Annotated in this window: 41 protein-coding genes (2 of these 41 only partly in view); 16 read left to right on the top strand and 25 right to left on the bottom strand. The window is 64.3% G+C overall.

The genetic code is table 11. The annotated features are described in order from the left end of the window. Both K3M67_RS16790 and K3M67_RS16785 read right to left on the bottom strand, forming a co-directional pair. On the bottom strand, nucleotides 1–642 hold the 5' portion of the coding sequence (locus K3M67_RS16790; protein ID WP_285833501.1) for an HAD family hydrolase. It extends 57 nt beyond the left edge of the window; 642 of the gene's 699 nt are visible here — the first part of the coding sequence; it begins with the start codon at nucleotides 640–642; the stop codon falls past the left edge of the window. Nucleotides 643–654: 12 nt separating this feature from the next. Then, entirely contained in the window at nucleotides 655–1,641 is a 987-nt protein-coding gene (locus K3M67_RS16785) for a UbiA family prenyltransferase (RefSeq protein WP_066858982.1), read from the bottom strand. 625 nt (nucleotides 1,642–2,266) lie between these two features. Between K3M67_RS16785 and K3M67_RS16780 the strand changes: the two genes are divergently transcribed. Further along, entirely contained in the window at nucleotides 2,267–2,929 is a 663-nt protein-coding gene (locus K3M67_RS16780) for an OmpW/AlkL family protein (protein ID WP_066858981.1), read from the top strand. A gap of 67 nt (nucleotides 2,930–2,996) precedes the next feature. Here the strand turns inward: K3M67_RS16780 and K3M67_RS16775 are convergent, their stop codons facing one another. Further along, nucleotides 2,997–3,359 (bottom strand): hypothetical protein, encoded by a 363-nt coding sequence (locus tag K3M67_RS16775; protein WP_066858980.1) that lies wholly within the window; start codon nucleotides 3,357–3,359, stop codon nucleotides 2,997–2,999. A 180-nt stretch (nucleotides 3,360–3,539) separates the two neighbouring features. Between K3M67_RS16775 and K3M67_RS16770 the strand changes: the two genes are divergently transcribed. The 3 genes from K3M67_RS16770 to nikR all read left to right on the top strand — a co-directional run bounded on the left by K3M67_RS16770 (nucleotide 3,540) and on the right by nikR (nucleotide 5,891). Beyond that, nucleotides 3,540–4,688 carry a sensor histidine kinase gene (locus tag K3M67_RS16770; protein WP_285833500.1) on the top strand — a complete coding sequence of 383 codons (1,149 nt, stop codon included), beginning with the start codon at nucleotides 3,540–3,542 and terminating at the stop codon, nucleotides 4,686–4,688. Then, nucleotides 4,685–5,311 carry a response regulator FixJ gene (fixJ, locus tag K3M67_RS16765; RefSeq protein ID WP_066858978.1) on the top strand — a complete coding sequence of 209 codons (627 nt, stop codon included), beginning with the start codon at nucleotides 4,685–4,687 and terminating at the stop codon, nucleotides 5,309–5,311. Before K3M67_RS16770 ends, fixJ begins: the two co-directional genes overlap by 4 nt. A 106-nt stretch (nucleotides 5,312–5,417) precedes the next feature. Further along, complete coding sequence (gene nikR / locus K3M67_RS16760; RefSeq protein ID WP_066859058.1) at nucleotides 5,418–5,891, top strand: nickel-responsive transcriptional regulator NikR; 474 nt, start codon at nucleotides 5,418–5,420, stop codon at nucleotides 5,889–5,891. Here the strand turns inward: nikR and K3M67_RS16755 are convergent. Beyond that, nucleotides 5,871–6,695, bottom strand: coding sequence for a HoxN/HupN/NixA family nickel/cobalt transporter (locus K3M67_RS16755; RefSeq protein WP_285833499.1), 825 nt, complete (start codon nucleotides 6,693–6,695; stop codon nucleotides 5,871–5,873). The two genes, nikR and K3M67_RS16755, sit on opposite strands and share 21 nt — an antisense overlap. A 235-nt stretch (nucleotides 6,696–6,930) precedes the next feature. Here K3M67_RS16755 and K3M67_RS16750 point away from each other — a divergent pair, with 235 nt between their 5' ends. Beyond that, nucleotides 6,931–8,445 carry a right-handed parallel beta-helix repeat-containing protein gene (locus K3M67_RS16750; RefSeq protein ID WP_285833498.1) on the top strand — a complete coding sequence of 505 codons (1,515 nt, stop codon included), beginning with the start codon at nucleotides 6,931–6,933 and terminating at the stop codon, nucleotides 8,443–8,445. A 187-nt stretch (nucleotides 8,446–8,632) separates the two neighbouring features. Further along, nucleotides 8,633–9,754 (top strand): MFS transporter, encoded by a 1,122-nt coding sequence (locus K3M67_RS16745; RefSeq protein WP_285833497.1) that lies wholly within the window; start codon nucleotides 8,633–8,635, stop codon nucleotides 9,752–9,754. 34 nt (nucleotides 9,755–9,788) lie between these two features. Here the strand turns inward: K3M67_RS16745 and hutU are convergent, their stop codons facing one another. Genes hutU through hutI form a run of 4 tightly spaced genes read right to left on the bottom strand, consistent with a single transcriptional unit; the run spans nucleotide 9,789 to nucleotide 14,995 of the window. After that, nucleotides 9,789–11,456, bottom strand: a complete 1,668-nt coding sequence (hutU, locus tag K3M67_RS16740) for a urocanate hydratase (protein WP_285833496.1) — start codon at nucleotides 11,454–11,456, stop codon at nucleotides 9,789–9,791. A gap of 13 nt (nucleotides 11,457–11,469) precedes the next feature. Next, entirely contained in the window at nucleotides 11,470–12,273 is an 804-nt protein-coding gene (gene hutG / locus K3M67_RS16735) for an N-formylglutamate deformylase (RefSeq protein ID WP_285833495.1), read from the bottom strand. Beyond that, nucleotides 12,270–13,799 (bottom strand): histidine ammonia-lyase, encoded by a 1,530-nt coding sequence (gene hutH / locus K3M67_RS16730; RefSeq protein ID WP_285833494.1) that lies wholly within the window; start codon nucleotides 13,797–13,799, stop codon nucleotides 12,270–12,272. The genes hutG and hutH overlap by 4 nt, the downstream gene beginning before the upstream one ends. Continuing rightward, complete coding sequence (gene hutI / locus K3M67_RS16725) at nucleotides 13,796–14,995, bottom strand: imidazolonepropionase (protein ID WP_285833493.1); 1,200 nt, start codon at nucleotides 14,993–14,995, stop codon at nucleotides 13,796–13,798. Before hutI ends, hutH begins: the two co-directional genes overlap by 4 nt. A 73-nt stretch (nucleotides 14,996–15,068) precedes the next feature. On the opposite strand from hutI, the gene K3M67_RS16720 reads away from it, so the two are divergent. Both K3M67_RS16720 and hutC read left to right on the top strand, forming a co-directional pair. Then, a complete protein-coding gene (locus K3M67_RS16720; protein ID WP_285833492.1) occupies nucleotides 15,069–16,433 on the top strand; it encodes a formimidoylglutamate deiminase in 1,365 nt (454 codons plus the stop codon). Then, nucleotides 16,430–17,128, top strand: a complete 699-nt coding sequence (hutC, locus tag K3M67_RS16715; protein ID WP_066858970.1) for a histidine utilization transcriptional repressor HutC — start codon at nucleotides 16,430–16,432, stop codon at nucleotides 17,126–17,128. Before K3M67_RS16720 ends, hutC begins: the two co-directional genes overlap by 4 nt. 60 nt (nucleotides 17,129–17,188) lie before the next feature. On the opposite strand, the gene K3M67_RS16710 is transcribed toward hutC, so the two are convergent. The 6 genes from K3M67_RS16710 to K3M67_RS16685 all read right to left on the bottom strand — a co-directional run bounded on the left by K3M67_RS16710 (nucleotide 17,189) and on the right by K3M67_RS16685 (nucleotide 29,507). Beyond that, entirely contained in the window at nucleotides 17,189–19,987 is a 2,799-nt protein-coding gene (locus K3M67_RS16710; RefSeq protein ID WP_285833491.1) for a TonB-dependent receptor, read from the bottom strand. A gap of 300 nt (nucleotides 19,988–20,287) precedes the next feature. After that, nucleotides 20,288–21,610 carry an oligogalacturonate lyase family protein gene (locus K3M67_RS16705; protein ID WP_285833490.1) on the bottom strand — a complete coding sequence of 441 codons (1,323 nt, stop codon included), beginning with the start codon at nucleotides 21,608–21,610 and terminating at the stop codon, nucleotides 20,288–20,290. A gap of 15 nt (nucleotides 21,611–21,625) precedes the next feature. Then, on the bottom strand, nucleotides 21,626–24,328 hold the full coding sequence (locus K3M67_RS16700) for an exo-rhamnogalacturonan lyase family protein (RefSeq protein ID WP_285833489.1): 2,703 nt from the start codon (nucleotides 24,326–24,328) through the stop codon (nucleotides 21,626–21,628). 22 nt (nucleotides 24,329–24,350) lie between these two features. Continuing rightward, nucleotides 24,351–25,016 carry a DUF6250 domain-containing protein gene (locus K3M67_RS16695; RefSeq protein ID WP_285833770.1) on the bottom strand — a complete coding sequence of 222 codons (666 nt, stop codon included), beginning with the start codon at nucleotides 25,014–25,016 and terminating at the stop codon, nucleotides 24,351–24,353. Nucleotides 25,017–25,042: 26 nt separating this feature from the next. Then, on the bottom strand, nucleotides 25,043–27,781 hold the full coding sequence (locus K3M67_RS16690) for a TonB-dependent receptor (protein ID WP_285833488.1): 2,739 nt from the start codon (nucleotides 27,779–27,781) through the stop codon (nucleotides 25,043–25,045). Nucleotides 27,782–28,037: 256 nt separating this feature from the next. Further along, nucleotides 28,038–29,507 (bottom strand): diguanylate cyclase domain-containing protein, encoded by a 1,470-nt coding sequence (locus K3M67_RS16685; RefSeq protein WP_285833487.1) that lies wholly within the window; start codon nucleotides 29,505–29,507, stop codon nucleotides 28,038–28,040. 224 nt (nucleotides 29,508–29,731) lie between these two features. Here K3M67_RS16685 and katG point away from each other — a divergent pair, with 224 nt between their 5' ends. Then, a complete protein-coding gene (gene katG, locus K3M67_RS16680) occupies nucleotides 29,732–31,933 on the top strand; it encodes a catalase/peroxidase HPI (protein WP_285833486.1) in 2,202 nt (733 codons plus the stop codon). Between the two features lie 45 nt (nucleotides 31,934–31,978). On the opposite strand, the gene K3M67_RS16675 is transcribed toward katG, so the two are convergent. The 7 genes from K3M67_RS16675 to K3M67_RS16645 form a co-directional block, all read right to left on the bottom strand. After that, the gene (locus K3M67_RS16675) at nucleotides 31,979–34,939 is read right to left on the bottom strand and encodes an amidohydrolase family protein (RefSeq protein ID WP_285833485.1); all 2,961 of its coding nucleotides are present in this window, start codon (nucleotides 34,937–34,939) and stop codon (nucleotides 31,979–31,981) included. 180 nt (nucleotides 34,940–35,119) lie between these two features. Next, the gene (locus K3M67_RS16670) at nucleotides 35,120–35,752 is read right to left on the bottom strand and encodes a DUF4198 domain-containing protein (RefSeq protein ID WP_066858961.1); all 633 of its coding nucleotides are present in this window, start codon (nucleotides 35,750–35,752) and stop codon (nucleotides 35,120–35,122) included. 13 nt (nucleotides 35,753–35,765) lie between these two features. Further along, nucleotides 35,766–37,865 carry a TonB-dependent siderophore receptor gene (locus K3M67_RS16665; RefSeq protein WP_285833484.1) on the bottom strand — a complete coding sequence of 700 codons (2,100 nt, stop codon included), beginning with the start codon at nucleotides 37,863–37,865 and terminating at the stop codon, nucleotides 35,766–35,768. 143 nt (nucleotides 37,866–38,008) lie between these two features. Continuing rightward, nucleotides 38,009–39,595, bottom strand: a complete 1,587-nt coding sequence (locus tag K3M67_RS16660; protein ID WP_285833483.1) for an amidohydrolase — start codon at nucleotides 39,593–39,595, stop codon at nucleotides 38,009–38,011. Nucleotides 39,596–39,612: 17 nt separating this feature from the next. Next, entirely contained in the window at nucleotides 39,613–41,187 is a 1,575-nt protein-coding gene (locus K3M67_RS16655; protein WP_066858958.1) for an amidohydrolase, read from the bottom strand. Between the two features lie 31 nt (nucleotides 41,188–41,218). After that, nucleotides 41,219–44,116, bottom strand: coding sequence for a TonB-dependent receptor plug domain-containing protein (locus tag K3M67_RS16650; RefSeq protein ID WP_285833482.1), 2,898 nt, complete (start codon nucleotides 44,114–44,116; stop codon nucleotides 41,219–41,221). A gap of 364 nt (nucleotides 44,117–44,480) precedes the next feature. Then, the gene (locus K3M67_RS16645; protein WP_285833481.1) at nucleotides 44,481–44,975 is read right to left on the bottom strand and encodes an Lrp/AsnC family transcriptional regulator; all 495 of its coding nucleotides are present in this window, start codon (nucleotides 44,973–44,975) and stop codon (nucleotides 44,481–44,483) included. 132 nt (nucleotides 44,976–45,107) lie between these two features. Here K3M67_RS16645 and K3M67_RS16640 point away from each other — a divergent pair, with 132 nt between their 5' ends. Continuing rightward, complete coding sequence (locus K3M67_RS16640) at nucleotides 45,108–47,540, top strand: zinc-dependent metalloprotease (protein ID WP_285833480.1); 2,433 nt, start codon at nucleotides 45,108–45,110, stop codon at nucleotides 47,538–47,540. A 127-nt stretch (nucleotides 47,541–47,667) separates the two neighbouring features. Further along, on the top strand, nucleotides 47,668–48,006 hold the full coding sequence (locus K3M67_RS16635) for a hypothetical protein (protein ID WP_285833479.1): 339 nt from the start codon (nucleotides 47,668–47,670) through the stop codon (nucleotides 48,004–48,006). Nucleotides 48,007–48,013: 7 nt separating this feature from the next. Here K3M67_RS16635 and K3M67_RS16630 read toward each other — a convergent pair whose 3' ends face one another. The 3 genes from K3M67_RS16630 to K3M67_RS16620 are packed head-to-tail and all read right to left on the bottom strand — an operon-like array spanning nucleotide 48,014 to nucleotide 50,434. Continuing rightward, nucleotides 48,014–49,018 carry an SMP-30/gluconolactonase/LRE family protein gene (locus K3M67_RS16630; protein WP_285833478.1) on the bottom strand — a complete coding sequence of 335 codons (1,005 nt, stop codon included), beginning with the start codon at nucleotides 49,016–49,018 and terminating at the stop codon, nucleotides 48,014–48,016. Beyond that, a complete protein-coding gene (locus K3M67_RS16625) occupies nucleotides 49,015–50,118 on the bottom strand; it encodes a Gfo/Idh/MocA family protein (RefSeq protein WP_066858953.1) in 1,104 nt (367 codons plus the stop codon). The genes K3M67_RS16630 and K3M67_RS16625 overlap by 4 nt, the downstream gene beginning before the upstream one ends. A gap of 34 nt (nucleotides 50,119–50,152) precedes the next feature. After that, nucleotides 50,153–50,434: a helix-turn-helix domain-containing protein gene (locus tag K3M67_RS16620; RefSeq protein ID WP_066858952.1), complete on the bottom strand. Its 282-nt coding sequence runs from the start codon at nucleotides 50,432–50,434 to the stop codon at nucleotides 50,153–50,155. Between the two features lie 310 nt (nucleotides 50,435–50,744). On the opposite strand from K3M67_RS16620, the gene K3M67_RS16615 reads away from it, so the two are divergent. The 3 genes from K3M67_RS16615 (at nucleotide 50,745) to K3M67_RS16605 (ending at nucleotide 53,278) form a co-directional block, all read left to right on the top strand. After that, nucleotides 50,745–52,091: a GntP family permease gene (locus tag K3M67_RS16615; protein ID WP_285833477.1), complete on the top strand. Its 1,347-nt coding sequence runs from the start codon at nucleotides 50,745–50,747 to the stop codon at nucleotides 52,089–52,091. Between the two features lie 83 nt (nucleotides 52,092–52,174). Continuing rightward, entirely contained in the window at nucleotides 52,175–52,852 is a 678-nt protein-coding gene (locus K3M67_RS16610; RefSeq protein ID WP_285833476.1) for a FadR/GntR family transcriptional regulator, read from the top strand. A 240-nt stretch (nucleotides 52,853–53,092) separates the two neighbouring features. After that, a complete protein-coding gene (locus K3M67_RS16605) occupies nucleotides 53,093–53,278 on the top strand; it encodes a hypothetical protein (protein WP_066858949.1) in 186 nt (61 codons plus the stop codon). Between the two features lie 252 nt (nucleotides 53,279–53,530). Here K3M67_RS16605 and K3M67_RS16600 read toward each other — a convergent pair whose 3' ends face one another. Continuing rightward, the gene (locus K3M67_RS16600) at nucleotides 53,531–54,061 is read right to left on the bottom strand and encodes a gluconokinase (protein ID WP_285833475.1); all 531 of its coding nucleotides are present in this window, start codon (nucleotides 54,059–54,061) and stop codon (nucleotides 53,531–53,533) included. 170 nt (nucleotides 54,062–54,231) lie between these two features. Here K3M67_RS16600 and K3M67_RS16595 point away from each other — a divergent pair, with 170 nt between their 5' ends. Continuing rightward, a complete protein-coding gene (locus tag K3M67_RS16595; RefSeq protein ID WP_285833474.1) occupies nucleotides 54,232–57,255 on the top strand; it encodes a glycosyl hydrolase family 28-related protein in 3,024 nt (1,007 codons plus the stop codon). A gap of 135 nt (nucleotides 57,256–57,390) precedes the next feature. Next, nucleotides 57,391–57,671: the 5' portion of a TonB-dependent receptor plug domain-containing protein gene (locus K3M67_RS16590; protein WP_066858946.1), read on the top strand. The gene runs 2,692 nt beyond the window's last position; the window shows 281 of its 2,973 coding nt (coding positions 1–281); its start codon is at nucleotides 57,391–57,393; its stop codon lies off the right edge, out of view.

The following is a 57,671-nucleotide window of genomic DNA, read 5'->3' as shown; positions in this document are numbered from 1 at the left end:
GCTCTTGCCACCACGCGATAGAATCAGCGCGCGTATATTTGCTCGCGCTGCGACGGCTCCGTCACGATCGACGCGATCCCCAATCAGCACCACCCGATCGGGAGCTACGCCGGCCATTTGCAGCAGCTTGTGGAGACCGGTCGGATCGGGCTTAAGGCGTCCCACATCGGGGTCAGTGGCTGCAACCACGAAATCGGCGGCAAGGCCCAACGCGGCCAGCTTATCCGCTGCCGGGTAGTCGGACAGGATTGCAATCCGCTTGCCCGCGCTTGCAAGCGCCGTGAAAAGTTGCTCGACTCCAGGTCGCCGGCAGGAATTGAGTATCCTCAGCGGCCGCTCTTCCATCCATTCGGTTACAAGCGCGCGCACCGTTTCTGCGGTACAGCCGCGTCGAACCGCTGGAATTGCATATTGCGCGATCAGGAAGTTTTCCGACGAACTTTCGGCCAATGCTTCGCGACAATGACGGAAGGCTCGCAATGTAAGCAATGTGTTGAAACTCCGCCGGGCAATGGCATCCCGCAATAATGCCACCAGCATCCGTATTCGAAGACGCTTCTGGTCATAAAGTGTCCCATCCATGTCGAAGACCACGAGTTCAACCGCACTCCAGTCGAGCGGGACCGAAAGCTGTGTCGCCACAATCTCGCCCGATCAGTCTACGTGGATGAGCGAGGGCTGCGACAGCGAGTTCAACCAGGGAAGGTCGACAACGGTTGCAAAAGCTACCGACAGAACAGCCAAACCAACCGTGGCCAGCAATCGACGCGAACGAAACAGGCGCTCGGGTCGCTGCGCGACCGACCCTTGTCGCAAAGCTAGCCACATATAGATCGCGAACAGTCCGGCGATGAACGGAAAGGCAACAATATATTCGATACGATATTTGATCAGGAACACCGCGATGAAGAACCCGGAAAGCATCGCATAGAGGAAACAGGATACGGTAAGGCTCTCGTCCGAATAGTTTCGAAACGACTTGCGGTAGCGGTGTAGCGTTTCAACACCCTGCCCGGCAACGACATCACGATATTCGCTCAGGCGCTTGGCGCCCATCAGGAATGCGCCCCCCGCCCAATAAGCGATGAACAGGCTAGCCGGAGGCAAAGTATGGGGATCTACCATGGCCCAGCCAAGAATTAGACGAATTGGGTTGTTCACCGATTCGCTGATGACATCCAGATAGGCCTTGTCCTTTGTCCGGATCGGCTCGATATTATAGGTGATACCGGAGATACCGAACGCGACCGATGCAGTGAAGAACAATATCCCGAGTTGATAACCCAGCAGCAGCCCGAAGAGCAAAAGCGCGAGATATTCGGAATAAACCAAGATCGGCGAGAGCGAACGGTGGACGGCGGTGCGTTGCGACTTTACCGGATGGTAGGCATCGGACGACCGATCCAGCCATTCGTTGATCACATAATTTGCCGATGCGATCAGGATTGCACTGGCAAATCCCAGTAAGAGCCTCTCGACCGAAAGCTGCGCGAAACCCTGATGCAGGGCGTAAGCAAGCACGATCCCAGGCACAATAAAGACATGCTTCGTCATGTGATCGAAGCGCGCGATTGCCAGATAGTCCTGCACCGAAGCCTGGGACGCCAAGGCTGCTGGATTGACGTCGGACTGGTTGATCATGTGTCTCTGTCCCTTCCGGCCATTTCAGATTCGTGGTTCCATTCGCGACGATCCGTCAGGACGCGAGCGCGGCTCGCTGTCCGGCGATCTTGCGCAATACAATGAAGAAGTGCCACAGCCATCCGCCGCTCGCCAGTGGGGCGGCGGGTTCAAATGGGCAGCGCCGCAACCCTTACGGGTAGTCATCAATAGACAGCGACGCAGAGCAGGTGCCGGAGCGATCGATTGAGAGAGGCAGCTCCCAGAAAACTGTAATAACGCTGCAAAAAGGAGCGCGTTGCCGTTCCTGGCGGAGTCCGTGTCCCATAATTTTCGGCTTGCTTCCTGCCCTTGTGATGCGGCGAGGGACGAGCTGGATGGAGGCGATGAATAATCATGTCGTTGCCCATGCAACGGTTTGTATGAAGTCATTGACAAGGCGTCGGTTTTGGCTGGGCGACGCAGATTTGATGATGCGACCCGTCATGATGCGCCGATCAGCGACAAATCCACATGGCCATTGCTTCGCACGCGCTGGTCATCGCTGCATTGCGCGAGGTCAAATTGCAGCTTGCGCGGGATCAATGCCGTCCATCGGACGGACGCGCAAAGCGGGGTCGCCAACGAAAGGGAAGGAGACTCCATCATGTATATCAAAGGCCTGTTACTGAGCGCCACCGCGATCACGGCCGCGCTGGCCTCGCCCGCCCAGGCCAGGCAGGGCGATGTGCTTGTTCGCCTGCGCGGCATCCTCGTCGCGCCCAACGAGAAGAGCGGCAGCGTGCTGCCCGCCTTCCCCGGCGAGAAGGTCAGCATCGACAATTCCGTGATGCCGGAAATCGACTTCACCTATATGGCCACCGACCATATTGGTTTCGAACTGATCGCCGCGACCACCAAACATTCGGCGAGCGGCCGTACCGGCACGACGGGATCGCTGGGCAAGCTGGCATCGACCTGGGTGCTGCCGCCGACGCTGACGGCACAATATCATTTCATGCCGGAGGGGAAGATTCGCCCCTATGTCGGCGCGGGCGTCAACTATACCGTCTTCTACAATGAAAAGCCGTCGAGCGCGCTGGAGGGCGCAGTAGGCGACACCAGGGTGCACATGTCCGACAGCTTCGGCTGGGCGGCTCAGGCAGGCGTCGACATCGACCTCAACGACAGTATGTTCCTGAACCTGGACGTCAAATATATCGACATCGACACCACCGCCCGTCTGTCCACCACGGCGGCCGGCGTACAGAAGGTGCGCGTCGATCTGGACCCGCTTGTCTTCGGCGTCGGTATCGGCTTCCGCCTGTGAGCCAGGAGGCGGCGGCATCTCGACAGATGCCCCCGCCTTACGGTTCTCGGAAACGAAGAAAGGGAGTTCAGGCCGCTGCGAGCGCCTTGACCACGAAGGGCAAACGCTCGCCATCGGGTTCTGTCAGGGTCAGATAACTGCCGGACTGGATGGCGTGTGCATCCAGGCGAAAGAGATTTTCGTCGTCCTCGCTCCCCGGCGCATAAGACAGCGCCCAGCCATCGGCGGTCCGCAGCAGATAGCCATGACGATCCGGCTCATTGGGCCAGAACCGGCGCACCGTCGCATATTCGGGATGGTGACGAAATTCGCCCTCGTCGATCAGGCCATCCACACCGAGCGGCAGCCGCATCACATAGCTGCGCGCCGCAGAACCATTGGGAAAGCCCGGTGTGCGTGCAAGTTCAAGGCGTATCGTGGTCCACGTCATGGTCCGTTACATCGGACGCGCGGGCCGCGAACGCTATAAGGACTATCCCGGATGGTCCCTTGACGGTGGCACGCCTAACTGGATCCGAATGATCCCGACGAACATCCCTTCCACCCCCCACGCCTGCCCCCTCGGGAGGACGCTCTTGCTGGGGCCGGGAAAGAACGGCATGGTCGGCCCATGGCGGTAGCGGATGACGACACAGAGGCGCTGACCGACGCGCATAGCCTGGAACAGGCGCTGCTGGGATCGATTCTGGCGACGGTGCCCGACGCCCTGATCGTCATCGACATGCGCGGGCGGATCGTGTCGTTCAGCGCGGCGGCGCAGCGCATGTTCCAATATGCCGAAAGCGATGTGCTGGGCGAAAATATCTCCATGCTGATGCCCTCCCCCGACCGGGAGCGGCACGACGGCTATATCAGCCATTATCTGGGCACCGGCGAAAAGAAGATCATCGGCATCGGTCGGCTGACGGCCGCGCGGCGGCGGGACGGATCGACCTTTCCGATCGAATTGTCGGTGGGCGAAGTGCAGGACCAGGGACAAAGGCTGTTCACGGGTTTCATCCGCGACCTGACCGAGCGGCAGCAGGCCGAAAGGCGGGTCGCGGACCTTCAGGCCGAACTGGCCCATGCCAGCCGGGTGACGGCGATGGGAACGCTGGCGTCGGCGCTTGCGCATGAATTGAACCAGCCGCTGACCGCCATCGCCAACTATATGGAGGCGGGTCGCGACCTGCTGGCCGCGCCAGGCGAGGTCGATCGCGAGATGCTGGGCGAGGCGATGACGGAGAGCGCCGGCCAGGCGCTGCGCGCGGGCGAGATCATCCGGTCGCTGCGCGAGTTCATCAGGCGCGGCGAAACCGTCCGCCAGCCCGAACCCCTCCGCACATTGCTGGCGGAGGGGGCCGCGCTCGCCTTCATCGGCGCGGACAGTCGCGGCATCGACATGGACGTCAGCGTCGACAGGCGCATCGATAAGGTGCTGGTCAACCGGGTGCAATTGCAGCAGGTCATCATCAACCTGGTGCGCAACGCGGTCGAGGCGATGCAGCACAGCCCGGTCCGCATCCTGCGCCTGACCGCCGTCCCGGCCGAGGATGACCGGGTGGAGGTGATCGTGGCGGACTCCGGCCCCGGCCTTGATCCCGACATGTCGCGCACGCTCTTTACCCCGTTCACGACCAGCAAGGCGACCGGGATGGGCGTTGGCCTGTCGATCAGCCAGACCATCGTCGAAGGCCATGGCGGCCGCATATGGGCGACGCCCTCCCAATGGGGTGGTGCTGCCTTTCATTTCACCCTGGACCGCGCGGACGAAGAATGAGCGAAGCCTATCCCATCTATGTCGTCGACGATGACGAGGCGATCCGCCGGTCGCTGTCCTTCCTGCTGCGGACCAGCGGCTTTTCCGTGACCCTGTTCGAGGGCGGCCTGCCCTTCCTGAAGGCGGCGGGCGGACTGGAACCGGGCTGCGTGCTGCTGGACGTGCGGATGCCCGACATGGATGGACTGGATGTCCAGCGTGAACTGCGTGCACGCGGCGTGATGCTGCCCGTGGTCATCATGACCGGCCATGGCGACGTCGACATGGCAGTGGCGGCGATGAAGGCCGGCGCCAGCGACTTCATCGAAAAGCCGTTCGAGAAGGCTGCCTTGCTCGCCTGCATCGAGGCTGCGCGCAAGCAATCGGTCGCGGCACGCGGCGCGAGTGCCCAGGCGCAGGAGGCGCAGGCGCGGCTCAACATCCTGACCGACCGGGAACGCGACGTGCTGAACGGGCTGGTGGAGGGTCTACCGAACAAGACCATCGCCTATGATCTGGGCATCAGCCCCCGCACCGTCGAAATCCATCGCGCCAACCTGATGCAGAAGCTGGAGGTGAAGAGCCTCGCTGAAGCCCTGCGCATCGCCTTCCACGCCGGGGTGGCGCAGGACAATCCCGGCTGACCCGGGTAATATTTGCCCTATAGCATCGCGCCCGTGCCTGCCGGTTTGACGGCGGGGCGCCGCCTCGCCAGACAGGATGGACATCCTTCCCAAAGGCACCGGCACCATGCAACGCATTACCATCTCGATCGACGATCATCTGGCGGAGGCGCTGGACCGCATGATCGGCGAGCGTGCCTATCAGAGCCGGTCGGAGGCGATGCGCGACATGCTGCGCGACGCGATCGAGCGCTGGCGGCAGGAAAACAGCCAGAGCGCGCACTGCGTCGCCAACCTTTCCTATGTGTTCGACCGTCGGGTGCGGTCGCTGCCACAGCGGCTGGCCGATCTGCAACATGCCCATCATGATCTGGTCGCCGCAACCATGCTGGTGCGGCTGGACCATGATCATAGCCTGGAAAGCGTGATGCTGAAGGGACCGACGGACGCGGTCCGGGACTTCGCCGATCGCATCCGGGCCGAACGCGGGGTGCGGTTCGGCACCATCAACCTGCTGGACGTGGAAACGGACGATCATCATGACCAGCCCGGATCGCACGACCATCATGGCCATGCCCATCTATCCCCGCGCGGCAAATGACCGGACCGGGCGCGACCGGCAGAGCAACGCCGCGCCCGCAAATACGGCCAGACACAGGCCGATGACCGCGCCACTGGTCGTCAGGCCATGATTTTCGCGCCAGGCATCCAGTCGCGGCAGCAGCAATGCGGCGACGGCGAGCAGGCCGAGGGCAAGATTGATGAAGCCGATCACGGCCGTCATCGCCCGAGCCATGATGGCGGCCCGATGACTGGCCGACCGGAGCAGATGAACCGTCAGCGCGCCATTGGCGGTGCCCACCAGTATCATGCCGATCCCGAAGGCGAGACAGGCAAGCAGCGCAAAGGGCCATCCGCCCAGCAGCTTGCCTGAGAGACCAAGGCCCAGCGCAACGGCGATGGTGTCGAACGAGATGGCGAACAGCGCGCCGGTCAGCAGGATCAAACCATGACGATCGGCGGGACGGACCCAGCGGCTCTTCCAGCCTGTAACGGCGGTCGCCCCATGATATGGTGGCCGCCAGGCCGCGTGGAGGTTGACTAGGCCCAGCAGCATCAGCGCCGAAGCGGAGATGGTGATGCCGGAGCTTGCAAGCCAGGCAGGCGGCGCATCACCGGAATCGAGGAACAGGCTGGCGAGACAGGCCGCGGCGGCGACCACCAGCACATGGCCGACCGAGAAGGACAGGCCCGCAAGGCGCGCGGACCAGGGCCGAGTCAGTGCGTCCCGGCGCGCCACCGCGTCAATGACCGACAGATGATCCGCGTCCAGCGCATGGCGCGCACCGAGCGCAAGGGCCGTCAGGGCGAGCGCGGGCAGGGTCAGGATCGCCGTTTCCGTCATATCCGACCGCCATTCCCGTACACTTGCCACCTCGTATGAATAATGATCCAAATATTCATACGCTGGGCGATGTGCCGGAGGATGGGGCATATAACGTATATCGCCGCCTAACCCCGCATATGACCGCATGTCGGCAGACCCGGTTTCATCTTGCATTCAGTCGTCGGGACGCAGGATATTGTCCAACGATAACGCTTTGCGAGTGGCTCGAGTGTCCGGCGCGCTTTGGAAATGGTTGGCGATTCTGCTGCTGGCGGCCGGATCAGCCGGCGTGGCCAGCGCGGAAGTCTATCATGTCAACTCGGTCACGGGCGATGACCGGGCGGACGGATTGTCCGAAGCCCAGCCTTGGCGCTCGCTCGCGCGCGTGCGCGACTTTCCTCTCAAGCCTGGCGATCAACTGCTGCTCGCGGCGGGATCGGCGTGGAAGGAACCGCTCACCATCACGCGATCCGGCCGCGCAGGCGCGCCGATCCGCATCGGCGCAACGGGACCGGGGCCGATGCCGCGTATCGATGTCGGTGGCGTCTCGCCATATGGCGTCGCCATCCTCAACGCCGAATATGTGACGATCAGCGGGATCGAGATCACCAACGACGCGCCGGCTCCGGCGCCCCGGTTCGGCGTGCTGATTTCAGCCGAGGATCGTGGCGTCACACGTGGCATCCGTGTCAATGGCATGTATATCCACGACGTGCGCGGCACCAATGCGCGCAAGGACAATGGCGGCATCGTCTTTCGCGCCCTTGGGCCGCGCATCGCGACCCGCTTCCACGACCTGGCGATCGAACGCAATATCATCTGGCGGGTGGACCGCTCGGGCATCGCGGGGATCAGCGACCAGGTGACGGCGCACAACTGGTTTCCGAGCGAAAAGGTCGTCATCCGCGACAATTATGTCGAGGATATCGGCGGCGACGGCATCGTCCCGCGCGGCACGGACGGGGCGCTGATCGAACATAATATCGTGCGCCATGCCGGCAGCCGCGCGCCGGGCTATGTCGCGGGCATCTGGCAGTGGAGTACCGACAACAGCCTGATCCAGCTCAATGAGGCGGCCCATACGCAAACCCGTTATGACGGGCAGGGCTTCGATTCCGATTTCAATTCGCGTTGGACGACGATCCTCTACAATTACAGCCACGATAATGCCGGCGGCTTCCTGCTCATCTGTTCGCCCCGGCTCAACGACAAGGATAATCTGGGCAATCGCGGCACTGTCGCCCGCTTCAATGTCAGCCGCAACGACGGCAGCCGCATCGTCCAGCTGGCCGGCAATGTGACCGGGGCGCTGGTCGAGAAGAACGTCGTCCATGTCGGCCCGGACATGGACGTGCAGATGGTGGTGGCGACACAGTGGGACGGATGGGCGCGCGACGTGCGCTTCCATGACAATCGCTTCCAGGTCGCGGGCACGGCCCGTTATGGCAGCGAAGCCGGGCGCGATGGTCCCCATTATCTCATCAAGGCCGGTTTCGCGCCGGCGACGTTCATCCGCTTCAAGGGCAACAGCTATCTCGGCCGCCATGTCGACCTGCCCGACGACGGCGCGGATCGACCGATGCCGGCCTATGCCGAGCAGGCGACGGACTGGCAGGTGCCGACGTTCGATCCGGCCAGCCCGGAGGGCTTTGCCGACTTCATCGTCCGCCACCGCAGCTGGATGCTGGCGATGCTGGAGCGCGAACTGGGCGAGCCGGTCAAGCTCCGCCAGCCGCAGCGCAGCGCCTTCTTCCAGGCGCGCCGCTGATCGGCGGACGGCCTCGCGCATCGCCGGTGATCGCGACGCACTTTGCCGGTATCAAACTCTTCCGGGCGGTAATGGCGTCTCCCGGCCTTGACCTGCGGAGCAGTTTTGCAGATGGCCGATGGCAATGTGCATCGGCAATGGCCAGCAAGCCAGCACCGGCGCGTTTCATTCCGCTGGAAGAACGAGATTGCGCCCCGGCCTCCTGACATCGACCCGCCTGGCATTCGTGGTTCCCGGCTATGCCATATCCTCCTGGGCGCCCCTGATCCCCCATGTCCAGGAACGGATCGGCCTGGATGCCGGACGGCTGGGGCTGGCGCTGCTCGCCCTCGGCGCCGGATCGATGGCGACCATGCCGTTCGCGGGCTGGCTGGTGGGCAAGACCGGCTGCCGACGGTTGTTCGCCACCGCCGGCTGTGCAATCGCAGCCATTCTCCCGATGCTGGCGATCGTGCGGACCGCCCTCATGCTGTCCGTGACCTTGTTTGCCCTGGGCGTGGCGCTGGGCCTCATCAGCTGCGCTCGCAACCTCCACGCCATCTATACCGAGCGTGCGCTGGACCGCCGACTGATGTCGGGTTTCCATGGCTTCTACAGTGTCGGCTGCATCTTCGGCGCCGGGACGATGAGCCTGCTCATGGGAACTGGCGTCGCCCCCCATCTGTCGATCGTTGTGGTCGCCTCCCTCATCCTGCTGGGCGTCCTGATCTCCACGCAGCGCATCACCGACCAGCGAAGCGGCAAGGGTCCGGCCTATGCCCGACCGAGGGGCGTTGTCCTGGTCATCGGCCTGCTCTGCTTCATCACCTTCATGGCGGAGGGTTCGGTGCTCGACTGGAGCGCCCTCCTGCTGTCCGACCATTTCGGGCTGGACGCGGCGCGGGCGGGCCTTGGCTATGTCGCCTTTGCGATCACGATGACTGGCGGACGCTTGATGGGCGATCGCCTCGTCCGCCGCTTCGGCGACCGCCATATGCTCCTGTCCGGCCCGTTGATCGCGGCGGCGGGCTTCATCCTCGCCACCGTGCCGCTGCACTGGACCCTTGCGGTGGGCGGCTTCGCGCTGGTAGGCGCCGGTCTGGCGAACGTGGTTCCGTTGCTCTACAGCGCCGTCGGGCGGCAGACGATCATGCCGCAGAATCTCGCGCTGACCGCCGCTGGATCGATAGGTTTCGCCGGGGTGCTGACAGGGCCGGCCGCGATCGGCTTCCTGGCGGAGTGGACCAGCCTTGCGACCTCTTTCCTGCTGCTCGCATTCCTGACCGCCATCGTCGGGCGCTTTGCGCCGCAGACGGCCCGCGGGCATTGACCTGCGTCATGTCCGGCGCTGTATGCCTGACGGATCAGCGCAGGATGCCGGGCAAGTCCAGCCCCTTTTCGCGCGCACAATCCAGGGCGATGGGATAGCCGGCATCGGCATGACGCATCACGCCGGTGGCGGGGTCGTTCCACAGTACCCGTTCCAGCCGCCTTGCCGCCGCGTCCGTCCCATCGGCCACGATGACCATGCCGGAATGTTGCGAGTAACCCATGCCGACGCCCCCGCCATGGTGGAGAGACACCCAGGTGGCGCCGCTGGCCGTGTTGAGCAGCGCATTGAGCAGGGGCCAGTCGGACACGGCGTCGGAACCGTCGCGCATCGCCTCTGTCTCGCGGTTGGGGCTGGCGACCGAACCGCTATCCAGATGGTCGCGGCCGATCACCACCGGCGCGCTGAGTTCCCCCCGCGCCACCATGCCGTTAAAGGCGAGACCAAGGCGATGGCGGTCGCCCAGCCCGACCCAGCAGATGCGCGCGGGCAGGCCCTGGAAACGGATCTTCTCCCGCGCCATGTCGAGCCAGCGGTGGAGATGGGCATTGTCGGGCAACAGTTCCTTTACCTTGGCGTCGGTGCGATAGATATCCTCGGGGTCGCCCGACAGCGCCGCCCACCGGAAGGGACCGACGCCCCGGCAGAAGAGCGGGCGGATATAGGCCGGAACGAAGCCGGGAAAATCGAAGGCATTGGAGACGCCTTCATCCTTCGCAACCTGCCGGATGTTGTTGCCATAATCCACCGTCGGCACGCCGGCCGCCTGGAAATCGAGCATGGCGCGGACATGCACGGCCATGGACGCCTTGGCCGCCTTCGCGACCGCTTCAGGCTCGTGCTCGCGCCGTTCGACCCACTCGGCCACCGTCCAGCCGGCAGGCAGATAGCCGTTCACCGGATCATGTGCCGATGTCTGGTCGGTCAACAGGTTTGGACGAATACCCCGGCGATACAGTTCCGGCAGGATTTCGGCCGCGTTGCCCAACAGGCCGACCGAGACGGGCGTCCTTGCCGCGCGGCTTTCCTCGATGATCGCCATCGCTTCCTCGATGGTGTCGGCCGCGCGATCCAGATAGCCAGTGCGCAACCGCATCTCGATGCGGCTGCGCTGGCATTCGATCGCAAGGCAAGAGGCGCCCGCCATCACCGCCGCGAGCGGCTGCGCGCCGCCCATGCCGCCCAGCCCCGCCGTCAGCAGCCAGCGCCCCGACAGGTCGCCGCCATGATGCTGCCGCCCCATTTCGACAAAGGTTTCGTAGGTGCCCTGAACGATGCCCTGCGTGCCGATATAGATCCAGCTGCCAGCCGTCATCTGGCCGTACATGGCGAGGCCACGCCGATCCAGTTCGTTGAAATGATCCCAGTTCGCCCATTTGGGCACCAGATTGCTGTTGGCGATCAGGACGCGGGGCGCATCTTCGTGGGTGCGGAAGATACCGACCGGCTTGCCCGACTGGACCAGAAGGGTCTGGTCATCCTCCAGCCGACGCAGCGCATCGACAATGCGGTCATAGCTTTCCCAGTCGCGCGCGGCGCGGCCGATGCCGCCATAGACCACCAGCTCCTCCGGCCGTTCGGCGACGTCGGGATGAAGATTGTTCATCAGCATCCGCAGCGGCGCTTCGGTGAGCCAGCTTTTCGCCGAAAGCTCTGGGCCGGTTGCAGGCTTGATGAGGCGGCTATTGTCGAGGCGGGTCATGTCAGTCTCCAGCTCAGGCGCGGGCAAAGGCGAGGCACGCCGCCATGATGGTCTTGAGATCGCGGATCAGCGGCGTTTGGGGTTCATAGGGCGGCGGCCAGTTGTCGGCCGAGGGATATTCCGGTTCGGTCAGATAGGCGCGCATGGCCACCTCCATCTGGATGGCGTGGATGCCCTCTGCCGGACGGCCATAATGGCGGGTCGTCCACCCGCCGCGGAAACGGCCGTTGAGGACATGGCTGCGTCCCGTCGACTGCACCGCGGCCACCACCGCCGCCTCCAGTGCGGGAGCGCAGGTCGCGCCGCCATCGGTGCCGATGTTGAAGACGGGCAGTTCGCCATCGAACAGCCGCGGGACATGGCTTACGATCGAATGGGCGTCGTACAGCACCACCTTGCCATGGATCGCGCGCAGTCGATCCAGTTCGCTGGCCAGCGCCGCATGATAGGGATCGAACCAGCATTCACGGCGCCGGGCGATCTCCCCGGCATCAGGTACTGCATCGCGATACAGTGCTTCCCCGGCGAAGGTCGTGGTCGGGCAAAGCCCGGTCGTCGCCTGCCCCGGATAGAGCGAGCGGCCAGACGGATCGCGATTGACGTCGATCACGCTGCGCGACATTCGGGTCCGCACCAGCGTCGCGCCCATGTCGGCCGCGAAGCCGTAGAGGCGATCGACCCACCAGTCGGCATCCTTGCGCGCCAGCCAGGGGGATAGGAAGCCGTCCTCCAGTTCGGCCGGGATGTCGGTGCCGGCATGGGGCAGGCCGATCATCAGCGGCGCGGCGCCGCGATGTATGTCGAGCCAGTCGGTCATGAGAGGCCCGGTAGCGCCATGGCGGTCGCATCGACCAGTGCGCCCGACCGGACGAGGGCATTCGCCGCCTCCATGTCCGGATGGAAATGGCGGTCATCCGCCAGCATCGGCACCCGCGCGCGCAGGCAGGCCCGCGCCCGCTCCAGCGCGGCGCTCGATGTCAGCGGCGCGTGGAAATCGCATCCCTGCGCGGCGGCCAGTAATTCGATCCCGACCACCGCGCTTGCATTGCGCGCCATGTCGAGCAACCGCCGCGCACCATGGGCCGCCATCGACACATGATCCTCCTGATTGGCGGAGGTCGGCAGTGAATCGACGCTTGCGGGTGTCGCGCGCTGCTTATTCTCAGACACCAGAGCGGCCGCCGTTACCTGCGGGATCATGAAGCCTGAATTGAGGCCCGGCCTGGGGGTCAGGAAAGCGGGCAGGCCCGATAGCGCGGGATCGACCAGCATGGCGATGCGCCGCTCGGTGATCGACCCGATCTCGCAGATGGCGAGCGCCAGCATGTCGGCGGCGAAGGCAACCGGCTCCGCGTGGAAATTGCCGCCCGACAGCGCCTCGTCCGTATCGGGGAAGATGAGCGGATTGTCGGAAACGCCGTTCCCCTCGATCTCCAGCGTGGTCGCCGCCTGACGCATCAGGTCGAGCACCGCGCCCATCACCTGCGGCTGGCATCGCAGACAATAGGGGTCTTGCACGCGGGCGTCATTTTCCAGATGGCTCGCCCGGATCGCCGATCCCGCCATCAGCCGGCGCAGCGCGTCGGCCGTTTCGATCTGACCCGGCTGACGGCGCAGCGCGTGGATGCGCGCATCGAACGGCGTGTCCGATCCCTTCGCAGCTTCAGTGGCGAGTGCCCCGGTCACGAGCGCCGACTGGAACAATGTCTCCGTCTCGAACAGCCCGGCGAGCGCGTTGGCGGTCGAGAACTGGGTGCCGTTCAGCAAAGCCAGCCCTTCCTTGGGAACAAGCGTCAGCGGCGTGAATCCCCCGCTGCGCAGCGCCGCGTCGGCGGACTGGCGCTCCCCGTCCACCTCGATCTCGCCAACGCCGATCATGGTCGCAGCCATGTGCGCCAATGGCGCGAGATCGCCGCTTGCGCCAACCGATCCCTGCGCCGGAACCACCGGGGTCAACCCGGCCCGCAGCATCCCCTCCAGCAGGGTGATGGTTTCCGGCCTCACGCCCGACGCTCCCTGCGCCAGGCTGGCCAGCTTGAGCGCCATCATCAGCCGGATGACTGGGGCGGGCGACGGATCGCCGGTGCCCGCCGCGTGGCTGAGGACGATGTTGCGCTGGAGGATCGCCAGATCCTCGTCGCCGATCTTGACGCTCGCCAGCTTGCCGAAGCCGGTATTGAGACCATAGACCGGCCTGTGCTGCGCGATGATGCGTTCGACCGCAGCGGCGCTGGCGGCGATCGCCGGCGCACTGGCTGCGTGCAGGCGCGGGGTGGCCCCGCGATAGATGGCGCGCCAGTCGGACAGGGTGGCTTTGCCTGGGGTCAGGATAATCTCGCTCATAGGCCTTTCCAGATGCGGGCATGGAGCGGATTATAGCCCATGCGGTAGACAAGCTCGGCAGGCCGCTCGACCTCCCAGATAGCGAGGTCGCAGCTCTTGCCTGCTTCGATCGTCCCTGCCTCCTGCCCCAGGCCGAGCGCGCTGGCGGCGTTGCGCGTGACGCCCGCCAGACATTCAGCCACCGTCAGGCGGAACAGGGTCGCTCCCATGTTCATCGCCAGCAGCAGCGACGTGAGCGGCGAGGTGCCGGGATTGCAGTCGGTCGCGAGCGCGATCGGCACGCCCGCCGCGCGCAGTTCCTCGACCGGGGGGCGTTGCGTTTCGCGGGTGAAGTAAAAGGCGCCCGGCAGCAGGGTGGCGACCGTGCCGGCCCGCGCCATCGCGGCGATCCCGTCCTCGTCCAGATGCTCCAGATGATCCGCCGAAAGCGCCCCCGCATCGGCCGCGAGTTGGGCGCCGTGCAGGTTGGACAATTGTTCGGCATGAAGCTTGACCGGCAAGCCAAGGCGCCGCGCCGCATCGAACAGGCGGGCGGTCTGGCTGGCCGAAAAGCCGATCCCTTCGCAAAAGGCATCGACCGCGTCCACCCAGCCCGCCTTGGCAGCGGCGGGCAGCATGTCGTCGCACAGCGCCGCGATATAGGCATCGGCATCGCCGGCATATTCGGGCGGCAACGCATGGGCCCCAAGGAAGCTGGTCCGGACCCGGATGGCGCGCGCGTCCCCCAAGGCGCGCGCGGCGCGCAGCATCTTGATCTCATCGTCGCGCGTCAGCCCGTAGCCGGACTTGACCTCCACCGTGGTCACGCCCTCTGCGATCAGCGCATCGAGGCGGGGAAGTGCGCCCTCGACCAGATCCGCCTCGCTGGCGGCGCGGGTAGCCTTCATGGTCGAAAGGATGCCACCGCCCGCGCGCGCAATCTCCTCATAGGAGGCGCCAGCCAGACGCAATTCAAACTCATGGGCGCGATCACCGGCATAGACCAGATGGGTGTGACAGTCGATCAGGCCGGGCGTGATCCAGCGGCCGTCGCAGCCGATCACTTCCGCCGCGTCGAAACGCGGGGCATCGGCGGCAGGCCCGGCATGAAGGATGCGGCCGCCGACGGCGGCGATGATACCTCCTTCGACGATACCGAGGTCGCTGCCGGCCATCGTCGCCAGCCGCGCATCCTTCCAAAGCCGATCGCACCGCATCCCGAATCTCCCTGCCGCTGAAGCATTGCACCGAACGATTTTAATGTATAGACATAATTACGGAGGCCGTTCGATGGACAGGGGTGCAGACAGTTTCTTTCACTTCGCCGCGGCATTGCTGCCCGATGGCTGGGCGGAGAATGTCCGGCTTGCCGTTGCGGACGGCGTGGTGGTCGCGATCGAACGCGCTGTCCGGCCGCAGGCGACCGACGCGCGGCTTGGCGCTGCCCTGCCCGGCCTGCCCAACCTTCATAGCCACGCCTTCCAGCGCGGCATGGCGGGCCTCGCGGAACGGCGCTGCGCCAGCGAGGACAGTTTCTGGACATGGCGCGAGACGATGTATCGCTTCGTAGATCGCCTGACGCCCGATCTGCTGGAAGCGATCGCGGCACTGGCCTATGTCGAGATGCTGGAAAGCGGCTTCACCCGCGTTGGCGAGTTTCACTATCTTCATCACGACAGGGATGGCCGGCCGTTCGCCGATCCGGCCGCGATGAGCATGGCAATAGCCGCCGCCGCGCAGGACAGTGGCATCGCCCTCACCCATCTGCCGGTCTTCTACGCCCATGCCGGTTTCGGCGGTGTCCCGCCAGAGGAGGGCCAGCGGCGCTTCCTCCATGGCATCGACGGCTTTGCCGCGTTGCTCGACAGGCTGCGCGCCCTTCTCTCTCCCCTCCCCGATGCGGTGCTGGGCATTGCGCCGCACAGCCTGCGCGCCGTGACCCCCGAGCAGCTGGCCCGTCTCGTCCCGCTGGCCGCCGGCCCGATCCATATGCACGTCGCCGAGCAGGTGAAGGAGGTGGAGGACTGTGTCGCGTGGAGCGGCGCGCGTCCGGTGGAATGGCTGCTCGCCAACATGCCGGTCGACAGCCGCTGGTGCTTCGTCCATGCGACGCACATGAAACAGACCGAAGTGCAGGCGATGGCGGCCAGCGGCGCGGCGGCCGGCCTTTGTCCGATCACCGAAGCCAATCTGGGCGACGGCCTGTTCCCTGCCGCGCCGTTCCTGGCCGCGGGCGGCGGCTATGGGATCGGCACGGATTCCAACATTCTGGTGGACGCGATGGAGGAATTGCGCCTGCTGGAATATGGACAGCGCCTCGCCATGCGTCGGCGCAACATCTTCGCGTCGCCATCAGGATCGACCGGCGCTGCGCTTTATCGCGGGGCATTGCGCGGCGGCGCGCAGGCACTGGGGGCATCGGCCGACCTGCAGATCGGCGCGACGGCCGATTTCCTGACGCTGGATGGGGACCATCCCTCCTTGACCGGACGCAAGGGCGACGCTCTGCTCGACGGGCTGGTCTTTGCGGCGGGGCGGTCGGCGATCGACGGGGTGTGGCGGCGCGGCAGGCGCCTAGTGGAAAAGGGCCGCCATGTCCGTCGCGACGCGATCGTCGCCCGATATCGCCGCGCGCTGGCCGACATTCTCGCATGAAGCCCGCCTCGCTCCATGACCGCATCCGGCAGGACATCGAAAGTCGGATCATGTCAGGCGCGTGGGAGGCGGGGCATCGCATTCCGCCCGAACATGCGCTGATGGCCGACTATGACTGTTCGCGCATGACCGTGAACAAGGCGATTTCGGCTCTGGTCGAGCGGGGGCTGATCGAACGGCGCAAGCGCGCCGGAAGTTTCGTCGCCGCCCCGACCGTTCACCGCGCCGCGATCGACATTCCCGACATCGCCGCAGAGATCGAAGGGCAAGGGCGCAGCCACGGGCTGGTCATGCTCGATCAGGCCGACCGGGAGGCGGAAGCGGCCGATCGCGCACTGCTGGCGATGGCGGGCGGTCGGGTGCTGGCGCTGACCTGCCTGCATCGCGCCGATGGCGCGCCCTTCGCGCTGGAGGAGCGGCTCATCAATCTTGCGATGGTGCCCGCCGCGCGCACCATCGACTTCACCCGCGAAAGTCCCGGCCGATGGCTACTGGGTCATGTGCCATGGACCGACGCCCGCCACCGCATCACGGCGATCGCCGCAACGCCGGTCATCGCCGGCAATCTCGACCTAGAGGCGGGCGCGCCCTGCCTGTCGATCGAGCGATGGACCTGGCGCACGGCGGAACGGATCACCTATGTCCGGCAAATCTATCCCGGTTCCCATGCGTTGACGGCACGTTTCATCGCCTGAGCAGACCCGTGCCGCCATGACCGGCTTCCGCCGGGCGCATCAGCACCCGGCGGATATGTGTCAGAACTTGACCGATGCGTTCACGAAGAAGGCGCGGCCATAGACGTCATAGGTCGACGGATAGGTGTTGGACTGTTCCTGATTGTCGCCCATGATCGGCGGCTTCTTGTTGAAGACATTGTTCATGCCGATCGACCAGCCGAAATGCTCGGTCGGCTGCACCTGCAGGGCGAGGTCGAACAGGTTATAGGCCTTGATCTTCTCCACGCTGTAGGTGGTGGTGTCGTCGTCGTCCCTGACGCTCGACAGATAGCGATGCGTCAGACCAAGCATAATCGGCCCGCTGTTCCAGGTGATGCGGTTGTTGAGCCGCAGCTTGGAATAGGGATTGCCGCAATAGACGCCGAACTTGCCCGCGCAGCTCTGGTTGAGATCAGGGATCGCCGCCACCGGGTTCAGGTCGTAGCGGATCAGGCGGGTGCCCGCGACGCGGAAGCTGAGCTTTCCGGTCTTGGCACCGAAGACACCGAAGTTCAGTGGCACGCTGTAGTTCATCTCGAAATCGACGCCCCTGGTCTTGAGACCACCGGTGTTCGACAGGAGATTTTCCGCGCCCTCGATCGCATAGCTGTTCGCATTGCGCGGCAGGGCCGAACAATAGCTGCTGTCATAGGGCGTCCAGCCGTTGGCTGCCGTACCGTAGCAGGCCGCGATGATGTTCGCGGTGCCCGGCGTCGAGATATAATTGTCGATCTTGATGTTGTAATAGTCGATCGTCGCGGTGAAGCGCGGCAGGAAGCTTGGCTGGAGGACCACGCCGGCGGTCCAGGTGTCCGACGTCTCCTCCCGCAGGTTCGGATTGCCGCCCGTGATGGATTCGATCTGCGAACTGCCGCCGTTGATCGCGGTGCCCAGAGCGCTGGTCGGAACGCCGGTGGCAAGGCAGCTGGCGTTGAGGTTGGCGTTGGTGACCGCCGCCGCCAGTTCGCACGGATCGCTCGCCGTCGGGAAGTCCTGGGCCTGACCCGAATAGAGATCATAGACGGTGGGCGCCCTCACCGCCCGGCTATATTGGCCGCGGAAGGTGACATCCTTGACCGGCGCGTAGATCAGGCCGGCGGAATAGGTGCTGACATTCTTCGCTGCCGTCGAATAATGCGAATAGCGATAGGCACCGTTCGCTTCGAGCTTGTGGACGAAGGGCAGGTCGGCCAGCAGCGGCACGTCGATTTCGGCGAACAGTTCCTTGACATTATAGCCGCCCGACAGGCCTTCGCCCGCGTTGAAGCCGACCACGTCACCCGAGGAAAGCGCATAATCGGGATCATAGCTGCCATGTTCGGAGCGATATTCCGCGCCGAAGGCGATACCAGCCGGCCCGGCGCCCAGATCGAACAGATTGCCGTTCGTGATTGCGAGGCTCGCCACCTGTTCGGTGATGGTACTGACATTCTGCACGGGAATGGAAATGAAGGCGGCAGCTTCGTCGCTGATGTTGCCGGCACCGAAAATGTTGAGGGGAACGCAACCATTGCTGGTGTCGGTGCAGACCAGATTGCCGTCGGCGTCATAGGTCGTCATCAGCGCCTGTCGGACTCTGCTGTCGGAGACATTGCCGGTCTGCTTTTCGACCTGTTTGGTGCGCGCATAGCTGTAATAGCCGTCATAATTCCAGTCGCCGCCAATCAGCCCCTTGGCGCCGATCAGGGCGCGATAGGCGGTGTTATCAACGCTGGAGATGCGCGGACCGACCTCGCTCATGCGGCGATAGATGGCGGCGGTGGTGTAACCGTCACCGTCCGTATCGGCTGCGGCCAGCAATGCCTGCGAGCCAGCCGACAGGAAGGAGGAATCGACGTCCAGCGAGACTGAGCCGGTATAGGGCGTGGGGGCGAGGCGGTTCTGCACCCGGTTGTTGATGAATTGCCCCTCGGCATAGACGGTCAGATGATCGTCGACCTCATAATGGGTCTGTGCGCTCAGCAGGATGCGCTTCTGCGGGACCTGGAGATAATTGTCGGGGGCATAGTTATAGGCGTCACTCGCCGCGCTATACGCCGAATAGCTGCCGTCCTGATTGAACTTGTACTGGCTGCCGGCCAGCGCAAGGCGCGTGCCGGGGATGGAGCCCGAGCCGCCAGCCGCGAGGCCGCCCTCGCCGTCATCGGTATAGGCCTGGCGGGTGTAGCTGCGCGAATTCTGCAACACGCCATCGCGCTTGGTATAGTCGATGTAGAAGGTCGCATTGCCGCGCCCGTCCGCGAAATTGCCACCCATCAGCAGATTGGTGTTGAAGGTGCCGCCGTCGCCTTCCTGATTGATGCGGTAATTGGCGTTCGCCTCCACGCCAGAGAAATTCTGCTTCATCACGAAGTTGATGACGCCCGCGATCGCGTCGGACCCATAGACGGCGGAACGGCCGCCCGACACCACCTCGACATGGTCGATCAGCCCGGCGGGCACCGTATTCAGGTCGACGATCTGGCTGGAATCATAGGACACATAACGACGGCCGTTGACCAGCACCAGCGTGCGGTTCGCGCCAAGGCCGCGCAGGTCTGCGGTCGAAACGCCGCCGCCCGGATTGTTCGACGCGGCCGTGGTGCTGGGGATCAGTTGCGGCAGATCGTTGATGATCGCCTCGACATTCACCTTTCCGCTGAGCTTGAGTTCCTGGGCGCTGACGATCGCGATCGGCGATGCCTGTTGCAGGTCCGGCCGGGCGATGCGCGATCCGGTGACGACGATCGTGTCCTCGCCTGCGCCTTCATCCGCGGAGCCCTGGGCAAAGGCCGGCGTCGCCAGGCCGAGCAGGATCGTCGACGCCAGAAGGCGCCGGCTGAATTGAGCCGATATCATGAAATGCTCCCTTCGATTTCGCAATGTGCGACCCGTGCAGTTCTTGGATCGGCTGCATCGAGTTGGTGCGACGATGTGCCGAGGGAGCAGGCGGATCGTCAATGTTGCACATCTGTTAAACGACGGCTTTTTCGCCGCCTGTGACTTATAAAATACACCTATTTCAGAATGTTACATCAATTGTCGTCACATTTCGTCACATCGGAAATGTTACGTCGCATTGCAGGCGACGACGGCGTGCCAGCTTCGCGCCACACCCCGCCACCCGACTGAGACTCGGCCTCGTGCGCGCCGGTCGGCCTATCGCGGTCCGCGCGCCACACGCGCGGCATAGACCTGGTTGCTGCCGTCCATGTTGGACCGGAAAATCATCCACTGGCCATCGGGCGTGAAGGTGATGTTCGGTTCCAGTCGATAATCGTGCCGGCGCATGTCGACGATCTTCTCGGCTTCCAGCGTGCCCGGCGCGATGAGGTCGGCGGCATTGTCGGCATGGATGCCCGCCACGTCGGGAATGGCCCTGGGTGTGAAGAGGTAAAGATATTTCCCGTCCGGCGCATGGGCGACCATCTCGCTGTCGCCGCCGTCGCCGGAAAACTGTTTCAGATCCGGCGCCTGATTATAGTGGACCGACCACATGTTGCGATCGACATGATACCAGCGGCGCTTGCCGGTCGCCAGTTCATAGCCCGCGAGCCATAGGACCTCGCCGCGCGGCGTCTGGAGGTCGTACCAGATCCACTTGCCATCGGGCGAGAAGAACTCGTGCCCGGCAATCTCCATGTTCATCGTCCGCTTGTGGAGCAATTGTCGACCGCTGCCGTCTGTGCGGACGGTCCAGATGCGGTCGACCTTGTGCCACGGCCCCTCATGACAATACATGATGAGGCCGGGGTCGGTCGGCGAGAACTGGACATGGTTGAGCCAGTCGGTCGAAGCGACGACGACTTTCCGTTCGCCGGTGCGAATGTCGATGGTGAAGATCTCCATGGGGATCTTCGCCTCCAGCCGCTCGTTGAGGCGCACCTCCTTGGCTTCGGCGAAGCTCAGCGGCTTGCCGTCGGGACCGTTGGCCGCATAACTGGCCTGGCCGAACTGCTGCTTGATCTCCGGCGCCTTGCCCCTCGCTGTGCCATCGGGCTGGAGCGGCCTGTCGCTCGCCGCCCATTGGCCGAGCAGCAGCGTCTCGTCGACATTGATCGATCCGATCGATCCGTTCGCAACGGTCGCGATCCTGCGGACCTTACCGGTGTCGACGTCAGCAGCGAAAATGGTCGTGGCGCCCGCCCCATCGTCGCGGCGCCGACTGGCGTAATAGACGCTACGCGTCCTGCGGCCAGTGAAGAGCAGTTGCAGGTCCGCGCCCTTTACCAGCGGCTTGATGCTCCAGTCCGCGAGCGTTACGACGCTGATCCCTTGCGGCGTCGATATGACCATCTTGTCGCCCTGCGGCGTATAGCTGTTCTGATGGAAATAGAGGCTGGCCGCACCGCCCGGCTGGTCTGTGATCTGGACGATCTCATGACCCGTCAGCGCGTCGGTCCATTGCTTCACCGGCTTGGCCATCGCAATGCCGGTCCATGCCAGCGCCACCAGCGCCACAGCCGAAATGCCGATCTTCATCCTCTTATCCTCTCGTCAGTCCTGCGTCGGCAGCGCATCGGGGATGAGCGCCAGGTTCTGGATCGCCGCCAGCCCCCACTGGGCAGCCGCATTGGTGGACACGTCCGGCCATTCGACCGTCGGTGCAATGACCCGCGCGCCCGTCAGCGTCACGCGGGGGTCGCCGCGAGACAGGCCAAGGCCAGCCTCGCCCGACAGGAACTCCACCCATGCCCGTTGCGCCATGGCGGCATCGCCCGTTTCCCGTGCGAGATAGGCGGTCAGGCGCGAATGGCCTTCCCTGAGGTTGCGCCCCTTATAGGGTTCGTGGAACGCCACTTCCCATTCCGCCCTGGGCGCGTTGAACCAGCGGCAGTAATCCAGCCAGGCCTTGCGATAATGCGGCACGTCGATCAGCTGTAGCAGTTCCGCATTGACCTCCAGGGCGCCGAACACGGCATTGAGGTGGGACAGGCTGATCTTGTCCCCATCCCCCAGGAACCGTCCGGTCGCCAGGTCATAGGGGGCGGCTCCCGCCAGCCAGCCGCGCTTCAGCCGGCCGATACTGTCCATGCCGGCCATCAGCCGGTCCCGCCATTTCCGCTCCCCGGTCCGCTCCCATTCGGTGAGCCAGGCCGATGCGACCGAACACCACATCGTGCCGAAGCTGAGATCGATCACACCTTCGGGCAGCGGGGTTCGCTCGGCGCCGGGCACCTTGCGGCCGATCTCGACATGACGGAGCGCCTGATCGGAATCGAGCAGGTCGCGCATCAGGTCGCCCACTCGCTCGTCGGCGGTCAGATAATAGAAGATACGGCGATAGACGACATTACTGACACGCGGCTGCTTGCTGCTGTCGCTCCAGTGCTGGACACCATGGCGTGTGCCCAGCCCCTTGAATCGGCCGAGATGGTAGACATCGACCTCGCCCGTATGACGGGTCATCGCCTCGGCAAACCGAAACAGCTTCGGATCGCCCGATCGCAGCACGCTTAGCCAGAGCCAGAGGTCGGGCGACAGCTCACTATTGTCCCACGCGAAACCGCCAATGTCATAGCGCCACTGGTGCCGGTCTTCGTCATAGCTGTGCATGACATCGCCATGGTTCCAGAATCCGTACCAGCGGCGGCGGTCGACCTCGCCTTCATAGAAGTCGGCGAGGTTGCTGATCTGGTCTTCGATCCGCGCCTTCATCGGCGACGAGCGGTCGGGCAGGCTCCAGGGTCCGAAAACACGCGCCATGTGGATGCGTTCGGGCGCCACCATCAGTTGCGGCGGCACGGCATTGGCCTGCGCCATGGCGGAAAGCCGCTCTGAATCGGGCGTGGCGGCGCAGGCCCAGAGCGTCAGTTCGCTCGTGCGCGCGACGCCGGTCGCACTGTCCCAGCCCGTTTCATAATCCTCATAGGTGATGGCCAGCCCTTCATTCTGGGCATCATAGCCTTCCATCCCCATCACGCCGCGATAGGGCCGCATGTCCATGGGCCGGGCATCGGGCGACCAGAGCCAGAGGTTGAGCGCTGCCTCGTCGCCCGCTGCGCCGCGAATGTCGATCTGGGCGGGATGACGCTGCCAGAAATAGCGCGCCGCCATCGCGACGCCCCCCTGCGGCGATCCGACATAGCCCAGCCCCAGCGACCGGGTGCCGGCGGTCGCGTCGACCCAGGCATGGCCCGGCGCCGTCCGTTTGGCGATGGCGAAGCCGTCGGCGGTCAACTGGCTGAGGGTGAAATCGCTCCAGGTCGGAATCCGGTTGAGCAAGGGGCGGACACCCGGCGCGATATTGTCCAGCGCCACCGCCTTGCCCGCAATCTGCGCCGCACGGGCTGCTGCGCCGGGATCGCGGCGCAGGCCGGTGAGCGGCCGCACCGCCTCGGAAAAGAGGCTGCCCTCGGCGGTGGCAAGGCGAACATGGCGATCGTGCGCGGCGCCAGCCATGGGCACCGCGGCGCTGAGGCCAATGCTGCTGACGAAATCCCTGGCCGGATCGCCGTCGAAGATGAGGCTGTGGACGACGCGCAGATGGTCGCCGCCCGCATAGGCGTAAAACCGCAGGGTGAAAGGCAACATCGTCCGCCCCTCGCCTTCATGCACGCCTTCGATCTTGATGACGGCGCGGACCGGTCCTTTCTGCTCGACCGTCAGCCGGTCGATCCGCCCGGTGAGACGGGTCCGCCGGCCTGCTTCGGGCGCATCATCGACGCTGGCGACCAGCGACAGAGCGCCCATCACCTGCCGTGCGCCCGACCAGGCGCCGGTGATGACGGTCCTGCCCGAGCGGGGTATGCGCCAGCGGGCCGCCCCGCTGACGATCTCGACCGCATCGGGGTTTTCGCGCACGAGGACCGGGGCATCGGGCGCTTGCGGCCTTCCCGGCACGACATTAAGAGCCGATGGCTGGTCGGTGCCGGCCGGAACCGCATGGGCCGACCATTTGAGTGAGCCGTCAGGCCAGGTCGCCAGGGTCCAATGCTGCGAGGGAAGCGATCTGCCATCCTCGGCGCGCAGGCTGAGCGGCGCATTGGCCCGGATCGCGCCACGCGGCCAAGGCACGCCATACGTCTGGCCCAAGCTCAGCACCGGCGCCGCGCCGTCGATCCAGCGCACCGGCGTTTGTGGCGCACGCGCCACGGGCCGGGTCGCGGCCAGCGTTTCGGGCGGAATCCAGGCCGCCGCGCCGCCAAGCAGACCGAGCCGCAGCAAGTCCCGCCGCCTGACCGTCAGATCTTCCTTCATGCCCCCTCCTTGCGGGGCCGGTCTACAGCCGGCTGATCGAGAAATTGCGAATCTGGATATGGCTCTGCGTCGTCCGCACGCCGAAATGGCCACGCCGGTAGGGCGCGCCATCGGTCATGCTGAACAGGGTCGCGCCGTCACGCACCACCGCGATGCGCTGGCCGTCGGCGATCAGGCGCAGGCGGAACCACCGGTTCGGCTCCAGCATATCGGCTCTGGCCAGCCGGTCATGTTCCGGCAGCAGCGGGCGCTCGCCCGCCTTGCCGACATAGCGGCGCATCCGCGTGGTCGTGTTGCGGTTGCCCCCGATGCCGACATAGTAAGTGCGAAGCAGGTCATAATCCTCGAACACGCCACTGCGCCGCGTTGCCAGCACCGATCCATCCGGTGCATTGGCGTCGGTCGCCATCCAGAAGGCGTTGACGTCGCTGACCGCATCATGCGGTCCGCCCGCGTCCACTGCCCTGACTTCATAGTCGATCGCGATCGGGCCATTCAGTGTGGGCAGGAACCACAAGGTCAGACCGGCCGGGGTATCGATGTCGAGCACGCCCTCCCGCGCCGCCACCTTTGCGTCCCCCGCCGCCTCGATCCGCCATTGCATCAGGCCATGGCGGAAGTCGTCACGGTAGAGGATGCGACCGGGCGCGCGCGCCGCCATTGGCAGGGCGGCCAGCGCGGCGAGCATCGCCCGGCGGTTCAACCCCCTCGGGCTCACAGCTTCAGGCGAACGCCGCCATAGACCCTGCGACCGAAGGTCTCGATGATGGTACGGCGATAGACGCTGTTCGCATTCTCCTTGCGCGTGGCATCGAGCAGGTTGACGCCTTCGAGGAAGAAGGAGACGCCGGGCATGACCGTGATGTTGAGCGAGGCGTCGAGCTGGCCATAGGCCTCGCCGAACTCGGGATTGTTGCCGCGCCCCTGTGCGACGATCAGATATTTGGACCGCCAGTTATAGGCGCCGCGCAGGCTGACGACATCATCCTCATAATAGGCCGACAGATTGTAGCTGTGGCGCGACAGGCCCTGGAACGGCAGCGATTCCCCGGTGAAATAATCCTTCCCTTCGTAGCCGCTGTCCTTCGAATAGGTATAGTTGGCGATCACACCCATATTCTTGATGACCGGCACGTCGACGAAATCGAAGGCCAGCTGCGCGCCTGCCTCCACGCCGTTGATCGTCACCTTCTGCGATCCGTTGGTGGGCACCAGGATATTGTAGGTGACGCCATTGGCGTCGGTGAAGGCTTCCGTCGTGTTCTGGATGAAGGAGGTGATGTCCTTGCGGAAATAGGTGACGGACGCGAAGCTCGTCTTGTTGATATAATATTCCAGGCCCGCATCATATTGCCGCGCGCGGAACGGCTGGAGCGCGGGGTTGCCGCGCGAGCCGGACAGGCCCACCACGTCGAGCGTGAAGCGGGGCGCGAGCTGTTGGGGCAGTGGGCGGGCCATCACTTCAGTGGCCGTCAGACGCGCCTGCAACCGGTTGGGGATCAGGTCCGCCTTCAGGTTGATCGACGGCAGGAACTCGGTGTTGCTGCTGTCATAGGCGACAGGCGTGATGATCGGGGGCCGGCCCGCGCCCTGCGACGCGCTCTGATAGCCCGACGTGTTGACCTTCGTGTTGACGACGCGTGCGCCGATCACACCGCTGACCGGGACGGCGCCCACGTCAAATTCGAAAGCAGCCTGCCCGAAGCCGGCAAGATTGCGTTCGCCCACTTCCCAGGTGTCGGTAAAGACCTGGCACGTACCGCCGGCATTGGCCGGGCAGCCCCCTGCGGCAAACGGGTCCGGGATGCCGATCGCGTCCGCCACCGCCTGGTTCATGTTGAGCCAACCGGCATAGCCGTCCGAAAAGCCCAGGTCGCCGGTGTCGAAGAAGGGCGCGGTGCCGAGTCCCGCAAGACCGACGGCATTGTTGATCTGGGCCTGGACAGCCGGGTTGCCGACGCCGTTGAGGACCGTCGATCGATTGAAGAATTTGCTCTTCACGGTCAGGTCACGATATTGGCCGCCCACCTTGAGCGAGGTGATGACGCCGCCGTCGGGCTTATATTCCGCATCCAGCTTGGCCATTTTCTCGGACTGGTCATCATAGCGCGGGCGGCGCAGGACGGTCAGCTGGTTGATGCCGGCCGTGGTCGTCGGGTCGTTGGGCAGGATGATCTTCGGCGCATTCTGGCCATTGCCGTAATCGACCTGCAGCCACGGCATCCCGGTGACGGCGGCCGTCGCATTGATCTCGTTATTATAGGCCTTCGCCTTGGAATAGGAGATTTTCGGGGTCAGGGTCAGCTTGCCCGTCGTCCATTCCGCACCCAGCGCCACATTGTAGGTGGTCCGGCGGATGTCGCCCAGGATATTGCGATAGGAAACGCCCAGCTGGCTTCCCTGGGCCAGGGCCGGATTGTTGACCATCCGCAGATACTGGACAGTATTGTCCTCGCCGATCACCGTGTTGGCCGTATCGAGCAGGCCGCCGCTGGTGCCCGTCTGGAGATATTGCGACGTCACCGACTGGTTCGACCGGGTCCAGTTGCTTTCGAGATAAGCCTTGAAATCGTCGCTCGGCCGCCATTCCAGAATGCCGTTGAGCGCATAGCGGCGGGTTTCGAGGCGGTTGATGACATAACGCGGAATGTCCGGGAAGAAATCGCCCATGCCGTCATTGTTGAGGTCGAAGGCCTGCATCCCCGGCGTCACGCGATCCCGGTCGATCTGAACCCAGCCCGTGGTGCGCGCCTGATGGCTTTCGACATTGCGGTTCTCGAACGTGCCCGACACCAATATGCCGAGCGTACCGTCAGCGAAGGTGTCGCTGCCGATGATGGCCAGGCGCGGGTCCATATGGTCGCCGATGTCGGCATAGATGGCTTGGGCCGATCCGGCCAGATAGGGCTTGCCGCCATTGTCGAACGGCCGGCGAGTGATGATACGCACGGTGCCGCCGACGCCACCTTCGGTCATGTCGGCAGTGGCCGACTTGACAACTTCCAGCCGGTTGACGAACTCCGAAGGCAGATCGCGGAAATCGACGTCGCGGCCGCCGCCGACGGTGGTCGAGAGCGCGGTGGTGCCGTTGATCTCGACCCGGTTCAGCGACGGGTCGGCGCCGCGAATGGTGACGCCCGCGCCCTCGCCATCGGCACGATTGATCTGCACGCCGGTCACGCGCTGGAGCGCCTCGCCGACATTCTTGTCCGGGAATTTGCCGATATCCTCGGCCGAAATCGCGTCCAGCACCTGAGGTGCGCTGCGCTTGGCATTGAGCGCGCCCTGAAGGCTGCTGCGAATCCCGGTGACGACGATATCGGTTTCGCTGACATCGCCCTGCTGCGACCCGCCCGCTTGCGGCGACGCGTCCTGGGCAGCCGCCGCCAGCGGTGTCACCGCGATCAGCGTCGCATAGGAAATCGAAGCCAGTTTCACAGATCGCAACCGCACCAGTCATCCTCCCTTTAGCCAATATTCCACATATTGGACTTTGATTGCGTTATTTGGAAAAAACTGCCCCACCTTGTCAAGCTACTGTTTTTGCGGGCAGGCAGAATGAGCCACGGGCGCGACGGATGGAGCCGGCTCATGAAGTAGCTGCAACTGGAACTTGGAGAGCTTGAATAGGCCCTGCCTACGGGCCGAAGCCGGACGCGCAAACGATCTACTTAGGCCGCGACAGGCCGTATTTTCCTTTATTGTCCAGCTAGTTTGCGCTCACATTGGCTCGGAAAATCGGCGCGTCCACTCCGAAAATTCGGCCGGACCCACGCTGGTGACGCTTGGCCTGGTAAAGGGCCAGATCGGCCCGACGCATCAGTTCCACCGGTGTCAGAATCGCGCCGTCGGTGAGGACCGCGCCTACCGTCGCCGACACGCGGCGCACCTCCCCATCCTGTCGCACCATGACCTGCAAACGATCCAGAACCTTTTGCACATAGTTTTCCAGGTCGGCGCAGTCGCGCGGCCGCGTGACGAGCAAAGCGAACTCGTCACCTCCCAGCCGCGCCGGAAAGGCATTCGCCATGCAGCCAACGCGCATATGCGCGGCCATCTCCTTCAGCACCTCGTCGCCTGCGGCGTGGCCGAAACTGTCATTGACCGCCTTGAAACCGTCGAGATCGATCAGCAGCAGCGCAATCGGCTCGGCATTGCCTTCCGCCGCGGCCAGGGACTCGGCGAAGCGGTGCTCGAAGCTGGCGCGGTTGGGCAGGCCGCTCAGGCTGTCGGTGCTCGCGCTGTGCCGCAATTCCTCCTCGCGCAAATGGCGTTCGGTCACATCCTGGAACACGCCGACGATTGCGGCGGGCCGTTCATGGCGGAACTCGATTTCGCCGACGCTGCGTACCCGGCGATGACGGCCGTCGGCGGTCGTGATCTCGGCCTCGAAGTCGAAAGGCTCGCCCAGTCGGGCCGCGCGGGCGAGCCGATCCTGTATGCGGACGGCTTCGGCAGGCGCAAAGAAATCAAGCGCCTCGTCCAGCGTCGGCATTGCGCCAACGGGAAGACCGTGGATCGCATAGACCTGTTCCGACCATTCCATTCGCCGCTCATCGAGAGACAGCCTCCACGAGCCGATTCCCGCGAGCTTTTCCGCCTGGCGCAGCAGTCGATGCTGGCCATCCAGGATATTCGCGCGCTCCTCCGCCAATTCCGCCAGGTCGCGGGCTTCCTCCGCCGACACATGCGCGCGCAGCAGACTGTTCGCGAGCGCGGCCAGATCGCGCAATATCGCCAGTTGATCCTCCGACAGGCGGCGCGGCCGGGTGTCGATCACGCACAGCGATCCGAGTCCGGGCAGATCATCGGCAAAGCCATCGCTGTGCGGACGCAGCGGCACGCCGGCATAGAAGCGGATGCGCGGGTCGCCACGTACCAGCGGATTGTCCCCGAACCGGACATCCCTCAGCGCATCCTCGACCAGCAGCAAATCGTCTTCATATATCGTATGTGCGCAGAAAGCCTGTTCGCGCGGGGTTTCCCGCACATGCCCCATGCCCTGGGCCGACTTGAACCATTGGCGTCGGCCGTCGACGAGCGACAGCAGCGCAATCGGGCAGTCCAACAGCCGCTGTGCCAGCGCGGTCAGGGCGTCGAAATCGCGCTCCGCAGGCGTATCGAGAATGCGAAAGCTCGCCAGCTTGTCGAGGCGAGCCGCTTCGAGGCTCTGGTTCATGCGCCCTGTTTCCTTATCGAGATGAAGTTTGACCGATAAAGCTAAGAAATGCTTACCGGATGAGTCAGGTCATCGCCCCGCCGCCTCGACTGGTCGTCGCGGCCTCAACGGCTCTGCTTGTTACTGTCAACGGATTTTCCAATTTCCGCTTCGGGGCGGCGAACGCCTATAAGTAACATGAGAGCCGAAGGGTAGCGGTTCGATCTAGAGAGGAGTCTATTCCCATGGACGCGAAGACGAGTGGAAGCCCCCTGAGCGACCCGGCCAAGGAACCGGCCGCGCTACGAAGCCTGCTGGGGCGGACCAACCGGGATTGGTGGCCCAATCAGCTGTCGCTGGACATCCTTCACCAGCATGGCCGCACCGGCGATCCAATGGGCGACGATTTCGATTATGCTTCGGAATTCAAGAGCCTCGATCTCGCCGCCGTGAAGCGCGACCTGACCGCGCTGATGACGGACAGCCAGCCTTGGTGGCCGGCCGACTATGGTCATTATGGTCCTTTCTTCATCCGCATGGCCTGGCACAGCGCCGGCACCTATCGCACCGGAGACGGGCGCGGCGGCGCGTCGTCGGGTACGCAGCGCTTCGCGCCGCTCAACAGCTGGCCGGACAACGCCAATCTGGACAAAGCGCGGCGCCTGCTTTGGCCGGTCAAGCAGAAATATGGCCGCAAGCTCAGCTGGGCGGACCTGATGATCCTGGCCGGCAATGTTGCGATTGAATCGATGGGCGGTCCGGTGTTCGGCTTCGGCGGCGGGCGTGCGGACGTGTTCGAGCCGGAAAAGGACATCTACTGGGGCACGGAAGAGTTCTGGGTCGGGCAGGAAGGCAATGAGACGCGCATCCAGCCTGAAAAGGAGATGGTGCTGGAAAGCCCGCTCGCCGCGATTCAGATGGGTCTGATCTACGTCAATCCGGAAGGACCGGGCGGCAAGCCCGATCCGCTCCAGTCGGCGCGTGACATTCGCGAAACGTTCAGCCGGATGGCGATGAATGACGAGGAAACGCTGGCGCTGACGGCTGGCGGCCATACGTTCGGCAAATGCCATGGCGCGGGCGACGCATCCAAGGTGGGCGTCGAACCCGAAGGCGCGGACATCGCGCAGCAGGGGCTTGGCTGGCAGAGCGGGCATGAAAGTGGCATGGGCGACCATACCATCACCAGCGGGCTGGAAGGGCCATGGACGCCCACCCCGATCCAATGGTCGATGAACTATTTCCGGATGCTGCTCGACCATGACTATGAACTGGTCAAGAGCCCGGCCGGCGCCTGGCAATGGCAGCCCAAAAACCAGAAGCCGGAGGATATGGCGCCCGGCGCGCACAGCCCGGAAAAACGCGTGCCGACGATGATGACCACGGCCGACATGGCGTTCAAGGAAGACCCGGCCTATCGTGAAATCGCGGAACGCTTCTATCGCAACCCGGACCAGTTCGCCGACGCCTTCGCCCGCGCCTGGTTCAAGCTCACCCATCGCGACTTGGGCCCGAAGGCCCGCTATCTCGGCCCCGATGTGCCTGCCGAGGATCTGATCTGGCAGGATCCGATTCCGACCGGAACGACCTTGAGCGATGCGGATGTAAAGGCGCTGAAGGATCGGATCGCGACAAGCGGCCTCAGCGTCAGCCAGCTGGTCAAGACCGCCTGGGCATCCGCCGCCACCTATCGCGATTCCGACAAGCGCGGCGGCGCCAACGGCGCCCGCGTCCGGCTGGCGCCGCAGAAGGACTGGGACGTCAACGAACCTGCCGAATTGGAACGGGTGCTGCCGGTCTATGAAGGGATTAAGGCCGATTTCGGCGGCCGGGTGAGCATCGCCGACCTGATCGTGCTGGGCGGCAATGTCGGGGTCGAGAAGGCCGCGAAGGCGGCTGGCCGTGACATCAGCGTCCCCTTCGCCTCCGGTCGCGGCGATGCCACGGACGAGCAGACTGACGCCGACAGCTTCGCCCCGCTGGAACCCAGGGCGGATGGCTTCCGCAACTATCTCCAGGTCCGTTTCAACGTACCGACCGAGGAACTGCTGATCGACCGCGCTCAGCTGCTCGGCCTCAGTGCGCCGGAAATGACGGTTCTGGTGGGTGGCCTGCGCGTACTTGGCGCCAATCATGGTGGCTCGCCGCACGGCGTGTTCACCGACCGACCGGGGCAGCTGACCAACGACTTCTTCGTCAACCTGCTCGACATGGGCACGGCGTGGAAGGAAGTCAGCGCGCGGGGCGATGAGGTCTTCGTGGGTACCGACCGCGCGACCGACGAGGAGAAATGGACGGCCACGCGTACCGACCTGGCCTTCGGCTCCAACTCGCAGCTGCGCGCCCTGTCGGAGGTCTATGCTGCGGCGGATGCAGGCGACAAGTTCGTCGCCGATTTCGTCAAGGCCTGGACGAAGGTCATGAACGCGGACCGGTTCGACCTGTAACGTAGCTGATCGCCGCCGGGATGACCGTCCCGGCGGCGATCGGTTCTATTTGCCGGCGTCGCCGATCAGTTGCTCGACATCGTGGCTGACGCCGTTCGCCACTACTTTGCGCACCTTGAACGTGTTGGCGATGTTCTCGCGCGGATCGCCGTCGAGCAGGACGATATCGGCCAGCTTGCCCGCTTCCAACGTCCCGGCATCCAGGTTCAGCGCCTTGGCCGAATTGACGGTCGCGGTCTGGAGCGCCTGAAACGGCGTCAGCCCCGCATCCACGTATGAAGCGATCTCCGCATGGAGATTGGTCGCGATCATCGTGTCGGTGCCCGCAACGACCTGGGTGCCTGCGTCATACATTTTCTTGAGACTCACCAGACCACCGGCGAGCAGCGGCCGGGTGAAGATCGCCATCGGGTCATTGGTCCCGGTCACCGTCTCGCGCGCCCAACTCGGGTAGAGGTTGACGCGCGGGTCGGTGCGATAGTCGGGGTTCTTCTCCAGATAGCCGGTCAAGGCGCCGAAGTTTGTCGGGGTCAGTGTGCGGCCGCTGCGGCCGAACAGCTGGATCACGTCCTCATAAGCCATGCCGCCCGGTCCCTGCTTGGGCGAATAGCCGCGCCGGCTGGTCGCCCCCAGATGTTCGGTTCCGTCGACTCCGGTATAGGCGGCCGGGAAGATTTCATGGCCCGACACGGGTATGCCCATTGCATGCGCCGCCTCCACGATGCGGCGCTGGTACAGGTCGGGCATCCGGACATAGCTTTTGACGATGTCATATTTGAGCGTCCGGGCGCGGGCCAGCTCGCGTTCCAGATGCGCCGGGCTGGAGACGGCGACGCCCATCTTGTAATAGACGCGCTGCCATTCGAGCAGCGGCCCCCCGACATAGAGGCGCGGCGACAGGCGCACGCCAGCCTCGGCAGCCTCGCGATCCTCGACCGCATCGTAAACCTGCGTGCCGGGATCGCGCACCGTGGTGATACCGTAGGCGAGCCAGGCCTTTTCCAGGTTCGACCCGAAGTCCTTCTGGACGTGGGAATGAAACTCGATCAGGCCCGGTATCGCTGTAAGACCGGTGCCGTCCACGAACTGGCCGGTCGAATGCAGGCCCGGATCATGGTCGCGGATCGCGGCGATGCGATTGCCCTCGATAATGATGTCCTTGTCATGCTGGGTGGCATCGGTGACCGAATCGATCAGATGGCTGACATGGATGACGGTGCTACCGTTCGGTTTGGCAAGGCGATAGCTGAGGTCGATCGGTACGTCGGCGATTACCCCGGTAGCGACGTCGATCCTCTTCAGCATGTCGTTCGCCTGATAGAGGATGGTGCCTGAGTCCGCCGTCCAGGTCGGGTAGAAGGCCGTGTCGGCGGTATAGCTGCGGACCGGCCCCAGTGGCTTGCCATCCTTGTCCACCGGCCAGATCTTGAGCAGCCCCTCATAGATGCCGGCCATTTTCGTGCCATCCGGGGACCAGGCGGGGCCGCTGCCGCTGCGCGTGTCGAGCGACATATCGGGTTCGGGTATCTGCCAGAAGGCTTTGCCCTTGCCGTCCGCAGGGATCACATAGACCTGATTGGTGCCCTCGCGGAAACTGTTGGAATATTTGTAGGACAGGCTGATGGCGACATATTTGCCATCCGCCGACCAGCTTGGGCTGCCCGGCTGGCCGAGCGAGCTTTGGAGCCGCGTGACCTTGCCGGTGGCGACGTCGACGACGCACACGCCTGCCACGCCCCAGCGGCCATCCACGTCGATGAAGGCGACGCGGGTGCCGTCGGGCGACCAGGCCGCGCCCAGCGGCTGCGTGTCCATATGGGTGAGTTGCCGGTCCTTGCCGGTCCCCAGATCCCTGATCCACAACTGCGGCAGGCCGCCCACCCGGTCGGAGCTGAAGACAATGCTCTCCCCGTCTGGCGACCAGGCCGGATCGGCGTCCAGCGCGGCATCCTTCGTCAGGTTTTCCGGCACCCCGCCGTTTGACGAGACGACATAAAGATCGCCCAGCGCGACGAACGCGATGCGACTGCCGTCAGGCGAGATATGCGGATGGACGATGCCCAGCGCCTTGCGCGGCGCGGTGGAGTCCCAGTCGCGCTTTGCGCGGGTGTAGCTGGGGCGGACGACTTCCAGCGTGGCGGCAAAATCGACCGTGGCGAGGGCAGTTCCGCTGCGCCGCCGGATCTTGCCGTCCGAGACATAATAATAGTCGCCCCGCTTCCCCCAGGATATGCGGAAGGGAAAGACATTCTCCTTCCCACTGACCCGCGTACCGTCGATTTCCAGGTGGCTGCCGGCATCGTCCGCGACGACATAGGCGAGTTGGCCGCCGGGACCGAAGGATGGCGCGTCGGCCCTGCCCTGCACTTCCTTCAGCAGGCTTTCCTGGCCGGTCGCGAGGCTGGTGACGTAGATCGCGCTCTTCGTCATGCCCTCCGCGCCCGAATAGGCGATGCGGCCACCATCGGGCGACCAGCTTGGCAGGCGATCCTCGCGCGGGTTGCTGCTGACCTGCTTCATCGCGCCGGTGGCGATGTCCAGCGTCCAGATGTCATAATTGCCGCTGCGGTCGGAGGAGAAGGCGATGGTCTTGCCGTCGGGGGAAAAGACCGGATCGCGATCATCATAGACGCCGTCGGTCAGCTTCCGCCTGTCGCTGCCATCGGGCCTGATGGTCCAGAGGTCATAGTTGCCGTCGCGATAGGCGAAATAGACGAGGCGTGCGCCGTCCGGGGACCAGACCGGCTGGCGCGCGTCGTTGAAATAGTCGGTGATCCGCTTCGCTCTGCCGCCCTTTGCGGAAATGATCCACAGGCTGCCCTGAAGGTCGACCGCCAGCCATTTGCCGTCCGGCGAAACCGACACGGCCATGGAGGTGCCTTCATGCACGTCGAAAGCCACGGGCGCTTCACCTCCGGGAGGCGGCAGGTTGGCGGGCTCGGCAAGAGCCGCTCCCGCACCCCCGAGCATCAACGCGAACGCAAGGGTCTTGAGCGAAGACGTCATGTCGAATGATCCTCTTTCGGCGCCGGCTGCTGGTGCAAGGCAACACAGGCTGGGACGAAAGAGGCGGCAAAATCCGCACCTTGACCGATCTGGAAAGCGAAATCGCAGCTGGGCCGGATCCTGCGTGCCACCGCGCTCCAGCCGGAACGCGTTGGCGCGCATCAGGACAAGCCAAAGCGCTCAGTCGCGGAAGAAACTGAGCGTCGTCATATGGTAGATGGTCGCGACCTTCTGGCCGGTGAGGCTCAGATCGCCTTTCTCCTCCTGCGTCGCGGAGAGGATGTAGCGCCCCTTGTCCTTGAGCGGCAGCGCGACCCGGCCCTGCGCATCGGTGGTGAAGGCTCTCGACCATTTCTCCGGGGTGATGGCGGTCAGCTTCGCGCCCGCCACCGGCTTGCCGTCGCGGATAAGGATGAAGCTGTCGGCGCCCGGCGCGGTCGGCACGATCTCCAGCGGCAACACAGCCTTCGTCTCGTTGCGGCCGGCGCGGGCATAATAGATGACGCCCTCCTTCTTGCCTTCCTCGCCCCATGGCGCGAACACGCTGTCATCGGTCACGCGGACATCGCCCGCAGGCGCGGCCACCTCGATATAGCCGGTCTTGCGCAGTTGCGGCGCCTGCCCGGCGGGAACCAGGCGCGGGGCCTTCAGCTTCTCGAACTCGGGGTCGCCACCCTCGGGCAGCACCTCGCCCGGTTCGCCCAGATAGATGCGCGCCGGACCGGCGCCGTCGCGCTCGACCCAGATTTCATGCGCCTGCGCCAGCGCCGGGAGGAACGCGATCGCCAGCAGGGCGCTTGTCCATTTCAGCATAGTCTCTCTCCGTTCAAAACCGATAGCCGATCGTACCCATCACATTGCGCGGCGCGCCCATGAAGCAGTCGCCGCGCGCCAGGCAGGACGCATAATATTGGTTGTTCAGCAGGTTGGTCGCGTTGATCGCAAAGCGCCAGTTCTGCCAGTCGATCTCCGCGAGAGCGTCGACCGTGGTGCGGGACGGCGTGACGATCGTGTAGAGCGTACCGGCAGGAATGGCGGGATTGAGGCCATAGGGGTCGATCGCTCCGGTCGACTTGCTCTTGCCGCTATAGACGGCGCCCGCGCCGAGCCTCAGTCGCGCGCCCCCCACGACACCGAAGCTCTTGGTCGACCAGATCGACGCGGTGTGGCGCGGCATATAGTCGAGGCTGCTGTTCACTTCGGACTTGAGCTTGTTGTAGCCATAATTGACCAGCAGTTCGAAATCGCCGGGCAGGCGGTGGCTTGCTTCTAACTCCACACCCTTCGTGGTCAGTTCACCGGACTGGGTGACGACGTCATTGGGCAGATAGAGGACACGGTTGCGCTCCTTGATGTGGAAGGCCGTGACGGTGACGAGCGTGTCGCGTTCGGGCTGCCACTTCACGCCCGCCTCGAACTGGGTGCCGGTCTGCGGCCTGAATGGGTCGCCATCGCTGTTGGCGCCGGCGATCGGCAGGAAGCTCTCCGTGTAGCTGAAGAAGGGAGACAAGCCCGCGCCGATTTCGCCGATGATGCCGGCGCGGAAAGTGGTTGCGTTGTCTTCCTGCCCCGTCGAGTTGGTGACATGATCCCGCCGCGCGCCCAGCACGAGGGAGACGCGGTCGAAGAAGCGGATCTGGTCCTGCACATAGACGCCGAGTTGCTTCTGCGAATCATAAGCGAATGGGCCGGTCGGTGCGTAGGCCGCCAGCGCATCATAATCGATGTCGTACAGGTCGACGATCTCTGTCGCACCATAGGTGGTGCGCTTGCCGACCCTGTTCCAGCTATAATCAAGACCGACGAGTAGCTTATGTGTGATATTTGCGCCCGTGTCGAAGCTGAACTGAAGATTATTGTCGGTCGAAAAGACGTTCATCTTCGCGTCGCCGGCACTGGAATAGAGGCCGATCGTCCGACCGTCCGTCCCGTAGACCGAGAATGGATCGGTCGGATAAGTGTAGCTGTCCGCATAATGGGTGTAATATTCGAGGTCGCTGTCGATATAGCGGGCCTTGAGGCTGAGCCGGACCTTGTCCGAAAAATCATGGGTGATCGAGCCGCCGCCCTGGAGCGAGCGGCCATTGTAACGATCCCAGCCCGGCTTGCCGACAAATGTATATTGATCGAGCGTGCCCGCAGGATAGGCTGTGTTCGGGCGGAACGTGCCCACGATCGGCAGGAACTGGGAGGTCGATCCGGTGTCATCCTCCTGATAGAGGCCGGTCAGCACTACATCGGTGTCGGGCGTGGGCTGCCAGCGGATCGACGGCGCGAACATCACACGATCGTCGGGGACATGATCGACATAGGTGTCGGCATCGCGAACGCGGCCGACGACGCGGACCGCCAGATTGTCCGCCAGCGCGACATTGACGTCGCCCATCGCCTCCTTACGGTCATAGCTGCCGTAGACGAGGTTGATTTCACCGCCCGTCCTGAACTCCGGCGTCTTGGAGACGAGATTGACCAAGCCGCCGATCGACCCCTGGCCGAACAGCACCGATGCCGGGCCGCGCACGATTTCGACCCGAGAGAAATTATAGGGATCGGAGGTGATGCTGGCATAATAACTGAAAATGTCGCGCATCCCGTCGCGAAACTGCAAGGCGTCGATGCCGCGCACGTTGAAGCCGTCCACACGTGTATCGCGACCATAGGGATTGGCCAGCACGCCGGCGGCATATTTGACCGTGTCGCTGATGCTGATCGCGCCCTGCGCGATGAACTGGTCGGAGGTGATGACGGTAATCGGCTGCGGCAATTCGATCAGGGGCGTTTCGGTCTTGGTCCCCGCATTGGCTGCGGTGACGACGATCTGGCCTTCATCGCCCGACGCGTCGGCAGCGACCTCTTCCGCGTGAGCAGCCGTGCCACACAATGCGATCGCGGCCGCCCCGCTCAATGCCCATAGTCGAAAATTCATCTGATTTCCCCTGTTGCGACTCATTTGCGCTCGCAAGTAGCGCTAATGCGACAAATTCGCAAACAGCGGAAATATTTTTGTCGAGACGAGCGATATGCGGCGACCAGGATCGCCGCATATGCAATGGCTAACGCAACCCCGCGTCAGTCGCCGTAGCGCACGCCCAGCTGCTCCAGATAGCTGCCATATCTGGCCGGATCATAATAATATTTCTCCATCTCCGGCCGCAACTCGTTCATTATCCTCTCGTTGCGATGAATGGCCGGCTGGTCGTCGGGGGCCAAGACCGGGTCATATTTCTGGGTCTTGAGCTGGACGTCCCGGAAATAGGTCTTGGCGCTGGCCAGCAGCTGGGGATCGGTCATCAGGTCTATGACGGTCATCGCAACCGCCTTGGCGCCCGCGACCGTGCCCTTGTGCGCGATCGGCGTCGCCATCGCCATGGCGGCCGTGGCGTGGTGGAAGATGATGTTGGGGACATTGGCGGGATAATTGATAGTAATGGTCGGCACGCTCCACATCACGTCGCCAATATCGTCCGAAGCCCCAAAGCCGCCGCCCGCACCGCGCGTTTCAGGTTTCGAGAGCGGCGTGATGCTCGTCGCGAGCGGCTGCACCTTCAGCCCGTTGTTAACCTGCACCGCCTTGGCGAAGGCCTGGTCGGCGGCGGACCATTGGGGCATCCCCACCGCCTTGATATTGGCATAGGCGGCTTCCGCCATCGGCTTGTTGCCGAAATTGGGCGCGGCATAGCCCAGTATCGTCCGCTTGACGCTGGTGCCGGTGGCCTGCGCCGCCGCCTCCGCCACGCTGGTGCCGGTTTCGTAGAGCGAACGGACGGCAGCGAAATCCTTGTCGCGGAAATAATACCAGACCGACGCCTTGTCAGGCACGACATTGGGCTGGCCGCCGCCATTGGTGATGACGTCGTGCGACCGCTGGGTGAGCGGCAGATGTTCGCGCCGGAAATTCCAGGCCACATCCATATATTCCACCGCGTCAAGGGCGCTGCGCCCTTCCCATGGCATGGCGGCCGAATGGGCGGTCTTGCCGCTGAACTCATATTCGACCGACACCATGCCGTTCAGGCCAAGGTCGCCATAGGCCGTGCCGAAACCCGTGTTCACATGGCCGAAGATGCAGGCGTCGACATCCTTGAACATGCCCGCCCGCACGTAGAAGGCCTTGGTCGCCAGCAGTTCCTCCGCAACGCCGGGCCACAGCATGAGCCGCCCCTTGATCCCATTATCCTGCATGACTTTCTTAGCCGCCAGCGCTGCGGCGATCATCATCGGCATACCCGAATTATGACCCTCGCCATGGCCAGGCGCTCCCGCGACGATCGGCTTGACGGTAGGAACACCCGGCATCTGCGACACGCCCAGCAGATCGTCTATGTCGCTGCCCAGCGCGATCATCGGGCCGCTTTCCCCCCAGGTCGCGGTGAAGGCGGTGGGGATGCCCGCGACGCCTCTGGTCACGGTGAAGCCATTGTCCTCCAATATCTTCGCCAGATATTCGGAGGTGCGGATTTCCTGGAAGCCCGGCTCGGCGAAGCTGAAGACCTGGTCGACCATGACCTGGATCTGCTTGGCCTGGGCCTCCACCCCCGCGGCGGCCTGCGCCTTCATCGTCTGGGGTGAGGCCCCCTGCGCGGGCATGGAAAGCGCCGCCGCCGACAGGGCGAGGGCAAGTGCGATGGTGCGACCCAAAGGCTGCGTCCTCTTCATGAATGGAGCGTGGGAGATCATTGCGGCGTCAGAGTCGGATATTTGACGCCCAACTGTTCGAGATAGGTCTCATATTTGGTTGGATCGTAATAATATTTCTCCATCTGCGGCCGCATGAGCTGCATCGTCTTTTCGTTGAGCCAGATGGCGGGCTTGTCCTGCTCCGTGAGGACCGGGGCATAGCTGTCGGTCTTGAGCTGCACGTCCTTGAAATAGGTCTTGGCGTCGGCCACGAGCTTGGGCGTGGTCATGAGGTCCAGCACCGTCATCGCCAGCGCCTTCGCGCCCGCAACCGCCCCCTTGTGCGCGATCGGCGTCGCCATGGCGATGGCGGAAGTCACATTATGGCCGATCATGTTGGGGATGTTGGAAGGGAAGCGGATGGTGATGGTCGGCACCGTCCACATGATATCGCCAATGTCATCCGATCCGCCGCCAGTCGATGGCTTGCGGTTTTCCGGCGTCGACAACTCGCCGATTTCGGTGCGCAGTGGCTCAACCTTGCGCTGATTGGCTTCCTGCACCGCCTTGGCGAAGGCCTGGTCGTCGGCCGACCATTGGGGCATTCCCACCGCCTTGATATTGGCGTAGGCCGCCTCGGCCATCGGCTTGTTGCCGAAATTGGGCGCGGCATAGCCCAGAACCTGACGCGTCACGGTGGTTCCGCTGGCCTTGGCCGCCGCTTCGGACAGGGTGTTGCCCAGGTCGTACAGGTCGCGGATCGACTTGAAGTCGCGCTCCCGGAAATAATACCAGACCGACGCCTTGTCCGGCACCACGTTCGGCTGACCACCCCCGTTGGAGATGATATAGTGCGACCGCTGGGTGATCGGCAGATGCTCCCGCCGCATGTTCCAGGCGACGTCCATCAGTTCCACGCCGTCGAGCGCGCTGCGCCCTTCCCACGGCATCCCTGCCGAATGGGCGGTCTTGCCGTGGAACGTATATTCCACAGACACCATCCCGTTATTGCCCATCTCGCCGTAGCCGGTGTTGAAGTCGTTGCTCACATGGGTGAAGATGCAGGCATCGACATCCTTGAACAGGCCGTCGCGGACATAATAGGCCTTCGTCGCCAGCAATTCCTCCGCGACGCCGGGCCAGAGCATCAGGCGGCCGGGGATCCTGTTCTTCTCCATCACCTGCTTGACCGCGATGGCAGCGGCGATGACCAGCGGCATCCCCGCATTGTGCCCCTCGCCATGGCCCGGCGCGCCTTCCACCAGCGGCTTGATATTGGGGATGCCGGGAATCTGCGACACGCCCAGCACGTCGTCGATATCGCTGCCCAGCGCGATCAGCGGGCCGCCTTCCCCCCAGGTCGCGGTGAAGGCGGTCGGGATGCCCGCGACCCCGCGCGTCACGGTAAAGCCGTTCTGCTCCAGTATCTTCGTCAGATATTCGGATGTCTTGACTTCCTGGAAGCCAGGTTCGGCAAAGCTGAACACCTGGTCCACCATCACCTGCACCTGCTTGGCCTGCGCATCGACGGCGGCTGCAGCGGCGGTCTTCATCGCCTTGGGCGCGGCGGCCTGCGCGACCGGGGTCAGCAGCGTGCTGGCGAGCGCAAGGCTGGCGGCGATCGTCTTCATGCGTGTCATGGGATGTTACCCTTTGTCGGTCTTAGAATTGGAACTTGGCGGAGACGCGGAAGGAGCGGCCGATCACCTCATAGCGACCCCGGCTGGTCTGGGCGTAGGCAGGGACATTGTTGCCGTCCGGGCCGTTGCCGATCAGTTCCGGATCACGGTCGAGCAGATTGTTGACGATGAAGGTCAGCTTGCCGTTGCCGCCATAGGCCTTGAACTTCACACCGATCGAAGCGTCGAAGTAGATGGCGCCGTCGATATGGTTGTCATTGATCGTGCGATATTGCGTCGTCGAGGCCGGGCAGGCGCTGGTGCATTCGATATAATCGTTGCCATAAACCCCATCGCTGAAGCCGCGCGCCACCAGATTGAGGGTGAAGGGATCGGCTTCATAGAAAGCGCTGACGCGATAGACCCAGTCGGGCGAGCTGTAGGTGCCGGCCAGCGATCCGCCGTTCACCCCGGCATAATCGATCGGGAAGCTGATGCCGTTGTCGATCACATTCTCGATATAATGGGTCACCGCCGAATGAAGCGTGAAGGTGCCGGGCAGGCTGTCCGAAATATCGGACAGCGGCAGGCGGTAGCTCGCCTCGATGTCGAAGCCCTTGGTGGTCTGCTTGGCGAAGTTGATCGGCTGAAGGACGATGCTGGTCAGCGTGCTGCCATTGAAGATGATGTTGCTGCAATAGGAGGAAATGCCCTCCGCATAGCAGAGGTCGACCGTATCCTGCGCGGTGACGTTGCCGATCGCCTTGTCGATCTTGATCGCATAATAGTCGAAGGACGCGGAGAAGCCGGGCAGGAAGCTGGGCGTCAGCACCGCCCCCAGCGTCCAGCTGTCGGCGACCTCCGGCTTCAGATTGGGATTGCCGACCTGGTTCTGCACGAATTGCAGCGATCCGGTCGCGGGAGCATTGGCGCCGGTCGGGATGATGACCGTGTTGGTGCGCGCGGTGCCGGCCGCGAACAGTTCCTGAAGGTTGGGCGCCCGGATGTCATGGCTGATATTGCCGCGCAGACGGACATCGCGGATCGGCTGGAAAGTCGCGCCGAGCTTCCAGGTCTGGACCGATCCGGACGTCGAATAATCGGTGAAGCGCCCCGCGGCGTTGACGTTCAGCCCCTTGACCACCGGCAGGTCGACTTCCAGGAAGCCTTCCTTCACATTATAGTCGCCCTTGTTGACCAGGAAATTGCCGTAGAGCCAGCCTGAATTGAACTGCGGGTCGACCTTGCCGTCGATCTGCTCCTTGCGCCATTCCGCGCCGAATGCCACGGCGGCCGCGCCGCCGGGCAGGTCGAACACTTCGCCGCTGAAGCTGAGCGCCGCCACATCCTGCTTGATCGTCTGTTCGCGCTGCGGCTGCTCGGCGCCATAGATATAGGCCAGCGCTTCGGCCGACGGCCCCATGGTGCCGAGGCGGTTGATCGGCACGCAGCCATTGGTCGGATCGGTCAGCGTGGAGCGGCAGACGATGCTGCCATTGGGCGCGAACACCGCATCCTGCGCCAACGCCATGCGGGCGTTGTTCCAGGTGTTGGTCAGCTCCTCATGCGCCTTGGTGACGCCATGCTGATAATAGCCGTTCCATTCCCATTTGCGATCGAACAGCTCGAACTGCCCTTCAGCGCCGCCAACGAAGCGATAGACTTCTCGCTTGATGTCGCTGCCGGGCACGGGGAAGCCGGCATTGCTGGTCCCCATGGTGAAGGAGGTCAACCCCTGCGCCGCCATCTGCGCGGCGACCTGCGGATAATAGGTGCGCAGATAGGCATTGTCGGACCGGATGGTGACACCGGTGCTGGGCGTCTGCTGATAATAGCTGCGGCTGGTCGAACGATTATAGGCGAATTGGCCGTAAATGGTGATTTCCGGCGCGATGTCGAAGGCGGTACGGTTGAAGAAGCTCAGCCGTTCGTCATGCGGGACCAGCGAGTTGGTGCCGACATGACCGGCCAGCGTCACATCGGTGTCGCCGCCGACCATCCAGGGGCTGAGTACGGTGCCATAGGTCAGTTGCCCGGTCTGCCCCGCGCCCAGGAAATAGGTGCCGCGCAGCGGACCCGCGCCGATCAGGCCGCCGGTCGTATAGCCCGAAGGTCCAAAGCCCGACCCCACCAGCCGCTGTGGTTGACCATTGGTCCCATTGTAAGCGGGATTGTTGATCATGAAATAGCCGCTGTCGTTCCAGTCGCGGTCGATCGTGTCGACGCCGATCTGCTTGAAATATTCGCCGTTGAACAGCATGTGCAGCCGGTCGTCGAGCAGCGACAGGCCCGCGCTGGCCGTGATCTTGTAGTTGCGGCCGTCGCCATAGGTGCTGATGCCCTGGTCGACGCCGATGCGGAACCCCTTGAACCCCTTGTCGAGGACGAAGTTGACGACGCCGCCGACCGCGTCCGAGCCATAGGCCGCCGATGCGCCGCCGGTGACGACCTCGACCCGCTCGACCAGATCCTGCGGGATGGTGTTGATGTCGACCACGCCGCCCACGGTCGAGGCGACCGAGCGCTGGCCGTCGAGCAGCACGAGCGTGCGCCCGACGCCCAGGCCGCGCAGGCTGATCGAGTTGATGCCGGCGCCGGCATTGGACAACCCGCCCGACGAGGAGCCGGACGTGCCGCTACCCGCGATCGAGGGAAGCTGGTTCACGAAGTCCGAAATATTGGCCGGTGCCTGCGCGACGATGTCGGCCTTGCTCATCACCGCCACGGGGGTCGGCGCGCTGTAACCGTCGCGCACGATGCGAGTGCCGGTGACGACAATCTGGTCCTCGGCGGCTTCCTGCTGCGGCGCGGCTGCGACCGTTGCGTCCTGCGCGAATGTCGGCGTGGCAGATACCGCAATCAGCGCGGCAGTCGCTTTCAGCAAGTTGCGACCCAACTGGCGGCGGCGGTCGAAATTATAGCCCGGCACGATATGCGTCATTGTCTTTCCCCTGTAAGCGCGTCCAGTCGGGCCTTTCATCCTCCTCCGGTCATGCGTCAGGGATCGCGCCTTGCAGGCACGCATTCGCCAGGGGCAGGCGCTCTTTCGAATCTCGACTTGTCCCCCGGATGTGACCCCGTATATGGCCCCGGTTTTCCGGGCACCTGCGCTAACCCTTGTCCCGGCGGCCGCTTGTCCCTCCTGCGGGGCTGCCGATGACTTGGCGATGGTACACAAGAGCCGTTAGCGCTTCCCGCGAAACTCGGCAGGAAAGCCGGCTAATATTGATCGATTCCGATGCGTACAGACTGATACGCGTCATAATCCTGCGCGTCGCCCCGCCCTTGCATTACTGATTCGTCCTTCACCGCAACCCGTCGAACAACGCGGGCGGGACATTGCGCTGGGCCACCGGGCGCATCACGAAGCTGCTGCGGATCTTGGCGACATGCGGCAGGGTCGATAATTCCTTGCGATAGACACGGTCATAATCGTCGAAGGACCGGACATGGACCGTCATCATGAAATCCGTGTCGCCCGACACGAAGCTGCAATAGCTCATAGACGGACATTTCACGACCGCTTCCTCGAACTCGGTCAGCACCTGTTCGGTCTGCGACACCAGTTCGATCGATACGTGAACGACGATGCCGAAGCCCAGGCGGACAAGGTCGGGACTGGCGGCATAGCGCGGCACCATGCCCCGTTCCTCCAATATCTTGCGACGGCGGGCGGCGGCGGTACTCGACAGATGCACGCGCTCGCCCAGCGCGACATCGGAAATCCGCCCATCCTCAACGATCTCGCGCAGCAGGCGCAGGTCGGTGCGATCCAGTTCAAGCTCGTGGAATTCCGTCACGAAACGCCTCCATCCTGTTGAAAATCATCAATTTCGCTGTCGATTGCTTACGAATATGCCGACATGCTCAACGGATCGCATGATATGATCCGCCATAGGTCGTGACGCGACCGGCGTAAAAAAGGGAAATCCATGAAATTATCGCGACGGATGACGGGCATGGCTTCGGCCGGGGCGATCGCTTTGGCGGCGGGTGCGATCGCCACTCCCGCCCGCGCAGAGCCGGTTCCCATCGCCAGCTCCGCCGACGGCGCCCTGCTGCCGGTCCGGGTCGACATGGCCGACGGCCGCATCCTGCTGACCCTGCCCGCGCCCGATGCGCAAGGCGTGTCCGGCCGCTTCCTCTATACCGGATCGATCAAGACCGGCCTTGGCTCCGCGCCGATCCGCATCGATCGCGGGATGCAGGGCGAAACCCAGCTGCTCGCCTTCCGCCGGTTGGGCAGGAAGGTCGCGATCACCTATGAAAATCCCCGCTACCGCGCCACCGGCGACGCCGACGTGCAGCGCGGCGGCACCAACAGCTTTCCGTTCAGCACGGTGGCGATGCTCGATGTGATCGCGCCCGCTGCTGGCGGCGGCGTCACGATCGACATCGCGCCGTTCCTCACGAGCGACACGATGAAACTGGCCGATGCCCTCAACGCCAACGGCAAGGGGTTCAAGCTGGCCGAAAAGCTCAGCGCCGCCGATCCGGCATCGGTCAAGGTCTTTCCCGACAATATCGAGATGGAGGCGATCCAGACCTTCGCCTCCGACACGCCGGGTCAGGAGGTCGACACGATCGCGCCCGACGGGCGGCAGGTCAGCTTCACCGTGCATCATTCGCTCGTGCGCCTGCCCGCGCCCGGATTTCGTCCGCGCCGGTTCGACATAAGGTCGGGCAGCCACGCGACCCAGGCCTATGACTTCGGCAGCAAGCTGGGCGACCCGGTCATGGTGCAGTTTGCCAACCGCTTCCGCCTCGACAAGATCGACCCGTCCGCCCCGCGGTCGCGCGTGAAGAAACCGATCCTCTTCTACATCGACAACAGCGCACCCGAACCGATCCGCACCGCCCTCGCCGAAGGCGTCGCCTGGTGGAACCAGGCCTTCGATGCGGCGGGCTATGTCGATGCCTTCCAGGTGAAGATCCTGCCGCCGGGCGTCGATCCGCAGGATGTGCGCTACAATGTCGTCAACTGGACCAACCGCCAGACCCGAAGCTGGTCCTATGGCGGCGGGGTGATCGATCCCCGCACGGGCGAGATTATCAAGGGCAATGTCGTGCTGGGGTCGCTCCGGCTGCGGCAGGACATCATCCTGTATGAAGGGCTGGTCGGCACGGCCCAGAATGACAGCGGCGGCGCCAATGATGCCGTCCGCGTCGCGCTGGCCCGCATCCGCCAGCTGGGCGCCCACGAGGTCGGCCATGCCATTGGTTTCGTCCATAATTTCCAGGCCAGCCTCGACGATCGCGCATCGGTGATGGACTATCCCGGACCGCTGGTGAAGATCGCCGACGGCAAGCTGGACCTGTCCGACGCCTATGCCGTGGGTATCGGCAAGTGGGACAAATATACGGTCGACTGGCTCTATGGCGAACCGGCGCCGGGCGCCGATGCCGATGCGGACGCCGCGCGGAAGGCAGAGGCGATCGAGGCGGCAGGTCTCCATTATTCGACCGACATCGACGGCCGCGCATCGGACCTCGCCGTGCCGGGCACGAATATGTGGACAGAGGGCACCGATACGCCCGCCGATCTGGCGCATGTCATGGCGGTGCGCCGGATCGCGCTTGCCAATTTCGGCCCCGCCGTGCTGCGCGCGGGCGAGCCGCTGTCCGACCTGCGGCGCAAATTCGTGCCCGTCTGGCTGTTCCACCGTTATGCCGTGGCGGCGATCGGCAAGATCGTGGGCGGCATCGACTATCGTTATGCCGTCGCCGGCGCGCCTACGCCCGCGCCCACCGTCACCGCCGCCAGCGACCAACGCGCCGCGCTCGACGCGCTGATCGGCACCTTGTCGGCCGACGCGCTGACCGTCTCGCCGCAACTCGCGCTGATGCTCTCTTCGGGGGTCAACGGCAGATCGGACCCCCAATATGATACCGAAATCTTCGACACGGCGGGCGCATCGGCGTTCGATCCGCTGGTCGCGGCCGATGTCGCGGCGCAGGTGACGCTCGAAAGCCTGCTGGCGCCTGCGCGCCTTGCCCGCATCCATATCCAGCATGGCAATGACCCCGCACAGCTCGGCCTGGGCGAGTTGCTCGACCGCTTGCAGGGCGGTGTGATCGACCGGCGCGGATCGGCGGTCGAGCGGCGTATCGCCCATCGCGCCATCCTGTCGATCGCCAGGACGCGCCAGTCGCCCGACACCTCGATCGACGTCGCCGCCATTCTGGACGGTCGGCTGCGGCTGATTGCAGACCGTTTCGCCCAGGCGAAGGGAGAAGGCGAGGATGCGAGTTGGCAGCGCAGCGTGGCGGCGATGCTGCGCGACGACGCACGGCTGGCGAGGGAGATCGGGAAGGCCAGCCGGCCCGAGCCGGTCATTCCGCCGGGGATGCCGATCGGCGGCTGAACCGGCAGGCGCCAAGGGAAGCGGTCAAGGCTTGAACTATGCGCCATTTGGCGCATGATGCGGGCAGCTTCCCTCCGGCCGGATGATGCGCTTCATCGTCCCGTGCCGCCATCAGACGAGACAGATCATGCGATTTTTGCCGGCGATCATCATGGCCAGCCTGGCGCTGGCCTCCTGCGGCAGCCCCGAAACGGCGGAAAAGGCGGAGCCGGCGAACGCAGCGGCCAATGCGGGCGGGGTCGACTATGTCGCCGCCGTCGCCGCCCTGCCGCCGGGGCAGCGCAACGGCGTCTTCCTGCGCGCCGTTCGCGATGCGGGCCTGCCCTGCCAGAAGATCGCGTCGGCAGAGCCGCTGGAAAGCAAGACGGCGAACGGCGAATGGAAGGTGCAGTGCGACAGCGGCGACATGCACCTCATCTCCATTCCGCCCAGCGGGCAGGCGATCGTCACCAGCCGAACGGACTGAGCGCTCTTCAGCCAGGCCCAGCCTTCAGTGTGATCATGGCCAGCATGTCGGTGGAGGTGAGGAAGAGCCGGTGCCCTTCCGGGTCGATACAGCAATTGGCGACGGCCTTGCCGGTGCCCACGATGCCCAGCAGCACGCCATCGGCGGTGCAAACATGGACGCCGCCCGGTCCGGTCGCGAACAGATGGCCGTCCCGGCCGACCTTGATCCCGTCCGGCAGGCCGGGCAGTCCCTGCGCGCGCTGCGGCCGCATGTCCCGAAACAGGCGCTGATCGACGGGAAGGCCGCGCACATCGAGCCGGTAGGCGAGCACCTCCGGCTGCTGCTCGTCCGACAGCGCCAGGTAGAGGGTTTGCCCGTCCGGGGAGAGTGCAACGCCATTGGGACGGCGATGGCTCCTGTCGATCAGCACCACCTCTCCATCGGGCGCGAGCCGGTAGAGGCCGCAATGGTCGAGTTCGCGCAGCGGAGAATCGTCGCCTCCGGTCAGTCCATAGGGCGGATCGGTGAAATAGATGACCCCTGACGGCGCGATGCACAGATCATTGGGACTGTTGAACCGCTTGCCCTGGTAGCGATCGGCCAGGATCGTGCGCTGGCGGGTATGCAGGTCGACGCGCACGATGGCGCGCGTTCCGCTGTCGGCCGCCACCAGCGCACCGTCGCGACCGATCGCCAGCCCGTTCAGTCCCGCTTCGCGCTGGCCCGCCGGAACCGGTCCCTGAAGACCCGACGGCGACAGGAAGGGACTGGCCCCTGCCCCTTCCTTCCAGCGATAGACGATATTGGCCGGCGGATCGGCGAAGAGCAGGCAGTCCAGCGCGGGCGCCCAGACCGGCCCTTCGGCCCAGCGGAAGCCGCTCGCCAGCATTGTCACCGATGCCGACGGATCGATGATCGAGTCCAGCGCCGGATCGATCCGCTCGACCCCGCCTACCGGCGCCGCCAGCCCGCGCGTAGTGAACATCGGCAGGCTGACAAGGCCGCGCACAACCGTCCGGCGCGCGATCACGTGCTGATCGCGACATGCCGCCGCTCGGCGGCGGAACGATAAATGGCCTCGATCACCCGCAGGTCGGCCAGCCCCTCCTCGCCCGGCACGATCGGCGTGCCGCCATTCAGGATACACTCGGCCAGATGATCGAGCTGGCCGGCAAACTGGTTCTTCGCCGCCACCGGCAGGATGCGCGGCGCGGTGACGCCATCCTTGCGGATCATCATGCTCTGCCCCGAATAGGGCGTGGCCGGCTCCATGTTGATCCAGCCCTGGGCGCCGATGACGCGATAGCCATTATGGCCCGAACTATAGCTGGAGAGGCAGTTGGCGAGGATGCCGGAGGGGAAGCGCAGCTGGAAACCGATCCGGTCCTCCACCGTCCGGAAGCGCGGGTCCGAACGGTTGGTCGACTCGATCGCGCTCACCTCCACCGGCTCCTCGCCCGTCAGGTAGCGCGCGGCGTTGAGGCTGTAGATGCCGATGTCCATCATCGATCCGCCGCCCGACAGCGCCCGGTCGAGCCGCCACTGGTCCGGCCGGATCGCAAAGCCATGTTCCGCCGTGATCAGCCGCGTGCGACCAACATATCCGCTGCGCGCCAGATCGATGGCGAGGCGGTTGTAGGGTTCGAAGCGCGAGCGATAGCCGATCATCAGCTTCGTCCCCGCCTTGCGGCAGGCGGCAATCATCGCCGCGCACTCGGCCACCGATGTCGCCATCGGCTTTTCACATAGCACATGTTTGCCCGCCTGCGCCGCGCGGACCGCATATTCCGCATGGAGGCTGTTTGGCAGCACGACATAGACCGCGTCGATGTCCGGATTGTCGCGAATGCGCTCGAAATCGGCATAGCTGTAACGATGGGTCGCGGGGATGCCGTATTGCGCGCCATATTGGTCGAGCTTGGCGGGCGTGCCGCTCACCAGCGCGACCAGCCGCGCATGGTCGCATCCGGCGAAGTTGGGCATGACCTGCCGCGTGGCATAGGAGCCCAGGCCGACGATGGCATAGCCAATCCGGCGCGCGGGCGCGGCGCGGCTGCGTCCGTTCATGCCCGCCAGAACCATCCCGGCGCCAAGCCCGCCCAAAAGCGCCCTGCGGGAACCTGTCGCCATGCGAACCTCCCTTCCCTGCTGAATATCGCAGATGTCAGTCCGTCGCGCGGCCCAGCGCCGGCCGCAGCCATCCCAAGTTGCGCGCGGTAATGGCGGCCTGCGTGCGATTGCGGACATTGAGCTTGCGCATCAGCGCTGTCATGTGGACCTTCACCGTGGCCTCCGCCATTCCCAGCTCATAGGCGATCTGCTTGTTGAGCAGCCCGGAATGGACGCAGTGCAGGACCTTCATCTGGGTCGGCGTCAATGGGGCCGGTTCCGGCGTCCCATGGGCCGGGTGATCGAGAATATCGTGCAGATCCGTGGCGAAGTGCATCCGTCCTCTCCCTGTTCGATCCGACATGGGCGCGCCGGCCTCTTTGGCCTGCCGGCTGCATCGGATTCGGTAGCGCTAACGATAAGAGAATCAGTCAGACAGATTCAAGAGAAATTTCCCGATATCGACGATTTTTTCTAGTTTTGACGGAATTTCTGCCTATACCTGTCCAACAGGTTTTGCGGAACGATCACTCGAATCGGTGAATTTGCGCAGAAGAGAAAGGGGAGAGGATGACGTTACCAGTTCGTCGACCGTCGCCGTTCGGCGTCATGCCGGCCTTCAACGCCATGGACAGGATCATCGCCCGATGACCCCGGCGGACTATCGGCTCGTCCTTTCCGCCATCATCGGCATCGCCCTCTCCATTGCACTCATAATCCGTGGACGGCTCCACCCGTTCGTCGGACTGCTGTGTGGTGCTTTCACCGTGGGGCTGCTCGCCGGCCTGCCGATGGAGGAAACTGCCAAGGCGGTGGAAAAGGGCGCGGGCGCCATATTGGGCGGCACCGGCCTTGTGGTCGCCTTGGGTCTGGGTCTGGGCGCCATGCTGCAATTGTCGGATGGCGCAGGCGGCCTCGCGCGCGGAGCGCTTCACCTGTCGGGCGTGCGGGGCGCTCCGTGGGCCAGCCTGTTCACCGCGATCCTGATCGGCCTGCCGCTCTTCTTCGAAACGGGCCTGGTGCTGCTGCTGCCGATCGTCGCCTCGGCTGCCGCCGCGCTGCCGCAGGGTCAGAATGACGATACCGCCAAACTACGGCTGATGCTGCCCGCGCTGTCGGGCCTATCCGTCGTCCATGCGCTGGTGCCGCCGCATCCGGGGCCATTGCTGGCGGTCAATGCGCTCGGCGCCAATCTGGGCCTCACCCTCGTCTACGGCCTGATCGTCGGCATCCCCACCGCGATCATCGCCGGCCCGCTGCTGGCGCGCTTCACCGCGCCCGGCGTCAGGCTCAGCCCGCCCCTGCTCGATCCGGTAAGGGCCGACGTCCCCACCCCGTCGGTCGGCCGGGCGCTGACGGCCGTGCTGTTGCCGGTGGTGCTGATCGCGGCGGGACAGGCCGTGGCGCTGATGCCGCCGGCGGTCGCCGAGCATTTCCACTGGCTCGGCTGGGTCAGCGATCCGGTGGTGGCGCTGCTGGTGGCGGTGCTGGCCGCCCTCCCCCTGCTCTTCGGCCGCCGAATTACCGACCGCACCATCCAGAACGCGATCTGGACCGAGGCGATGACGCCGGCGGGCGGCATCATCCTGGCGATCGGCGCGGGCGGCGCGCTCAAGCAGGTGTTGGTGACGGCGGGCCTTTCCGACATGCTGGTGCGGCTAGCCGACGGCGGCGCGATCTCGCCGCTGCTGCTTGCCTGGGGCGTATCGGTGTGCATCCGCCTCGCGACCGGGTCGGCAACCGTGGCGACGATCACCACGGCGGGCGTGATGGAGGGGCTGGTCGCCGCATCGGGCGTGGAGCCGGAATGGATGGTGCTCGCCATCGGCGCGGGATCGCTGTTCTTCTCGCACGTCAACGACCCCGGCTTCTGGCTGGTGAAAAGCTATCTGGGCACCGACATGCCCGGCACCTTTAAGACCTGGTCGATCATGGAAACGGTGGTCGCGGTGGTCGGCCTGCTGCTGGTACTCGTCGCCAGCAGCATCTTCTGAGCAAGGCACTGCCAGCGCTTGTCCCCGGCGGCATCTTCTGACTAGGGGTAGATGATGAGAGCGATCGACAGACAGGTGCCCCGATGAGCCAGGCGCGGCTTTCCGACCATGTTTATGCGGCGATCGTGGAGATCATCAAGTCGGAAGGGATGGAGGTCGGCGCGCGCCTGCCCTCGGAAGCGCGACTGGCGGAAATGTTCGGCGTTTCGCGCTCGATCGTGCGCGAAGCGCTGATGCGGCTGGCGTCCGACGGCATTACCGAGGCGCGACGCGGCGCCGGCTCCTTCGTCAAGAGCCGCCCCTCCGACCGGCTGTCCGCCTTCATGCCTGCGACCGAACTGCCGACCACGCTCGGCAGCTATGAAGTGCGCTTCGTGCTGGAGGCGGAAGCTGCGCGACTGGCGGCGACACGGCGTACCGCGCCGGAGATGGCGCATATCGAGGAAGGCATGGGATTGCTGCGGGACGCCCTGTTGTCGAGCGAACCGGCCCATGCCGAGGATATGGAACTGCACCGTCGCATCGCCGAGGCGACGGGCAATCCCGCCTTCCTGATCGCCTTCGATGCGCTGCATGCCGATGTCGACAAGATCATGCGCGCGGGCGTCGACATCAGCCGCTCGCGCCCGCCGGAGGTGATCGCGACCATGTTGCGCGAGCATGAGCAGATCGTCGACGCGATCCGCGCGCAAGACCCCGAAGGCGCGGCCCTCGCGATGCGCTGGCATTTATGGGAAGGGCGACGCCGCCTGATGCCGTAACACCGCTGTGCCGGTCGCCCGACCTCGCCCGACTTCGCGCTGAACGAACGGCAATGTCAGTTGAGTAACGGAAGTGGTGGATTGCGGAAGGACGACTTTCGAAACATGCTCGTGCAAAGGCAGACATAAAATCCCGTCATGCCTGCGAATGCTGGCATCTCAGGCGAAGGCGCACAGCCGTAGGGTTTGACCTTTCCCAGCCTTGTCCCGCCATCGCCTGAGATCCCAGCTTTCGCTGGCGTGACGATCAAGACGATAACGGTTTTCTGGTTGTGCAGCGTCGGCAACAAGCGACAGTTTCTGCTCGTCGCCTGCCATACTCTTTACGTCATGCCGGGCCTGACCGGGCAGCCCGCTTTCTTTGTCCTGCCCATATTTTGTGAAGAAGTGAACGTCCCGACCACGCCCGTCCGGGAGCCGCTCTGACACCCGAGGCGCCGCTGGGAAAATTCCACCGTCACCCACTAGCTGCAAGCGCAGCCAAAACCATCCCGGCGAAGACTTTCCCCTGTCCTATTGCCGATCGGCAGGCCTATGCTGCGACGTTCCTTGAAGTGTCGAAAAACGCCCATCCGGCACATACGGGCCGGTCACGGGGCTGCGCGTCGCGGACGCGTCGCTGACGCGTCCGGTTCGAAAAGGCCAGCGACAGTGTGAACTTCGTAGGAGATGCTTATTTCAGCACAGCCAGGCGAAAGAGCGGTCACGTAACTCGGCGAGCGGCGCATCGCTGTTCAGGATCATCGCCCGCTCCTGCGGGGAAGGCCGCTCCAGCGTCGCGAGCTGGCTGTCGAGCAGGCTGGCGGGCATATAATGGCCGGGGCGGTTCTGGAGCCGCATCAGCAACTGGTCGCGGCTGGCCTCCAGCAGGATGAAACGGACCGGCGCGCCGATCGCCACCCGCAGCCGATCGCGATAGGCCTGGCGCAGGGCCGAGCAGGCCGCGACCGCAACGCCATGCGTCCGGATGCTCGCCGCCACCGCCTGCCCCAGCCGGTCGAGCCAGGGCCAGCGATCCTCGTCGGTCAGCGGACGGCCGCTGCGCATCTTTTCCACCGCCTCGGCCGCATGGAAACTGTCGCCCTCCAGAAAGGGGCAGTCGAACCCGTCGGCCAGCAATGCGCCCAGGGTCGACTTTCCGCAACCGCTGACGCCCATGACGATGACGGCCAGGGGCGGCGGCGGGGCAGGATCGGCTGATGACGGCAAAGCGGCGTCCCTTGCAGACGGTCGATGCCCCATGGGCATCACGATGATGAAGCCCGGCTATACCGACGCAGGCAGGGCCATGAAAACTACGACCTTTGTCGCAAGTGCAAAGGTCGGTCTGCCCCTCTAGCCCTGCGATACAGGGTTTAGGACTGCATGGAGAGGCAGCTATGATCGGACGCAGCATGATCGCGGCTTTGCTGGCGGCGACCAGCATGGGGGCGCCGGCCTGGGCGGCCGGCACCTCCATCTTTCCGATCGCGCCCGACGAGCCTCATGCCGTCACGGTCAAAGCCAGGGGCGACGGCAAGGCCGATGACAGCGCCGCGATCCAGCAGGCGCTCGACCAGTCGCGCGACAGGACCGGCCACGGCATCGTCTTCCTGCCATCGGGTACCTACCGCATCACCCGCACCCTGGTCGTGCCCGCGGGGGTGCGCGTCTATGGCGTCGGACCAACGCGGCCGGTCATCCTGCTGGGCGCCAATACGCCCGGCTTTCAGCAGGGCGTCTCGACGATGATCGTCTTCGCCGGGGGCGACCAGTATAATGTCGGCAAGATACCCGTTCCGGTGCCAACCGTGGTGCCTCGCGAACGACAGGTCCGCGACGCCAATTCGGGCACCTTCTATTCGGCGATGAGCAACGTCGACATAGAGATCGGCGCGGGCAATCCAGCGGCGGCGGGCGTGCGCTTCCGCATGGCCCAACATGCCTTCCTCAGCCATATGGAGTTCCGGCTGGGGACGGCCTTCGCCGGTGTCTATCAGGCGGGCAATGTCATCGAGAATGTCCATTTCCGGGGCGGCCGCTATGGCATCGTCACGGAAAAGACCTCGCCCGCATGGCAGTTCACCCTGCTCGATTCCAGCTTCGACGGGCAGCGGGACGCCGCCATCCGCGAGCATGAAGCGGGGCTGACCCTGGTCAATGTCTCGATCCGCAACACGCCCGTGGGGATAGAGATCGACCGCGGCTATGGCGACAGCCTCTGGGGCAAGGATGTCCGCTTCGAAAATGTGTCGAAGGCCGGTGTCGTCATCTCGAACGAGAAGAATGTGTTCACCCAGATCGGTTTCGACAATGCGCTCGCCGTCAACAGCCCTGTCTTCGTCCGGTTCCGCGACAGCGGCAGGACCGTGGCGGGCAAGGGCAAGGCCTACAAGGTTGCCGCCTTTTCCTATGGCCTCGCCGTCCCGGACCTGGGCCACATGGGAGACTACCGGACCGAAGCCGACATCCAGCCCCTGCCCGCCATGCCCGCCCCGCGTCTACCCGCCATCCGCGATCTGCCGCCGATGACCGAATGGATCAATGTCCGCACCCTGGGCGCAATGGGCGACGGCAAGGCAGACGATACTGCCGCGATCCAGAAGGCGATCGATGGCCACCGCATCCTCTATTTCCCGACCGGCTTCTACAAGGTGACGGACAAGCTGACGCTGCGGCCCGACAGCGTGCTGATCGGTCTGCACCCCGCCATCACGCAGCTCTACATACCTGATAGCAATCCAGCCCATGCCGGTCTTGGCCCGGTGCTGCCGATCCTGGAAAGCCAGAGGGATGGCGACAATATCCTCTCGGGCCTCGGTCTCTTCACCGGGCGCATCAACCCGCGCGCGTCCGCTCTGCTGTGGCGTTCGGGCGAGAAGAGCCTGGTCGAGGACGTCAAGATCATGGGGGGTGGCGGCACCCCGACCGCCGACGGCAAGATGCTGGGCGCATTGCGGGTGCATACCGGCGATCCGGTCACGGATGGCCGGCTGGACGCCCAATATCCCAGCATCTGGGTGACCGATGGCGGCGGCGGCACCTTCGCCAATGTCTGGAGTCCCAACAGCTTTGCACAGTCTGGCCTTCACGTCACCAACACCAGCACGCCCGGTCATATCTACGAAATGTCGGTCGAACATCATGCCCGCAACGAAATCGTGCTCGACAATGTGCAGAATTGGGAATTCCTGGCGCCGCAGACCGAGCAGGAGGTCGAAGACGGGCCGGACGCCATCTCGCTCGACATCCGCAATTCGAGCAATCTGCTGTTCGCCAACTATCATGGCTATCGCGTGACGCGCACCTACGCGCCGGAGAAGAGCGCGGTGAAGCTGACCAATTCGAGCGACATCCGCTTCCGCAACATCCATATCAATGCCGAAAGCGGCTTTGCCACATGCGACGAGGAAGGCTGCGGTACCTACCTGCGGGCGAGCAAATATCCGTTCGACAATGCGATCGAGGATGTGAGCCGCAAGCTGTTCGTGCGCGAGCGTGAATTTGCGAGGCTGGACATAGGCGCCGCCGACCGCAAGATCGCGCCGCCGCTGCCCACCAGCGCGAAGGTGGAGAAGCTGGAGGACGGTTTCTGGTCTATCTCCGGCGCGGCGGTGGATGCAAAAGGCACGCTCTATTTCATCGATCGCCGTTTCCAGCGCATCCATCGCTGGAGCGAGGACAAGGGACTGGAGGTCGTTCGGGACAATGCGCTCGATCCGGTCAATCTGGCGATCGACGCGTCGGGCCATCTGTTGATCCTTTCCTCGCTGGGACCGAAGGCTGGTGTCTACTCGGTCGATCCGGACGGGCCGCCCGACCAGATTACCCTGATCCGGCCGACCCACGTGCGTGCCGGCGGCGCTGCAAAGACGCTGTTGCCGGTCAACTGGTGGAACAATGGCGAATTCAGGGACCAGCTCGATCCCAGGACATATGAGTTCACCACGCTAGCGGAAATGTTCGCCCGCGACGTCGGCACGCCCAAGGCCGAGGAATATCTCTCACCCGACGGCAGCCTGTCGCTGCCGGCATTTCGCGTATGGCAGCAGGGGCCGGTCGACCATAGTGGCTGGCGCTGGTCCGACAGTCTGAACGCCAACGGCCTGATCGGCGGCAAGGTTGGCGACCGGCTCTTCGTCACCAATGGATCGGAGAATGCGACATATAGCGGCACGGTAGGTCCGGGCGGCACGCTGACCGACCTCCAGCGCTTCGCCAATCGCGGCGGCGAGAGCGTGGCGATCGATAGTCAGGGCCGCGTCTATGTCGCGAATGGACAGATCTTCGTCTACGGGCCGGATGGCAAGGAAGCCGGGCGCATCGATGTTCCGGAACGTCCGTTGCAGATCCTGTTCGGCGGCGCGGACAGGCGGACCCTGTTCATCCTGACGCATCATGCGCTCTATGCCGCAAAGCCCTGAAAAACCGTCACCTGCGCGCCTACGACCTATGTCGTAAGTGCAGGAGCGAGAGCCAGGGGATACTCTTCACAGGATCGCCCGACACGGGCGTTGCCGGCTCCGGGAGAGCGGCCGGTCATAAAAGGGGAAGGATCAATGACAGTGACGATCGCAATCCATCGGCAACTGGCCAGCGTCAGCCTGGCGGCGATGGCGACCATGGTGCTGGCAGGCGCAGCGCAGGCCCAGACGGCGGCCGCGGCGCCAGCCCCGACCATAGCACCGCAGGCGCAGAGCGACGAAGCCGCCGCCCGCAACGCCGATATTGTTGTCACCGGATCGCGCATCACCACCAGCGGCTTCAACGCGCCCACGCCGACCACGGTGATCGGCGAGGAACAGATCGCCAACAATGCCCAGCCCAATATCTTCAACAC

The organism is Sphingobium sp. V4, from assembly GCF_029590555.1.
GTDB lineage: Bacteria > Pseudomonadota > Alphaproteobacteria > Sphingomonadales > Sphingomonadaceae > Sphingobium.
The sequence above is the reverse complement of the archived record's forward strand: the minus strand, read 5'-3'. Positions and strand labels throughout refer to the sequence as shown.

Excerpts from the sequence above, each read along its gene's own strand:
- K3M67_RS16700 (WP_285833489.1), bottom strand. The coding sequence starts at position 24,328 with ATGAAGGAAGATCTGACGGTCAGGCGGCGGGACTTGCTGCGGCTCGGT.
- K3M67_RS16670 (WP_066858961.1), bottom strand. The coding sequence starts at position 35,752 with ATGCTGAAATGGACAAGCGCCCTGCTGGCGATCGCGTTCCTCCCGGCG.
- K3M67_RS16755 (WP_285833499.1), bottom strand. The coding sequence starts at position 6,695 with ATGACGGAAACGGCGATCCTGACCCTGCCCGCGCTCGCCCTGACGGCC.
- hutI (WP_285833493.1), bottom strand. The coding sequence starts at position 14,995 with ATGCGGTGCGATCGGCTTTGGAAGGATGCGCGGCTGGCGACGATGGCC.
- K3M67_RS16640 (WP_285833480.1), top strand. The coding sequence starts at position 45,108 with ATGAAATTATCGCGACGGATGACGGGCATGGCTTCGGCCGGGGCGATC.
- K3M67_RS16615 (WP_285833477.1), top strand. The coding sequence starts at position 50,745 with ATGACCCCGGCGGACTATCGGCTCGTCCTTTCCGCCATCATCGGCATC.
- K3M67_RS16595 (WP_285833474.1), top strand. The coding sequence starts at position 54,232 with ATGATCGGACGCAGCATGATCGCGGCTTTGCTGGCGGCGACCAGCATG.
- K3M67_RS16785 (WP_066858982.1), bottom strand. The coding sequence starts at position 1,641 with ATGATCAACCAGTCCGACGTCAATCCAGCAGCCTTGGCGTCCCAGGCT.
- K3M67_RS16770 (WP_285833500.1), top strand. The coding sequence starts at position 3,540 with ATGGCGGTAGCGGATGACGACACAGAGGCGCTGACCGACGCGCATAGC.
- K3M67_RS16650 (WP_285833482.1), bottom strand. The coding sequence starts at position 44,116 with ATGACGCATATCGTGCCGGGCTATAATTTCGACCGCCGCCGCCAGTTG.
- hutU (WP_285833496.1), bottom strand. The coding sequence starts at position 11,456 with ATGACCCGCCTCGACAATAGCCGCCTCATCAAGCCTGCAACCGGCCCA.
- hutH (WP_285833494.1), bottom strand. The coding sequence starts at position 13,799 with ATGAGCGAGATTATCCTGACCCCAGGCAAAGCCACCCTGTCCGACTGG.
- K3M67_RS16665 (WP_285833484.1), bottom strand. The coding sequence starts at position 37,865 with ATGAATTTTCGACTATGGGCATTGAGCGGGGCGGCCGCGATCGCATTG.
- katG (WP_285833486.1), top strand. The coding sequence starts at position 29,732 with ATGGACGCGAAGACGAGTGGAAGCCCCCTGAGCGACCCGGCCAAGGAA.
- K3M67_RS16710 (WP_285833491.1), bottom strand. The coding sequence starts at position 19,987 with ATGATATCGGCTCAATTCAGCCGGCGCCTTCTGGCGTCGACGATCCTG.
- K3M67_RS16780 (WP_066858981.1), top strand. The coding sequence starts at position 2,267 with ATGTATATCAAAGGCCTGTTACTGAGCGCCACCGCGATCACGGCCGCG.
- K3M67_RS16610 (WP_285833476.1), top strand. The coding sequence starts at position 52,175 with ATGAGCCAGGCGCGGCTTTCCGACCATGTTTATGCGGCGATCGTGGAG.
- K3M67_RS16620 (WP_066858952.1), bottom strand. The coding sequence starts at position 50,434 with ATGCACTTCGCCACGGATCTGCACGATATTCTCGATCACCCGGCCCAT.
- K3M67_RS16655 (WP_066858958.1), bottom strand. The coding sequence starts at position 41,187 with ATGAAGACGATCGCCGCCAGCCTTGCGCTCGCCAGCACGCTGCTGACC.
- hutC (WP_066858970.1), top strand. The coding sequence starts at position 16,430 with ATGAAGCCCGCCTCGCTCCATGACCGCATCCGGCAGGACATCGAAAGT.
- nikR (WP_066859058.1), top strand. The coding sequence starts at position 5,418 with ATGCAACGCATTACCATCTCGATCGACGATCATCTGGCGGAGGCGCTG.
- K3M67_RS16635 (WP_285833479.1), top strand. The coding sequence starts at position 47,668 with ATGCGATTTTTGCCGGCGATCATCATGGCCAGCCTGGCGCTGGCCTCC.
- K3M67_RS16660 (WP_285833483.1), bottom strand. The coding sequence starts at position 39,595 with ATGAAGAGGACGCAGCCTTTGGGTCGCACCATCGCACTTGCCCTCGCC.
- K3M67_RS16775 (WP_066858980.1), bottom strand. The coding sequence starts at position 3,359 with ATGACGTGGACCACGATACGCCTTGAACTTGCACGCACACCGGGCTTT.
- K3M67_RS16720 (WP_285833492.1), top strand. The coding sequence starts at position 15,069 with ATGGACAGGGGTGCAGACAGTTTCTTTCACTTCGCCGCGGCATTGCTG.
- K3M67_RS16685 (WP_285833487.1), bottom strand. The coding sequence starts at position 29,507 with ATGAACCAGAGCCTCGAAGCGGCTCGCCTCGACAAGCTGGCGAGCTTT.
- K3M67_RS16675 (WP_285833485.1), bottom strand. The coding sequence starts at position 34,939 with ATGACGTCTTCGCTCAAGACCCTTGCGTTCGCGTTGATGCTCGGGGGT.
- K3M67_RS16695 (WP_285833770.1), bottom strand. The coding sequence starts at position 25,016 with ATGCTCGCCGCGCTGGCCGCCCTGCCAATGGCGGCGCGCGCGCCCGGT.
- K3M67_RS16625 (WP_066858953.1), bottom strand. The coding sequence starts at position 50,118 with ATGGCGACAGGTTCCCGCAGGGCGCTTTTGGGCGGGCTTGGCGCCGGG.
- K3M67_RS16705 (WP_285833490.1), bottom strand. The coding sequence starts at position 21,610 with ATGAAGATCGGCATTTCGGCTGTGGCGCTGGTGGCGCTGGCATGGACC.
- fixJ (WP_066858978.1), top strand. The coding sequence starts at position 4,685 with ATGAGCGAAGCCTATCCCATCTATGTCGTCGACGATGACGAGGCGATC.
- hutG (WP_285833495.1), bottom strand. The coding sequence starts at position 12,273 with ATGACCGACTGGCTCGACATACATCGCGGCGCCGCGCCGCTGATGATC.